Annotated in this window: 59 protein-coding genes and 1 riboswitch (2 of these 60 cut by a window edge); of the genes, 36 read left to right on the top strand and 23 right to left on the bottom strand. The window is 33.2% G+C overall.

The genetic code is table 11. The features are described from left to right. From HYN86_RS00295 to HYN86_RS00315, 5 genes are all read left to right on the top strand, one after another. A protein-coding gene (locus HYN86_RS00295) for a phytoene desaturase family protein (RefSeq protein ID WP_113676270.1) crosses the window boundary here: on the top strand, positions 1-183 show its 3' end. 1,284 nt of this gene lie to the left of the window's left edge; 183 of the gene's 1,467 nt are visible here — the last part of the coding sequence; its start codon lies off the left edge, out of view; it ends in the stop codon at positions 181-183. Positions 184-187: 4 nt separating this feature from the next. Next, complete coding sequence (locus tag HYN86_RS00300; RefSeq protein WP_113676271.1) at positions 188-1,027, top strand: phytoene/squalene synthase family protein; 840 nt, start codon at positions 188-190, stop codon at positions 1,025-1,027. A gap of 195 nt (positions 1,028-1,222) precedes the next feature. Then, positions 1,223-1,663: a sterol desaturase family protein gene (locus HYN86_RS00305; RefSeq protein WP_113676272.1), complete on the top strand. Its 441-nt coding sequence runs from the start codon at positions 1,223-1,225 to the stop codon at positions 1,661-1,663. A gap of 154 nt (positions 1,664-1,817) precedes the next feature. Further along, positions 1,818-2,327: an SRPBCC family protein gene (locus HYN86_RS00310; protein WP_113676273.1), complete on the top strand. Its 510-nt coding sequence runs from the start codon at positions 1,818-1,820 to the stop codon at positions 2,325-2,327. Between the two features lie 161 nt (positions 2,328-2,488). Then, a complete protein-coding gene (locus HYN86_RS00315; protein ID WP_113679809.1) occupies positions 2,489-3,784 on the top strand; it encodes a cryptochrome/photolyase family protein in 1,296 nt (431 codons plus the stop codon). A 164-nt stretch (positions 3,785-3,948) separates the two neighbouring features. On the opposite strand, the gene HYN86_RS00320 is transcribed toward HYN86_RS00315, so the two are convergent. Then, positions 3,949-5,253: an ABC1 kinase family protein gene (locus tag HYN86_RS00320; RefSeq protein WP_113676274.1), complete on the bottom strand. Its 1,305-nt coding sequence runs from the start codon at positions 5,251-5,253 to the stop codon at positions 3,949-3,951. Then, positions 5,253-5,912: a TetR family transcriptional regulator C-terminal domain-containing protein gene (locus HYN86_RS00325; RefSeq protein ID WP_113676275.1), complete on the bottom strand. Its 660-nt coding sequence runs from the start codon at positions 5,910-5,912 to the stop codon at positions 5,253-5,255. The genes HYN86_RS00320 and HYN86_RS00325 overlap by 1 nt, the downstream gene beginning before the upstream one ends. A gap of 98 nt (positions 5,913-6,010) precedes the next feature. On the opposite strand from HYN86_RS00325, the gene HYN86_RS00330 reads away from it, so the two are divergent. After that, positions 6,011-6,922, top strand: a complete 912-nt coding sequence (locus HYN86_RS00330) for a TIGR01777 family oxidoreductase (RefSeq protein WP_113676276.1) — start codon at positions 6,011-6,013, stop codon at positions 6,920-6,922. A 2-nt stretch (positions 6,923-6,924) separates the two neighbouring features. On the opposite strand, the gene HYN86_RS00335 is transcribed toward HYN86_RS00330, so the two are convergent. From HYN86_RS00335 to rmuC, 4 genes are all read right to left on the bottom strand, one after another. After that, positions 6,925-7,494, bottom strand: a complete 570-nt coding sequence (locus HYN86_RS00335) for a YceI family protein (protein WP_113676277.1) — start codon at positions 7,492-7,494, stop codon at positions 6,925-6,927. A 239-nt stretch (positions 7,495-7,733) separates the two neighbouring features. Then, entirely contained in the window at positions 7,734-8,129 is a 396-nt protein-coding gene (locus tag HYN86_RS00340) for a VOC family protein (protein ID WP_113676278.1), read from the bottom strand. 39 nt (positions 8,130-8,168) lie between these two features. Continuing rightward, positions 8,169-8,717, bottom strand: a complete 549-nt coding sequence (locus HYN86_RS00345) for an acyl-CoA thioesterase (protein WP_057117795.1) — start codon at positions 8,715-8,717, stop codon at positions 8,169-8,171. A 144-nt stretch (positions 8,718-8,861) separates the two neighbouring features. Further along, positions 8,862-10,235, bottom strand: coding sequence for a DNA recombination protein RmuC (gene rmuC, locus HYN86_RS00350; RefSeq protein WP_113676279.1), 1,374 nt, complete (start codon positions 10,233-10,235; stop codon positions 8,862-8,864). Between the two features lie 183 nt (positions 10,236-10,418). Here rmuC and HYN86_RS00355 point away from each other — a divergent pair, with 183 nt between their 5' ends. From HYN86_RS00355 to HYN86_RS00375, 5 genes are read left to right on the top strand one after another with little or no spacing between them, the layout of a single operon-like run. Beyond that, complete coding sequence (locus tag HYN86_RS00355) at positions 10,419-11,285, top strand: protease complex subunit PrcB family protein (RefSeq protein ID WP_113676280.1); 867 nt, start codon at positions 10,419-10,421, stop codon at positions 11,283-11,285. 7 nt (positions 11,286-11,292) lie between these two features. Beyond that, positions 11,293-11,691 (top strand): hypothetical protein, encoded by a 399-nt coding sequence (locus HYN86_RS00360; RefSeq protein WP_113676281.1) that lies wholly within the window; start codon positions 11,293-11,295, stop codon positions 11,689-11,691. Positions 11,692-11,742: 51 nt separating this feature from the next. Then, positions 11,743-12,294 carry an RNA polymerase sigma factor gene (locus HYN86_RS00365; RefSeq protein ID WP_113676282.1) on the top strand — a complete coding sequence of 184 codons (552 nt, stop codon included), beginning with the start codon at positions 11,743-11,745 and terminating at the stop codon, positions 12,292-12,294. Continuing rightward, positions 12,291-13,913 (top strand): hypothetical protein, encoded by a 1,623-nt coding sequence (locus tag HYN86_RS00370; protein ID WP_113676283.1) that lies wholly within the window; start codon positions 12,291-12,293, stop codon positions 13,911-13,913. The genes HYN86_RS00365 and HYN86_RS00370 overlap by 4 nt, the downstream gene beginning before the upstream one ends. Before the next feature lie 44 nt (positions 13,914-13,957). Beyond that, positions 13,958-14,488 carry a MepB family protein gene (locus tag HYN86_RS00375; RefSeq protein WP_113676284.1) on the top strand — a complete coding sequence of 177 codons (531 nt, stop codon included), beginning with the start codon at positions 13,958-13,960 and terminating at the stop codon, positions 14,486-14,488. A 71-nt stretch (positions 14,489-14,559) separates the two neighbouring features. Here the strand turns inward: HYN86_RS00375 and HYN86_RS00380 are convergent, their stop codons facing one another. Then, positions 14,560-15,312: an SDR family NAD(P)-dependent oxidoreductase gene (locus HYN86_RS00380; RefSeq protein ID WP_113676285.1), complete on the bottom strand. Its 753-nt coding sequence runs from the start codon at positions 15,310-15,312 to the stop codon at positions 14,560-14,562. Positions 15,313-15,458: 146 nt separating this feature from the next. Then, positions 15,459-15,833 (bottom strand): hypothetical protein, encoded by a 375-nt coding sequence (locus tag HYN86_RS00385; RefSeq protein WP_057117786.1) that lies wholly within the window; start codon positions 15,831-15,833, stop codon positions 15,459-15,461. Positions 15,834-16,060: 227 nt separating this feature from the next. Here HYN86_RS00385 and HYN86_RS00390 point away from each other — a divergent pair, with 227 nt between their 5' ends. Next, positions 16,061-16,627: a pseudouridine synthase gene (locus HYN86_RS00390; protein WP_113676286.1), complete on the top strand. Its 567-nt coding sequence runs from the start codon at positions 16,061-16,063 to the stop codon at positions 16,625-16,627. A 76-nt stretch (positions 16,628-16,703) separates the two neighbouring features. Beyond that, positions 16,704-17,159 carry a tRNA (cytidine(34)-2'-O)-methyltransferase gene (locus HYN86_RS00395; protein ID WP_113676287.1) on the top strand — a complete coding sequence of 152 codons (456 nt, stop codon included), beginning with the start codon at positions 16,704-16,706 and terminating at the stop codon, positions 17,157-17,159. A 54-nt stretch (positions 17,160-17,213) separates the two neighbouring features. Here HYN86_RS00395 and HYN86_RS00400 read toward each other — a convergent pair whose 3' ends face one another. The 3 genes from HYN86_RS00400 to HYN86_RS00410 form a co-directional block, all read right to left on the bottom strand. Continuing rightward, positions 17,214-17,990 (bottom strand): ABC transporter ATP-binding protein, encoded by a 777-nt coding sequence (locus tag HYN86_RS00400; RefSeq protein ID WP_162789233.1) that lies wholly within the window; start codon positions 17,988-17,990, stop codon positions 17,214-17,216. Positions 17,991-18,108: 118 nt separating this feature from the next. Then, on the bottom strand, positions 18,109-19,137 hold the full coding sequence (locus HYN86_RS00405; protein ID WP_113676289.1) for a FecCD family ABC transporter permease: 1,029 nt from the start codon (positions 19,135-19,137) through the stop codon (positions 18,109-18,111). A 1-nt stretch (position 19,138) separates the two neighbouring features. Next, positions 19,139-20,281 (bottom strand): ABC transporter substrate-binding protein, encoded by a 1,143-nt coding sequence (locus HYN86_RS00410; RefSeq protein ID WP_113676290.1) that lies wholly within the window; start codon positions 20,279-20,281, stop codon positions 19,139-19,141. Positions 20,282-20,389: 108 nt separating this feature from the next. Between HYN86_RS00410 and HYN86_RS00415 the strand changes: the two genes are divergently transcribed. The 8 genes from HYN86_RS00415 (at position 20,390) to HYN86_RS00450 (ending at position 28,223) form a co-directional block, all read left to right on the top strand. Beyond that, positions 20,390-20,737, top strand: a complete 348-nt coding sequence (locus HYN86_RS00415) for a DUF5522 domain-containing protein (RefSeq protein WP_230406407.1) — start codon at positions 20,390-20,392, stop codon at positions 20,735-20,737. Positions 20,738-20,767: 30 nt separating this feature from the next. After that, the gene (locus HYN86_RS00420) at positions 20,768-21,145 is read left to right on the top strand and encodes a four helix bundle protein (protein ID WP_113676292.1); all 378 of its coding nucleotides are present in this window, start codon (positions 20,768-20,770) and stop codon (positions 21,143-21,145) included. Between the two features lie 57 nt (positions 21,146-21,202). After that, entirely contained in the window at positions 21,203-21,727 is a 525-nt protein-coding gene (gene cobU / locus HYN86_RS00425; protein ID WP_113676293.1) for a bifunctional adenosylcobinamide kinase/adenosylcobinamide-phosphate guanylyltransferase, read from the top strand. Positions 21,728-21,859: 132 nt separating this feature from the next. After that, positions 21,860-23,539, top strand: a complete 1,680-nt coding sequence (cobT, locus tag HYN86_RS00430) for a nicotinate-nucleotide--dimethylbenzimidazole phosphoribosyltransferase (RefSeq protein ID WP_113679810.1) — start codon at positions 21,860-21,862, stop codon at positions 23,537-23,539. A 180-nt stretch (positions 23,540-23,719) separates the two neighbouring features. Beyond that, complete coding sequence (locus tag HYN86_RS00435; protein WP_113676294.1) at positions 23,720-24,517, top strand: adenosylcobinamide-GDP ribazoletransferase; 798 nt, start codon at positions 23,720-23,722, stop codon at positions 24,515-24,517. Then, the gene (gene cobC, locus HYN86_RS00440; protein ID WP_113676295.1) at positions 24,502-25,032 is read left to right on the top strand and encodes an alpha-ribazole phosphatase; all 531 of its coding nucleotides are present in this window, start codon (positions 24,502-24,504) and stop codon (positions 25,030-25,032) included. Before HYN86_RS00435 ends, cobC begins: the two co-directional genes overlap by 16 nt. A 70-nt stretch (positions 25,033-25,102) precedes the next feature. Then, positions 25,103-25,304, top strand: a riboswitch (cobalamin riboswitch). Positions 25,305-25,331: 27 nt separating this feature from the next. Next, a complete protein-coding gene (locus HYN86_RS00445; RefSeq protein WP_113679811.1) occupies positions 25,332-27,185 on the top strand; it encodes a TonB-dependent receptor plug domain-containing protein in 1,854 nt (617 codons plus the stop codon). A gap of 3 nt (positions 27,186-27,188) precedes the next feature. Beyond that, complete coding sequence (locus HYN86_RS00450; RefSeq protein ID WP_113676296.1) at positions 27,189-28,223, top strand: YncE family protein; 1,035 nt, start codon at positions 27,189-27,191, stop codon at positions 28,221-28,223. Positions 28,224-28,304: 81 nt separating this feature from the next. Here HYN86_RS00450 and HYN86_RS00455 read toward each other — a convergent pair whose 3' ends face one another. Next, a complete protein-coding gene (locus HYN86_RS00455; RefSeq protein WP_113676297.1) occupies positions 28,305-29,768 on the bottom strand; it encodes a S41 family peptidase in 1,464 nt (487 codons plus the stop codon). 164 nt (positions 29,769-29,932) lie between these two features. Here HYN86_RS00455 and HYN86_RS00460 point away from each other — a divergent pair, with 164 nt between their 5' ends. Genes HYN86_RS00460 through HYN86_RS00475 form a run of 4 tightly spaced genes read left to right on the top strand, consistent with a single transcriptional unit; the run spans position 29,933 to position 31,980 of the window. Next, a complete protein-coding gene (locus tag HYN86_RS00460; RefSeq protein WP_113676298.1) occupies positions 29,933-30,442 on the top strand; it encodes an RNA polymerase sigma factor in 510 nt (169 codons plus the stop codon). Beyond that, on the top strand, positions 30,429-30,893 hold the full coding sequence (locus HYN86_RS00465) for a hypothetical protein (RefSeq protein WP_113676299.1): 465 nt from the start codon (positions 30,429-30,431) through the stop codon (positions 30,891-30,893). Before HYN86_RS00460 ends, HYN86_RS00465 begins: the two co-directional genes overlap by 14 nt. An 18-nt stretch (positions 30,894-30,911) precedes the next feature. Then, positions 30,912-31,439 (top strand): DUF4252 domain-containing protein, encoded by a 528-nt coding sequence (locus HYN86_RS00470; protein WP_113676300.1) that lies wholly within the window; start codon positions 30,912-30,914, stop codon positions 31,437-31,439. A gap of 1 nt (position 31,440) precedes the next feature. Next, a complete protein-coding gene (locus HYN86_RS00475; protein ID WP_113676301.1) occupies positions 31,441-31,980 on the top strand; it encodes a DUF4252 domain-containing protein in 540 nt (179 codons plus the stop codon). 112 nt (positions 31,981-32,092) lie between these two features. Here the strand turns inward: HYN86_RS00475 and HYN86_RS00480 are convergent, their stop codons facing one another. Beyond that, on the bottom strand, positions 32,093-33,262 hold the full coding sequence (locus tag HYN86_RS00480) for a M57 family metalloprotease (RefSeq protein ID WP_113676302.1): 1,170 nt from the start codon (positions 33,260-33,262) through the stop codon (positions 32,093-32,095). Between the two features lie 286 nt (positions 33,263-33,548). Here HYN86_RS00480 and yiaA point away from each other — a divergent pair, with 286 nt between their 5' ends. Next, positions 33,549-33,947, top strand: a complete 399-nt coding sequence (yiaA, locus tag HYN86_RS00485) for an inner membrane protein YiaA (protein ID WP_113676303.1) — start codon at positions 33,549-33,551, stop codon at positions 33,945-33,947. 72 nt (positions 33,948-34,019) lie between these two features. On the opposite strand, the gene carB is transcribed toward yiaA, so the two are convergent. Together carB and rpmH are read right to left on the bottom strand one after the other, a co-directional pair. Next, positions 34,020-36,875 (bottom strand): carbamoyl-phosphate synthase large subunit, encoded by a 2,856-nt coding sequence (gene carB / locus HYN86_RS00490; protein WP_113676304.1) that lies wholly within the window; start codon positions 36,873-36,875, stop codon positions 34,020-34,022. 148 nt (positions 36,876-37,023) lie between these two features. Next, the gene (rpmH, locus tag HYN86_RS00495) at positions 37,024-37,185 is read right to left on the bottom strand and encodes a 50S ribosomal protein L34 (protein ID WP_008464848.1); all 162 of its coding nucleotides are present in this window, start codon (positions 37,183-37,185) and stop codon (positions 37,024-37,026) included. Positions 37,186-37,352: 167 nt separating this feature from the next. Here rpmH and HYN86_RS00500 point away from each other — a divergent pair, with 167 nt between their 5' ends. After that, on the top strand, positions 37,353-37,868 hold the full coding sequence (locus HYN86_RS00500) for a hypothetical protein (protein WP_057117767.1): 516 nt from the start codon (positions 37,353-37,355) through the stop codon (positions 37,866-37,868). A gap of 322 nt (positions 37,869-38,190) precedes the next feature. Here the strand turns inward: HYN86_RS00500 and HYN86_RS00505 are convergent, their stop codons facing one another. Further along, positions 38,191-38,850, bottom strand: a complete 660-nt coding sequence (locus tag HYN86_RS00505) for an alpha/beta hydrolase family protein (RefSeq protein WP_113676305.1) — start codon at positions 38,848-38,850, stop codon at positions 38,191-38,193. Positions 38,851-39,144: 294 nt separating this feature from the next. Between HYN86_RS00505 and HYN86_RS00510 the strand changes: the two genes are divergently transcribed. Further along, on the top strand, positions 39,145-39,447 hold the full coding sequence (locus HYN86_RS00510; protein WP_230406408.1) for a GNAT family N-acetyltransferase: 303 nt from the start codon (positions 39,145-39,147) through the stop codon (positions 39,445-39,447). Between the two features lie 280 nt (positions 39,448-39,727). Here the strand turns inward: HYN86_RS00510 and HYN86_RS00515 are convergent, their stop codons facing one another. The 3 genes from HYN86_RS00515 to HYN86_RS00525 form a co-directional block, all read right to left on the bottom strand. Next, a complete protein-coding gene (locus HYN86_RS00515) occupies positions 39,728-41,362 on the bottom strand; it encodes an ABC-F family ATP-binding cassette domain-containing protein (RefSeq protein ID WP_113676306.1) in 1,635 nt (544 codons plus the stop codon). A gap of 264 nt (positions 41,363-41,626) precedes the next feature. Next, entirely contained in the window at positions 41,627-42,802 is a 1,176-nt protein-coding gene (locus tag HYN86_RS00520) for a GlmU family protein (RefSeq protein ID WP_113676307.1), read from the bottom strand. 160 nt (positions 42,803-42,962) lie between these two features. Then, positions 42,963-43,217 (bottom strand): type B 50S ribosomal protein L31, encoded by a 255-nt coding sequence (locus HYN86_RS00525; protein ID WP_011921626.1) that lies wholly within the window; start codon positions 43,215-43,217, stop codon positions 42,963-42,965. Between the two features lie 251 nt (positions 43,218-43,468). Between HYN86_RS00525 and HYN86_RS00530 the strand changes: the two genes are divergently transcribed. The 5 genes from HYN86_RS00530 (at position 43,469) to HYN86_RS00550 (ending at position 49,745) form a co-directional block, all read left to right on the top strand. Next, a complete protein-coding gene (locus tag HYN86_RS00530) occupies positions 43,469-43,999 on the top strand; it encodes a DUF4199 domain-containing protein (protein WP_113676308.1) in 531 nt (176 codons plus the stop codon). A gap of 9 nt (positions 44,000-44,008) precedes the next feature. After that, the gene (locus HYN86_RS00535; protein ID WP_113676309.1) at positions 44,009-44,965 is read left to right on the top strand and encodes a glycosyltransferase family 2 protein; all 957 of its coding nucleotides are present in this window, start codon (positions 44,009-44,011) and stop codon (positions 44,963-44,965) included. Positions 44,966-45,050: 85 nt separating this feature from the next. Next, positions 45,051-46,778, top strand: coding sequence for a phospho-sugar mutase (locus HYN86_RS00540; RefSeq protein WP_113676310.1), 1,728 nt, complete (start codon positions 45,051-45,053; stop codon positions 46,776-46,778). A 309-nt stretch (positions 46,779-47,087) separates the two neighbouring features. Continuing rightward, positions 47,088-48,917, top strand: coding sequence for an ABC transporter ATP-binding protein (locus HYN86_RS00545; protein WP_113676311.1), 1,830 nt, complete (start codon positions 47,088-47,090; stop codon positions 48,915-48,917). 126 nt (positions 48,918-49,043) lie between these two features. Next, positions 49,044-49,745, top strand: a complete 702-nt coding sequence (locus HYN86_RS00550) for a DUF2971 domain-containing protein (RefSeq protein ID WP_113676312.1) — start codon at positions 49,044-49,046, stop codon at positions 49,743-49,745. A 135-nt stretch (positions 49,746-49,880) separates the two neighbouring features. On the opposite strand, the gene HYN86_RS00555 is transcribed toward HYN86_RS00550, so the two are convergent. The 3 genes from HYN86_RS00555 to HYN86_RS00565 all read right to left on the bottom strand — a co-directional run bounded on the left by HYN86_RS00555 (position 49,881) and on the right by HYN86_RS00565 (position 54,846). After that, positions 49,881-50,600 (bottom strand): CREC-EF hand family protein, encoded by a 720-nt coding sequence (locus HYN86_RS00555; protein WP_113676313.1) that lies wholly within the window; start codon positions 50,598-50,600, stop codon positions 49,881-49,883. 89 nt (positions 50,601-50,689) lie between these two features. Beyond that, positions 50,690-53,155 (bottom strand): carboxypeptidase-like regulatory domain-containing protein, encoded by a 2,466-nt coding sequence (locus HYN86_RS00560; RefSeq protein WP_113676314.1) that lies wholly within the window; start codon positions 53,153-53,155, stop codon positions 50,690-50,692. Positions 53,156-53,166: 11 nt separating this feature from the next. Continuing rightward, the gene (locus tag HYN86_RS00565) at positions 53,167-54,846 is read right to left on the bottom strand and encodes a M23 family metallopeptidase (RefSeq protein ID WP_113676315.1); all 1,680 of its coding nucleotides are present in this window, start codon (positions 54,844-54,846) and stop codon (positions 53,167-53,169) included. A 181-nt stretch (positions 54,847-55,027) separates the two neighbouring features. Between HYN86_RS00565 and HYN86_RS00570 the strand changes: the two genes are divergently transcribed. The 3 genes from HYN86_RS00570 (at position 55,028) to rny (ending at position 57,385) form a co-directional block, all read left to right on the top strand. Then, the gene (locus HYN86_RS00570; protein WP_095952164.1) at positions 55,028-55,318 is read left to right on the top strand and encodes a hypothetical protein; all 291 of its coding nucleotides are present in this window, start codon (positions 55,028-55,030) and stop codon (positions 55,316-55,318) included. A 4-nt stretch (positions 55,319-55,322) separates the two neighbouring features. Beyond that, a complete protein-coding gene (locus HYN86_RS00575; protein WP_057117751.1) occupies positions 55,323-55,616 on the top strand; it encodes a cell division protein ZapA in 294 nt (97 codons plus the stop codon). Positions 55,617-55,825: 209 nt separating this feature from the next. Beyond that, complete coding sequence (rny, locus tag HYN86_RS00580; protein ID WP_113676316.1) at positions 55,826-57,385, top strand: ribonuclease Y; 1,560 nt, start codon at positions 55,826-55,828, stop codon at positions 57,383-57,385. Between the two features lie 69 nt (positions 57,386-57,454). Here the strand turns inward: rny and HYN86_RS00585 are convergent, their stop codons facing one another. Continuing rightward, positions 57,455-57,671, bottom strand: partial view of a sensor histidine kinase gene (locus HYN86_RS00585; RefSeq protein WP_113676317.1) — the final stretch only. 1,304 nt of this gene lie beyond the right edge of the window; only the last 217 of its 1,521 coding nucleotides appear in the window; the start codon falls outside the window, past its right edge; it ends in the stop codon at positions 57,455-57,457.

A 57,671-nucleotide genomic window follows, 5' to 3' on the forward strand; every position in this document is an offset into this window, starting at 1 on the left:
AATGCCTACGGAATGGCAAATACATTATTGCAAACTGCATTTTTAAGGCCCAAATTAAAAAGCAAGAAAGTCAGGAATTTATACTTTACAGGACAGTTAACCGTTCCTGGACCCGGTGTTCCTCCTGCCTTAATTTCAGGAAAACTAGCAGCTGAATTAATTCAAAAATCTCTAAGATCTTAAAAAAATGAAATCACTATTCGACGCCGTTTCTTTCAAGTGCAGTAAGCTGGTTACAAAAAACTACAGCTCCTCATTTTCAATTGCCGTGAAAATGCTTTCACCAAGCATTCGCGACGCTATTTACAGCATTTACGGATTTGTTCGTTTTGCTGACGAAATTGTAGATTCATTTCACGATTACGAAAAAGAATATCTTATTGACGATTTCGAAAAGGAATATTACAAAGCAATGGAATTAGGAATCAGCCTGAATCCAATTCTAAATTCTTTTCAGCACACCGTTAAAGAGTACAATATTACAGACGATTTAGTTCAGGCGTTTTTAAAAAGCATGAAACTAGATCTTATAAAATCAACCTATAATACACAAGCAGAATACGCAGATTACATTTATGGTTCTGCCGATGTTGTGGGCTTAATGTGCTTAAAGGTTTTTGTCTCTGGAAAAGAACATAAATACGAGCAGTTAAAAGACGAAGCCATGCGTTTAGGATCGGCATTTCAGAAAGTAAATTTCTTAAGAGATTTAAAAGATGACAATACACTTTTAAACCGAACCTATTTCCCAGGTGTTAATCTTAACAATTTCAACGACGATTCAAAAGAGCAGATTATAAAAGAAATTGAAGAAGATTTCCGTATTGCATATCAAGGAATTGTAAAACTGCCAATTGAAGCAAAATTCGGCGTTTATACAGCATATGTGTATTACAGAAAACTGCTCAAAAAACTAAAAAACACTCCTTCTCATGAAATTGGCAGCGCAAGAATCCGCGTTTCCAACTATACAAAGGCAGGACTTTTGGCGCAGTCATTTGTAACCTACAAGCTCAAACTGGTATAAATTTGTGCAGTTTGTCATTTCCAAAAAAGATGGCCACCAAAGATTGCAGCGTTACTTGCAGAGATTTCTCCTTCGTCGAAATGATAAAAATGAGATAGAAACAAAACAAAAAATATTCTTTAGAGTCAATCTTTTGTAATTTAAAGCTAAACTCAGAAGATTTTAAATCATAATTTTAATTACAACATTTACAAAATGATTTCTTTTTTAATCTTTTTAGGCGTTTTTCTGTTTATGGAATGTGTGACCTGGCTTACGCACAAATACGTTATGCACGGTTTTATGTGGTATTTTCACGAAGATCATCACCAGCCGAAATACGAACATACTTTTGAGCGAAACGACATTTTCTTTGTCATTTTTGCAATTCCGAGTATTCTTCTATTTTACTTTGGTGTGCAAGGCGGCTTTAACTATTTATTTTTTATTGCCTGCGGCGTTACACTTTACGGAATTTGTTATTTTTTAATTCACGATGTCTTGATACATCAACGTTTTAAATGGTTCAAAAATACCAAAAACAAATACCTCATCGGACTGAGAAAAGCTCATAAAATACACCATAAACACCTTAATAAAGAAAAAGGGGAATGTTTCGGAATGTTGTTTGTACCATTAAAATATTATAAAATGTAATTATTATTTGGGCGTTCCCGCTGAAAAAGCGGGCGGGTCTTTCGTTCCAGCTTTTTTATGTCCGGCTAAAAAGCCATTCATAAAAAGAGCTCCACTGCAACCTCTAACGCTCAAGTAATAGAAGAAACATTTGTAAACAATTGATTTATAAGAAATGAAATTATACAAAGTAGCAACCGTACAATATGTAAATGCCAGCGTCGAAGACTGCTGGGATTTCTTCTCCAGTCCCAAAAACCTCCAGACCATTACTTTGGACAACATGAATTTTCAAATTAAGGATTTCGACGACAAACGGATGTACGACGGTCAAATTATCACTTACACTTTAAGACCGCTTTTAGGAATCAAAATTTCTTGGGTTACCGAAATTACTGCTTGTAAGGAAAATGAGTATTTTATAGATGTGCAGCGTTTTGGTCCTTATAAATTATGGCATCATAAACATTTTTTTGAGCGAACACCAGACGGCGGAACAAAAATGACAGATATTGTTCATTATGCCTTGCCTCTCGGAATCTTAGGACGTTTAATGAATTTACTAGTTGTAAAAAATAAATTAAAAACAATTTTCGATTTCCGTTACAACAAAATCGAAGAATTGTTTAATTCAAAACCACAGGCAAAGATTATACAAATACACGCAGAGCAAAAAAGTATTTAAAGATTTTATTTTAAACATAGAAACATATTTAAAGTTTAAATTATAAAACTATATATTTAAAAATAAACGATTTGCTATTAACTCCTTGCGAGAATTTTAGAATACAGCCACAGATTTAATCCTTTTAATCTGTGGCAAAAAAACAAAACGGAACTCAACAAATGACAAAACAAAAAGTCTCCTTTTTCTGGTTCAGACGGGATTTACGTTTAGAGGACAACCACGGACTATTCCACGCTTTACAATCTGAATTCCCAATAATTCCTTTATTTATTTTTGATGATGATATTTTGGATAATCTTCCAAAAAACGACGCGAGAGTTTCTTTTATTTATGAATCACTTGAAAAAATAAATTCAGAATTAACCGCTTTTCAATCTTCAATTTTAATCAAAAAAGGAAAAACAAAAGAAGTATGGAAATCGCTTTTAGAAGAATTCGATATTCAAAACGTATTTTTCAATAAAGATTACGAACCTTTTGCTATCAAACGCGATACAGCCATTTGCACTGTATTGAAAGAGAATGACGTCGCATGCCTTTCATTTAAAGACCACGTTATTTTTGAAGAAAAAGAAATCACAAAAGCCGACGGACTTCCGTATACGGTTTACACTCCTTACAAAAATAAATGGCTTGAGAAATATCATATTTTAGGATCGTCTCCAGAATATGATTCAACTCCATTTCAATCCAATTTTGCTAAAAATCAATTTCCTTTTCCCGATTTATCAGCAATAGGTTTTGAAAAAAGCGCGATAAAAGTACAGCCGCACAACTTAACACAAATTGGCAGTTATAAAGAGACTAGAGATTTCCCTGCTTTAGACAGCACCTCCTATCTTTCTCCACACCTAAGATTTGGAACGGTAAGCATTCGGAAATTGGTAAACTGGGCAAATCGAAAGAATCAGACTTTTCTAAGTGAATTGATTTGGAGAGAATTTTTTATTGAAATTCTTTTCAGCTTTCCGAATTGTGTCAATCATAATTTCAAACCTGCCTACGATGGAATTCAATGGCGTAATAATGAAGAAGATTTTAAAAGATGGTGTTCTGGAACTACCGGTTACCCAATGGTCGACGCGGGAATGCGCCAGCTTAACGAAACGGGTTACATGCACAATCGCGTTCGCATGGTTGTAGCGAGTTTTTTATGCAAACACCTATTAATCAACTGGCAGTGGGGAGAAGCTTATTTCGCCGAAAAACTTTTAGATTTCGAACTGGCCTCGAACGTTGGAAACTGGCAGTGGGCCGCGGGAACAGGTTGTGATGCCGCACCTTACTTCAGGGTTTTTAATCCCGAAATCCAACAAAAGAAATTTGACGAAAAAGGCGAATACATCCGCAAATGGATTCCTGAATTTGATTTTGGTTATAATGAACCAATGGTCGATCATGCTTTTGCGAGAGATCGCGCTATTGCGACTTATAAGGCTGGAATAATTAAATAAATTCCAAGCTTTTTAAATTCAGAATTTCAATTGTTTATAATCTTGTGATCCTTCCTCCGTCAAGATGACAAACAAGACAAAAAAACCTTTGTCAAAGTTTAAAACTTTGATAAAGGTTTTTTTTAAATTGGAATTTGGAATTTAAAAATTTGGAATTTTCCAATCTAGTACTTCAAATAATTATCAACCACAATCTTCGCCTTCAAATCAAACATTAAATTATACAAACCAAAGAAAGTACGGTTCATATAAATAAAGTGCTTAGAACCGCGGTTTCCATTCATTTTTCTAAGATTTGTATCTTCAGAGAAACGTTTTCCTAATTCGGCGATTGCATTAAAAAAAGTTTCGTCGGCAAAATCGAAGGTTTCATTTTGAAAAGGCTTGGTAAAAAGCGATAACAAATCAAAAAACATATTTGAAAAATATTCGATCTCCTCTTTAGAATCATCGGATCTAAGAACTTCTAACTCAAATAATTTTTTATTAAAAATTTCCAAATCATTTAAAACTGCTTTATTAATCAATTCAAAATATGGTGAGTAAAACTCCTCGGGAATTTGTTTCATACAGCCAAAATCTAAAGCAATTAGCTGATTTTGATCATTTACTAAAAAATTACCTGGATGCGGATCTGCGTGAACTTTTCGTAAAACGTGAACTTGGTACATGTAAAAGTCCCAAAGCGCCTGCCCTATTTTGTCGCCAACTTCCTGATCTGTATTTTTAGCCGTAAATTCAGAAAGATGAATTCCTGTCATCCAATCCATTGTGATAATTTTCTCTGATGAAAACTCTGGATAGTAATTCGGAAAAATGATGTTTTCGATTTTATTACATGCATCAACAACTTCCTGACTTTGTTTCAATTCTAATAAATAATTGGTTTCTTCAATAAGTTTATCTTCAACTTCCTTGAAATATTTATCAGAGTCTTTTCCTTGCAGATTAAACATTCTAATTGCAATAGGTTTTACCAAAGCTAAATCTGATGAAATACTGTCGGCAACTCCAGGATATTGAATTTTAACTGCCAGTTTCTTTTCATTTTTCTTAGCCAAATGCACTTGGCCAATACTTGCCGCGTTTACAGAATTTGGATTGAATTCGTCGAAGATTTCATAAGGTGTTTTACCAAAATTATTCTTGAACGTTTTTAAAACCAAAGGTGCAGAAAGCGGCGGTACTGAAAATTGAGACAATGAGAATTTCTCCACATAAGCCTGAGGCAGAAAATTCTTGTCCATACTTAACATTTGCGCGACTTTAAGCGCGCTTCCTTTTAAGCTTTTAAGGCCGTCGTAAATATCTTCGGCGTTATTTTCGTTTAGTTTATCTCGGGTTAAATCTGGGTTGACTATTTTTTCAGCATAATGCTTTACATAGTTTACCCCAATTTTGGCTCCAGTTTGAACCAGCTTTCCAGCTCTTTCTATTTTTGAAGTTGGAATATAATCGATTGTTTTCATTATCTGCTGTGTATTTTTTCTTTAAATAGAAATTTTCCAAAATCTATTAAATGATTCATTGGGGCAACATTCATTAATTCAAATGATGCATTAACTGATTTTTCGATAAAAATGTCTGTTTTTTCAAAAGCAGCAGATTCATCTTCCATCCAAAATTTAATCGTCAGCATTAATTGCAGCCAAGCCGATTCCTGAATAGCTTTTTCTTGAAATTTTTGAAATTTTTCTTGTTCTAATCTATAATCATCCGTTAGAATTTCCGAAACATAATTTTTAAAATTTTCTCTAAGAGCAGTCAGCTGTACTAAATTTTTAAGCGGATTTCTATCAATTTTAAGCGTCTGTAAAACGTAACTTCGATTTGCGGTTAAAATTTCGAAAAATGTAAAGTAGAAACTCAGCATTTTGTTCTTCATATCATACTGCTGATACTCTTCATTTTTATGAAGCAGATTAACCGTATTTTCAAAAAACATCCTGAAAATTTCTTTTTCTAAACCTTCTAATGTTCCAAAAAAGGAATAAAACTCAGCTTCGGTAAAATCATTTTCTTTCGCAAAATGATAAACGGATTTTGGTTTTTGACCTTTTTCCAAAACCTCATCCATATATTTTGAAACGATATCATCTTTGGTTATTCTCTGTTTATTAGTCTCCATTTTATTAAAATTTAGAATTTGCCATAAAGGTAAACATTGTTTAAGTACCTTTACTAATCCTTAAACAATATACACTGTTAAATATATTATAAACTATTATGGCTCAAAATGTTCTCTTAACCGGCGGAAGCGGATTCATTGGAAAACACTTAACAGATATGCTTCTGGAAGCTGGATATTCCGTGTCAATTTTGAGTCGGTCTGAAAGAGAAAGCTCCGAAGCAATTACCTATTATAAATGGGATTTAAATAAAAATTATATTGACGAAAATGCTGTTCTTAATGCAGATTATATTATTCATCTTGCTGGCGAAGGAATTGTTGAAAAACGATGGACAGCAAAAAGAAAAAAAGATATTCTAGATAGCCGTATCAAACCAATTGATCTCATTTTTTCGGTCTTAGAAAAAAACAATAAAAAACTGAATGCTTTTGTTTCTGCTTCGGCAGTTGGAATTTACGGCGCTGTGACCAGTCATAAAATATGTACTGAAAATACGCCGCCGGCAAATGACTTTTTAGGCACTACGTGTCAAAAATGGGAAAGCGCTGTGGACAAAATTGGTTCATTGGGAATTAGAACTGTAAAAATACGAACTGGAATAGTTTTAGGAAAAGACGAAGGTTTTCTAAAAAAAATGATTCCGACTTTTAAATCTGGATTTGGTGCAGTTCTTGGATCTGGAAAACAATATCTCCCATGGATTCATATTGATGATTTATGCAGGATTTATTTAAAAAGCATCGAAGATGAAAAGCTGGAAGGTCCATATAATGCCTGTATAACAGATAACACGACAAACTCAAGATTTTCTAAAACGCTTGCCAATTTGTTTGGTTATTCTATTTGGCTTCCTAAAGTTCCGCCTTTTTTACTTAAACTTTTCTTGGGCGAAATGAGCCAAGCGGTACTAACTGGGCAGCGCGTTTCTTCGGAAAAAATTCAGCAGACTGGTTTTGAATTTCGGTTTACAGATTTAGAAAAGACACTCATAAATTGTATCAAATAATATTATTTCAAAGTTGCATACATGATTTCGTCACTGCGAACAACACCGGTCAATCCTGTATTGGCAGTTTTAGCAATTTTAGAAGCAACCGAACTCGGAATTTGAATATTGAAATCTGAAACAGATATTGGAAAATCTGAAATTACCTGAATCCCGTCTGCAACTTTTTTAATCATAGCATTTACCACAATTTCTTTATATTTTCCTCTTAAATACAGTTTTCCTTTTATTTGGTATTGCTTTTCGATGTCGGTAATATCTTTTAAATCAAATTTCTCAATTTTGCCTTTAAATACAGCTTTAGGATAACGTCGGCTTTCCATATAATTTTCGTTAAAATGATCTTGCATCATATCCAGCTTAAAACGAAAATCTTTGATCATTACAGTACAAATAAAAGTACTTGTTTTAGGTTCCAGCAAAATTGCAACTTGTCTATTAACTGCTTTTATTTCCTCGAAAAAAGGAACAGAGGCTTCAAAATTTACCGTACCTGTACTGGTAAAAAATTTGTCTTGAGCGAGAACAGAAAAGGCAGTAAAAAATAAAAATAATAAGGTAGTTGTTTTCATAATCGTCTACGTTTAAACAATTATGTCATTCAATAATTGCGGTTAATAGAAAGTGAAAAAAAATCTGATTAACTAGAAAAATCGAACGGCAGTTATTCAGTGAAAAAAAAATTTCGTAACCAAATGATCACATTTAAAGTTACGAAATTTCGATAAGCAAAGTTCTAGAACTAATGCTAAATATTTGTGAATGTTTTTAAAAGTAAAATGTCCTCATGGGATGCAAAATGTCCTGAAAACTACATTTTTACTTCCGTACAGATTTCAATCAAAAATCCATTTAAGTCTCTTACATACGCCACAACTTGCCCCCAAGGTTTCTCTACAGGTTCTGCAACCATTAAAGCTCCAAAAGAAGTTGCTTTTTGTAAAACTTCTGGAACATTTTCGACAATAAAACCTATTTCTATTGCAAAAGGCTTATCTTCTAAACTGCTTTCTATAAAACCTTCTTTTAGATTTTGCGATGCCAGCTTTTTTGACGCAAACGAAAGTGTTGTTTCGCCAGTAATTAATTCGCCGTAATCGTTATCAGTACTTATAAATTTCCTTGAGAATCCAAATGCATTTTCATAAAATGCCAATGCCTCTTCGACATCTTCAACGTACAAAATTGTATATCCAAACTTTATCATGTTTTCTTTATTTAATGTATTATATAAATATAAGAAAAATTAGCTGATTTCTAGAAGGACATTGTATTTTTCTAAACTGGCTAAATCTTCGATAGAGTTTATATTGGTAAGTTTTTCATGCTCTTCGACTTCTCTTCTAACTTCGATATGTTTAATCGCTTTTCTAAAACGGCGGACTTCTTGCAGATTTGACAAAATTAACCCGGGAACCTGAACACTTTTTCCTTCTTTATCTTTGGCAACCATTGTAAAATAAGAGGAGTTACAATGTTTTACAACTCCTGTCTGAATATTTTCTGCTTCTACACGAATCCCAACAATCATCGAACTTCTTCCCACATAATTTACAGAAGCTTTCATGGTTACTAATTCTCCAACTTCAATCGGTTTTAGAAAGTTTACCGTATCGACAGAAGCCGTTACGCAATAATTACCGCTGAATTTTGATGCCGAAGCAAAAGCAATTTGATCTAATAATTGTAAAATATATCCTCCGTGAATTTTACCGCTGAAATTGGTATGCGATGGCAGCATTAATTCTGATATGCTGATTTTGGAGGAAGAAACTGGTTTAAAATCTGTAGTCATGTTTTTGTTTTTTGGAAATTGTGTTATTATCTTTTTAAACACATAGAGTCGTAGTTTTTTTTATAGTTAGAAAAGGCGTTTCGTTTTTTTAGCCTTTCTGATACAAAAACAAAGCTTATATCTCTATTTGTTTAATTATTTCTCTTAATTCAACAATTCATTTTCATCTGAATTTAATGCTCTTGCAATTATATTCTCCGGAAGGGATTTCTTGGCTTTTGCTCCCATTTTTTTTAATCTTTCTACGCTTGTAATCAAGTTTCCTTTTCCATCGACTAATTTGTTCATTGCGCTTTCGTATTCTGTTTTGGTGTCTTTTATTTTATTTCCAATTCGGACTAAATCAGAAACAAAACCTTCAAATTTATCGTATAATGCGCCGGCTTGTCTCGCAATCTCAAAAGCATTTTCCTGCTGTTTTTGATTGCTCCACATGCTGTCTATTGTTCTTAAAGTAGCGAGCAGTGTACTTGGCGTAACAATTACAATATTTCGATCGAATGCTTTGGTATATAAAGCCGGATCTTCGTTTAAAGCAATCGCAAAAGCGGGTTCCATCGGAATAAATAACAGCACAAAGTCTGGACTTTCTATTTGATATAAATCGTGATAATTTTTACTGCCAAGCTGTTCGACGTGTCTTCTAATAGAATTGACATGCTCTTTTAGATACTCTATTTTTAAAAGCTCCGATTCTTCGTTAATCCATTTTTCATAAGCCGCCAGTGAAACTTTAGAATCGACAATCATTTTTTTACCGTCAGGAAGATTGATTACAACATCTGGAAAAACACGATTTCCTTCACTGTTCGTAAAACTCTGCTGTACTTCATATTCTCGTCCTTTTTCTAATCCCGATTTTTCTAAAACGCGTTCTAAAACCAATTCGCCCCAATTTCCCTGCATTTTACTGTCGCCTTTTAGTGCTTTGGTCAGATTTAAAGTTTCTTTACTCATTTGAGCATTCATTTCACTTAAACCTAAAATTTGCTGGCGGAGTGCGGCGTGGTAATCGATACTTTCTTTATGGGTCTGGTCTACTTTTTGCTCAAAAACATGAATTTTATCCTGAAGCGGCAAAAGAATATTTTTCATGTTCTCGCTGTTCTGTTCGGTAAATTTAGCCGATTTTTCTTCGAGGATTTTATTGGCTAAGTTTTCAAATTCTTTGGTGAATTTTTCCTGAAGTTCGTTGATCTCATTTTTTTGTTCTTTATGACGTTCCCATAAATTTTCGAAATCGACTTCTTTTTTAGAAAGCTGAATGGCCAGACTGTCTTTCTCTGTACGAATGTTTTCTTTCTCAAAATTGAGCAGCTGTATTTGCTTTTGAAAATAATTTTTTTCGTTGTCAAATTGCTCTTTCTGCATTTGCATCTGACTGTTTAGAGCATTCAATCTCTCTTCAGCAATTGCTTTTTCAGACTGAAATTTTGATCCAGAAAGCATTTTACCTAAGTATATTCCAACAAAAAGCGCTACAACAAAACCCAATAAAAATGGTAGATAATCAGACATAACTAAGTTTATTTTACGTAAAAGTACGCAATAATACGTAGTACTTAGTTTTTAAAATAGAAATTTCACGAATTCATTATCAATTCAAACTAAACCAACATTTTAATTTAAAAAAAATAAATGTTCAACGCAACCTTTTTTTAAAAGTGTTATCTACAAAATATAAACCTATTAAAATAAATTATGAAAAAATTAATGTTGAGCTTATTTATAGCTTTTGGAATTACTGCATGCTCCCTTAACGATGACACCAAATACGTTGAGTGCGGGGTTAATGCACTTGTAGAATTTACTGGATTTCCTTTTTTATGTAATTACAGTATAAAAACTCCACAAACCTCTCCGGCTGTTGCAGTAGTAGCATCTCAGGAAAAAATGAATGATTTATTTACTAAGCATGAAAATAGCTGCCCAGTTGCCAGCGACCCTAATATAGACTTTACAAAACAATTTTTAGTTGGAATTTTTGCTGGTGTTAAACCTACCAGCGGTTATGCAATTAAAATTACTTCGATCGTAGAAAATAATTGCGAGATCATTGTTAACTATTACGAAAAAACTCCTGCAGCCGGCGAAAACGTATCACAAACCCCAACTTACCCATCGGATTTTGTCTTAATTCCAAGAACAACAAAAGGTTTCATTTTTATCAAAACAAATGAAAGCAGCGATAATATGGTAATTGGATCGTTCAGCAATGACTGTACTGGTGCAGATTGTCAAAAATTCTTCCAAATTAACGATTTCAATATTTTAAAATTCTTAAACGTTGCTGCTGGACAGTACGACTTTGGTCAATATAAATATACTCCAACTATAAAAAGAGGAGATTATACTTTATTTTTAAAAAGTGTACCTGCTGAGATTTTAGCTTTAAAAGGACAAACTAAAACTTATGGTACGCCAAATGCGGCAGGTGTTTACTTTGAATTACGTCAAGGAATAAATGTTACTAAAGTTTATATTGACAACAATGATACTGAGGATCAAAGTGCAGAAATAAAAACATTCAAAAAAGCGATTCAAGAAAAAATTACAAGCTTAAAATAATTTAATCATGAGAAAACTCTTTTTATCTTTTACTGCTTTATTTCTTTTAACTAGTTTTTATTCATTAGATACAACTAAAGTAAATAACAGTACAATTTTAAACACTTGGATTTGGGAAAAATCTGTATGCGGCGGTAAAAACCCTTATGTGGCGACACCAAAAACTATTGGTTTTACCAAGAAAATAATTTTTACTCCAGATGGAAGAGTGATCACTTATAAAAACAATGTTGAAATTAGAATCAGCCCTTATAAGATAGAAAAAGGCATAGGATATATTGATCAGTCAGAACATGATCTAATTACGTTTGAAGGCAAAACTTACGTAATAGAAAACCTTGACAATCAAAACTTAACAATTGTAAGCAATAACCAAGACGCAGCTCGTACTATTTTTAAAAGATAGTTTTATAAGCTTTTTAGAACTATTTTTGCAAAACCAAATAATACCACTTTTTTGAAAGACGAGTTAGAAAAATATATTAAACTGTGCATGAAAAATGACAGAGAGGGACAACTGAAAATTTATCAGTTGTTCTCTCCTGTTTTGTATGGTATCTGTTTGAAATATATGAAAAACGAAGATGATGCAAAAGATGTCTTTCAAGAAGCCTTTGTGATTGTCTTTCAGAAAATAAACCAGTACAAATTTGAAGGAAGTTTTGAAGGATGGCTCAAACGGATTTTCATTAATAAGCTCATCGAAACTTTAAATAAAAAGAAAAAGGAGAGTTTCTTTTTAGATGTTTTTGATCCTGATACTGATTTTATCGAAGAGGAAGAACTAGAAGCAATTCCCATCGAACAGGAAAAACTTCTAGAATATATTCGGGATTTACCAGATCAATATCGAACGGTTTTTAACTTATATGTTTTTGAAAAAATGAAACACAAAGAAATAGCCGAATTATTAAAGATCTCCGAAGGAACATCAAAATCAAATTTAAATCGCGCCAAACATATTTTACAGAAGCGAATTTTGAGTATAAAAAATTTTAAGACAGCATGAAGAAGCATAAAATAGAAGATATTTTTTCATCAATGGAAGACTTTTCGAGTGTTCCGCCTCCTGAATTGTGGGGGCAAATTGAAGAAAAATTAGACAAACCTAAAAAGAAGAAACGCGTTATTCTTTGGTGGTCGGCTGCTGCATGCTTATTATTAGGGCTGCTTCTTCCCTCAATTTTACATTTTAGTTCTTCTCCACAAAATAAAAACTTTGACAATGGTAATGGAGGTTTCGAGAACAATCGTGTAGTTCTTGAAGAAAAGACAAATAATCCTGATAAAAACAAAACAATTCAACAGGAAGAAAATCATACAAAAACTAATGATTCTGTAATTGGTGCTGCTGCAAAAAATCAATTCAATCAACCAGAGGAAACATCTGTAGCTCATACAAATTCAAAAAACAAAAACAATAAAAAGTATTCTGAATCTAATTTACAGTTCCAAAGCAATGCTCCGAATCAATCTTTTGCAGTTCAAGATTTTAGTTCTATAAGAGATAAATCAAACGGAAGACCTTCAAAAAAATCTATTTTAGAAAATGGAAAACAAACTGGAGTTAAAGGAATTGCTGAAGAACGAATTGCTTTTGGAAAAGAAAGCAAATTTAATGCAACAGCTAAAAAACAGCTTTCGAATTCTATTTTTGATACCAAACTAAATAATACTACCAGCAGCGAAAATTTCGCTGTAAACAAAAATGAAAATTTCGCTGTAAACAGTAATACCTCAAAACAAAATGGCATTAATAGTAATAACGGAAAAATAATAACTGATAAAAGTACTACTGGAAAGGAAAACCTAAAATTCAACAATGTTTTGAGCAAAAAAGATTCTGTACAACTTGCGGAACTTCAAAACTTAGAAAAAGGCATTTTATCTCCAGAAACCAAAAAAGAAGAAAAAGACAAAAAAAACAATTTAATTGATAAAAAAGAAAAATGGGCTGTTGCTGTTTTTGCGGGAGTTGCAAGCTCTGAGAACACAAGAAATGAGAAAACTTTAGGAAATGTAAACGATTCTAAACAATCCAATTCTTATGGAGTTAAAACGAAATACAGTATTAATAAAAAATGGGCTGTTGGATCTGGTTTAAAAATAAATGAGCTCGGACAAAGTGTGGCAAACGTTTCTTATGTAAGCGCTAAAAATAATGCTTTATTTGCTCCAAGTCAGTCTTCCTCTGATAGTCCTGCTGCAATGGTGGGCAGTAATCCAGACTATCTTTTTATATCAAACAGTACTAAAGAAGCTTTAAAAAGCGATAATATCCAAACAGGAAAATTGGATCAGAATTTAAGGTATATAGAAATGCCGCTTGAGGTCTCGTATGCTGTTTTCAATAGAAATAAGGCAAGTATCAATTTGAATACGGGTGGTTTTGTTGGTAAATTGATCTCTAACAATGTAGCTTTAGACGGAAATTCTATTGGTCAAAATGTAAGTGCAAACGATTATGTTTATGGTTCTACTTTGAGCAGTACAATTCAATACCGTGTTTACAAAAAGACAAATGTATTTGTAGAACCGGCTATGAACTACTATATCAATCCTTTAAACAATCAATCTTTTAATCAGTTTCAGTGGGGATTAAATTTTGGATTAAATGTTTCTTTCTAAAATTTATTTGTAGTAATTTTCGGAAAAATCAATTCTTATTTTTTATGAAAATCACTTCCTCACCAATACATTCAAAATCAATTGCAAATGATTTATTTTCTGCAAAAGAAAAAGTTTTTGACAAAGCAGATCTGACATTGACAAAGCTTGAAAAAGAAGATGAAAGCGAAGAATACAGCGCTTACCGTTTTCTTTTAAATGATAAAAACATATGTTACAGAGAAGCAAAAATAACACCGACAAAAACAGGTCAGTTTGTTACTTTATGGAAACGCAATAAATCTGGAACAATTGAACCTTTTGATTATTCAGATTCTATAGATTTTGTGATAGTAAGTGTCCGTAAAGAACAAAATTGGGGAATGTTTATTTTTCCGAAAAATATATTATTAGAAAAGGGCGTTTTTTCAACCCAAAACAAAGAAGGCATTAGAGCAACACGAGTTTACCCGCCTTGGGATGAAACTACAAGTAAACAAGCCCAAAAAACACAAAAATGGCAGCTAACTTATTTTTTTACGCTTACTAATTCAATTACAATTGATTTCGATCAATTGAGAAAATCATTTCAATAGATTTTCAATAAGAAAGGCTTCCAGATTTTTGGAAGCCTTTTTTTGTTATCATAAAGTGAATTTATAAAGGACTATACTGCGGTATAACCTCCATCGGCAATAAAATAACTTCCCGTTGTAAATGATGATTTGTCAGAATTCAAGAAAACTACCAATTCGGCAATTTCCTCTGCAGTTCCTAAGCGGTTCATTGCAGATTTTGCTGCGACAGCGTCCATCATATCTTTATTCAAATTATCTTTCAAAAGTGCTGTTTCAATATAACCAGGTCCAACAGCATTACAACGAATATTTTTCTGTGCATACTCGACGGCAATGTTTTTTGTCAAACCAACAACTCCATGTTTAGAAGCTGTATAGGCTGGACTAAGCGGAGCTGCAACCTGCCCATGTATTGAGGCAATGTTTACAATACTTCCACCGCCATTTTTCTCCATTTGTTCCAATTGATAACGGCAGGCATAAAAAACACCGTTTAGATTTAATGCGATAACTTTATCCCAAGCTTCTGGCTCATATTCTCCAGTTGGCTTTGCAGGTCCGCCCATTCCAGCATTATTACAGGCAATGTCAAGGCGTCCGTATTTTGAAACTGTCACCTCAACCATATGCTTATTATCGCTGGCGCTTGACGAGTCTCCTTTTACAAAAAAAGCTTCTCCGCCATTTTCCTTTATAATTTTAACGGTTTCTTCACCGTGATCTACATTAATATCAGATACTACTACCTTTGCTCCCTCGCGAGCGTATGCTTCTGCAACTGCGCGTCCAATTCCTGAACCGCCGCCAGATACAAATGCAACTTTATTTTCTAAAAGTGACATAATCTTAAGATTTAAATTTGTAGTTCTAATTTACGAAGATCTCCGACGATACTCAAGGTTTCGTAATAGTTTACAATAACATTAACTCTTACCGCTAATCTTATGTTATTTGATATTTAAATGATCTGAATCTAAAAAATTTTGTATTATTCATCCTCATCTAATTTCATATTCCCGCGGTCTTTCCGACTTTCAGGATCAGAATTTGGATATCGGTTGGCTGTGATATCAGAATTTCGGTCTTTATTCTCAACTGTCTTTTTTGCTTCTTCTTCAGATGTTACGCCGCGATTTGAATTTGGATTGTCAGACGATACTTTTGGCTTTTTTTGTTGAATATCTTCGTTCTCATTTCGAGCTCGGTCAACTATTTTTTTATCGCCGTCTGCATCGGTTACGATTTCTTTTTTCAGTTTGGCATCTTTTAAATCTTTATCGTGCGAAACGTTTTTTCCTTTAGATTCGTCAATGTCTTTCTGCGTTCCGTTTATTTTTTTTGTTCCTAAATTATCTGTTCCCATAATCGTTATATTTTTTGGTTTCTATTATAATATTACGAATTCTAAGTCGGAAAATTAAATGGTTTAACATTGCTTTTGGTTTCTAAGGCAAGTTCTTTATAATTTATTATCTTAATTTACAACATTTTAAGATTATACTGTTTTTATTCAATTTTGCAGATTAGTATTATAATGCTTAACTGCCGCTCTAATTTTAAGAAAGAAACTATCTTTGCAAAAAATTAAAAATGCACAGACACTTCATTCTTTTTAAACCTTACGGTTACTTAAGCCAATTTATTTATGAATTAAAAAGAAAGAAGAAGCTTTTGGGAGAATTGCATAATTTTCCTGAAGGAACAATGGCAATTGGAAGATTAGATGAAGACTCTGAAGGCTTGCTTTTACTCACTACCGACGGAAAAGTAAGTGAACAAATTAGAAGCAAAAAAGTTGACAAAGAATATTACGTTCAAGTTGACGGCATAATTACTCAAGAAGCAATTGAAGAACTGCAAAAAGGTGTCGAAATTGGTTTTGAAGGCGGTAAATACAAAACAAAACCTTGTTCTGCTTTTATCGTAAATGAAATTCCTGATTTTGGACCAAGAGCCAAAAAAATCAGAGATGAGCGCCATGGCCCTACTTCTTGGGCTTCAATCACCGTAAACGAAGGAAAATTTCGTCAGGTTAGAAAAATGACTGCTGCAGTTGGTTTTCCCACTCTTCGTCTGGTTCGCGTTAGAATAGGAAACGTATATTTGCAAAACCTAAAAGCTGGAGAAGTTCTTGAGGTTGATCAATTTGACAATTAGATAATGTGGCAATTTGATAATTAGATAATTTTAGAAAAACTCATAATTTATAACTCATAATTCATAACTCAAAAAGATGTTAAACGTTGTTCTTGTAGAACCTGAGATACCAAATAATACTGGAAACATAGGAAGATTATGTGTTGGTACAGAAAGTCGTCTTCATTTAATTCACCCTTTCGGATTTGTAATTAACGACAAAAATCTAAAACGTTCTGGATTGGATTACTGGGTTCATCTTGATGTTACAGAATATCAAAACGTAGAAGAATGGATTGCACAGATTCCAGATCATTCTCGTGTATTTTTAATGAGTTCTCATTCTAATAAGTCATATCTAGAGAATGAATTTCAAGATGGCGACTGGTTAGTTTTCGGAAAAGAAAGCGTTGGATTGAGTAAGCAGTTTATGGAGAGATTTGAAAATCATTTAACGATTCCGATGTCTCCGCTTATTCGCAGTTTTAATATTGCGAATTCTGTTGCTTTTGTGGTTGGTGAAGCTAAGAGACAAATTGGATTGAAGAAATAGTACCTATGGCATCTCATGCAAGGTCTTGAAAAACCTTGCAGGAAGACGTACTTTTTATGTTACAATAAATTTCCCTTTTTCGGCATCGAAAACAATATGTTCGTCTTTGAATAAATTGCTGAAACTTCCATTTGAAATTAAATTACAAGGCTGATCCTGAGTAATATTTTCTGGCGTCATGATAATCATTTCATCGCTTAATTGAATTGCCAAATCAATATCGTGTGTAGAAAACAAAATACATTTTTGAGTTTCCTGAGTCAGTTTCTTTAATAATTTGAATAAAGAAACTTTGTGCAGTAAATCCAAATGAGTTGTAGGTTCATCCAAAATAATTAATGGTGTATCCTGTGCCAAAGCCCTGGCGATTAAAACCTTCTGCAATTGACCATCGCTGATTTCGAAATGCTTCTTTGAGGCTAAATGTTCAATTTGTGTTAGTTTCATAGCTTCTTGAACTTTCAGAATATCTTCATTTGATAAAGTATCAACCCAATTCGTATAAGGCTGACGGCCAAGCGCAACCAATTCAAAAACAGAAAGATTACTTGGAGGTAATTTCTCCGTTAAAACCAAGCTCAAATTTTGCGCTAATTCTAAAGGTTTATAGTCGGAAATATTTTTTTCGTTTAAATAGACATTTCCAGATAAAGGCTGCTGAATTCCTGTAATTGTTCTCAGTAAGGTTGATTTTCCAATTCCGTTGGCTCCTATTAAAGTGATGAGTTTGCCAGATGCTAAATTTAGATTTAGATTTTCAGCAATAAGCGTAAGACCTTTCTTGGATTTATATCCAATATTTAAATCTGATGTCTTTAATATACTTATCATTTTTTTTAAGATTCTAAGTTACTGAGGTTCTAAGGTTCTAAGTTTTTTGGTCGCAGATTAAGAGATTAAAATGATTAAAAAAATCTGTGCCAATCTGTTTAATCTGTGGCTAAAAAAATTATTGAAAATTCCTTTTTCTTACCAAAAGCCATATTACAACTGGAGCACCAATTATAGATGTTATTGCATTTATTGGAAGAGTGACATTGAAGCCTGGCATCTGCGAAACAATATCACAAAACAACATTATAATCGAACCAAAAAACAAAGTACTCCAAAATAGAATTGTATGATTACTAGTTTGAAAAGTCAGTTTTGCAATATGAGGAACCGCTAAGCCAACAAACGCAATTGGGCCGGCAAAAGCAGTTATACTTCCTGCCAAAATGCTGGTGGCGAATATAATAATCAGTCTTGCTCGTTTAAAATTCAATCCCATGCTTTTAGCATAGTTTTCACCTAAAAGTAATGCGTTTAACGGTTTGATGCTATTGGCGCTTAATAGCAATCCAATTGCGACACAAAAGGTTAAAATTCCAATTGTTGACCACGAAAGATTCCCAAGACTTCCCATTGACCAGAAAGTAAATTTCTGTAATTGTTCTGCTGTGCTGAAATACGTTAAAACACTGACAATAGCCGTTGTAAAACTTCCAAACATTAAACCTACAATTAAAATCGCCATGGTATCTCGTAATCTTTGTGAAACTACCAAAACTAAAAGCAAAACTAATGTACTTCCTAAAGTAGATGCCAAAACAATTCCGTATGAGGACAAGGCAATTACACTTAAAAAAGACGGCAGAAATCCTGCGCCAAGAATTACAAAGGCAACGCCTAAACTCGCGCCAGAGCTTAATCCTAAAACATAAGGTCCAGCAAGCGGATTTCGAAATAAAGTCTGCATTAAGAGTCCGCTTATTGAAAGTCCGCTTCCAACTAAAACTGCTGTAATCGCTTTTGGCAGACGATAATTGATAATAATATATTCCCAAGTTGATTTTTCTACATGACCGCCGGTTAAACTTGCAAAAACATCTTTTACAGGAATAAGGACAGATCCTAAACTAATGCTTGCAAAAAACATCAGTAAAAGACCCAAAGCCAAAATGACAAATAAAATGGTATTTCGTTTTTTATTCGCCAATTTAATTCAGTTTTGATGCAAAAGTAAATTCGTAGCTAGCCAATAAATCTGGATGGAAAATTTTGATATAATCTTTTAAAACTAAATCTGGACGGCTTGGTGCCAATTCGTAATAAACGGTACCCCCTGTTGCTCCCAATTTTCCTTCAAAATTATAAACGCTTTTATTTTTAAAAGCGTCGAATTCTCCGTAGTGCGGATTTGCTTTTTGCAGTTCATCTAAACTTTTAAATGAGCCAGAAGCAATCCAAATGTTGGCAGTTTTGGCTTTGTCTAAAACTTTTTCAAAAGATAAACCTTCACTTCCAGTTCCTTTTAAATCTGCCCACAAATAATTGGATTTAGCATCGCTCATAAATTGCGCAACCCAGCTGTTTCCTTTGGCAACATACCAAACATCTTCATACATCGAACCGTACAAAACTTTTGACGTAGCTGGTTTATCTGCTACTAATTTTTTAGCCTGATTGTAACTTTGAACGATTTTATCAAAAAGCTCTTTTGCCTGCTCTTCTTTACCAAATAAAGCACCGTAAAGTTTGATCCATTCAGCTTTTCCAAGTGGAGACTGCTCCATCCAATCGCCTTGAATCAAAACTTTTAAACCACTTTTTTTCAGATTATCCAGCATCGGATTATTATTGTCAACTCCAAAAGTCACAATCAAATCTGGAGATAATTCTATTAACTGCTCAATGTTCAGTTTTTCATTTTGTCCAACGTTTTTTACAGAACCTTTGTCAATTAAAGCTCTTGTTTTTTCTGAAGAAATATAATCGGTATGTGGAAATCCTACTAATTTATTTTCCACTTCAAGCATTTCTAAAAAGGGAATATTAGTTGTTGAAGTCACAACGACAGAAGATAACGGAACCTGAACTGTAGTATAAGTTTGAAGGCTGTCTGGAACCTTTGCATCTTTTTCTTTTAAAATATATTTGAAATCTTTATTAGCATTTGGCCATGGATTTGAGACAGTTACAACCGAATAGTCCTCATATTTCACTATAGAAAGTCCTGTCGCATATTCAATACTGTTGGTTGCATTTTCCGCTTTTACTATTGCTGCATTCTCATTCTTCTTACATCCGATAAGAATAAAAAAAGAAGCTGTAAAAATCATTTTAAGTAATAAATGTCTCATGTTTTATGTTTTGGATGAAACAAAGGTAAAGTATTTTATATTTTTTTTGTTTACCTTTATTCTTACAAATTCAAACAATTGTATCTTTACAACATGAATACCACAAAAATGAAAATTTGCTCAAGCTGTGAATCTGAATTCAGCTGTGGAGATATATCTATAGAAAATAAATGCTGGTGTAATGATTATCCGCCAATCTTCAATCTCTCTGAAGGCGGAGACTGTCTTTGTCCAGTCTGCTTCAAAGAAGCCTGCGAAGACAAAATAGAGGCTTACGTTGAAACTATTACTCCTCACAATGCTCTAAAAAATAAAGCCATATCTTTACCCAAAACAGAAAAATTAATCGAGGGCATTGATTACTACACCGAAGATGGCAATATGGTTTTCAAAACTTGGTTTCACTTAAAACGAGGAACTTGCTGCGGAAATGACTGCAGACATTGCCCGTATTAATTGTTAATTATAAATTGTTTGTTGTTAATTATGAAAAACAACATTGTAAAAAATAAAAGTTTTGATTTTGCAATCAGAATTGTCAAACTGTATCAATATCTCAGCAGTGAGAAAAAAGAATTTATACTTTCCAAACAACTTCTTAGATCAGGAACAAGTATTGGCGCAATGATCCGAGAAGCAGAACATGCTGAAAGTAAAAGTGATTTTATTCATAAATTTGCTGTTGCGCAAAAAGAGGCTAATGAGGTTATTTATTGGCTGGAATTGTTAAAAGCAACTGATTATTTAAATCAAAAAGAATTTGAAAACATCAACAATGATGCTGTTTCAATTTTAAAATTAATAACCAGCATCATTAAAACATCAAAAAGCCAATTAAGTAAAAGTAGACTTCTTCCCAATTAACCAGTAACAATTAACCATTAATAATTAATAATTAATAATTAACAATCAACCATTATAATGATTTACCTAATTACCGGCGGCGAGCGTTCTGGAAAAAGCAGTTATGCTCAGAAAATTGCTTTGAAACTTTCTAATTCTCCCATATATGTAGCAACTGCTCGAAAATGGGACGATGATTTTCAAAATCGCATAGACCGCCATCAGCAGGAAAGAGACGAACGCTGGAATAATATTGAAAAAGAAAAATTTTTAAGTGAAATTGATTTTTCTGGTAAAACAGCTTTAATTGACTGCGTAACGCTTTGGCTGACTAACTTTTTTGTCGACCATAAAAATAATGTCGATTTGAGCTTAGAAGAAGCTAAAAAAGAATTCCTCTCAATTGCAAGTCAAAAAGATACAAATCTAATTATTGTGACCAACGAAATCGGGATGGGTGTTCACGCTAGTACAGAAATCGGAAGGAAATTTACCGAATTACAAGGCTGGATGAATCAATTTCTGGCTTCAAATGCAGATGAGGTAGTTTTAATGGTTTCGGGAATTCCGGTTAAGATAAAAGGGGAAAATTCCAAAATTTAAATTCCAAATTCCAAAACTTAGAAAGATAATTCAAAATTTTAAAATCAAAATTACAAAGCTATGCTTTATCTTTACTAGAATGTTATCCATTTTCGAATTTGGAATTTGGAATTTAAAAAATTGGAATTTAAAATGAGCAATCTAGAAGACATATTAAAATCACGCCGCGACACCCGACATTTTACAACTGATGAAGTTCCTGATGAAGTAATTCAAAAAGCTTTACAAGCTGGACATTGGGCGCCGTCTGTTGGTTTAACTGATGCTACGAGATATTACATTATTAAATCGGATGAAGTAAAGACTTCAATTAAAAAGCTATTTTTAGATTACAACAAAAAAGCCGAGGAACTTACCGATAATCCAGAGCAGAAAGAACTTTACCGATCGCTCAAATTAGAAGCAATTGAAGAAGCGCCAATCGGACTTATTATTGGTTATGATCGTTCGGTTTTAAACCAATTTACTATTGGGACTATTGGCAGTAATGAAGCTGTGAAATTTAGTTCGGTTTGTGCGGCTCAGAATATCTGGCTTTCGCTGACTGAACAAGGTTACGGAATGGGCTGGGTTTCGATTCTGAATTATTATCAGTTTAAAAAAATCCTTGATTTACCTGAAAATATAGAACCGCTTGGTTATTTCTGTATCGGAAAGCCAGCAACAAATTATAATAATCAGCCAATGCTGCAGCAATTGCATTGGAAACAAAAATCAGAAGCTCCGATCTGCGCTGAAATCACAGAAATTCATCAAATAAACATTTCTGATTTTGAAGTAAATTCTAAAAATGAAATCGAAACTAAACCCGATTTCAACAAACTGCTGCAGGAAAAAATAGATTCAAAAACCAAACCGGTTGGTTCTTTAGGAACTTTAGAAACCTTGGCTTTTCAAATAGCAAGTGTTTTTGAAACATTAAATCCTAAAATTGCAAAACCCAATATTGTCGTTTTTGCTGCAGATCACGGAATCGCTAATCATGGCGTAAGCGATTATCCGCAAGATGTTACACGACAAATGGTAACAAATTTTCTCGAAGGCGGTGCCGCAATTAATGTTTTCTGCAAACAAAATAATATTAAATTATCGATTGTCGATGCTGGTGTAAATTATGATTTTCCAACAAATGCAGATTTGATTGATGCCAAAATTGCAAAAGGAACTCAGTCTTTTTTACACGTTCCTGCGATGAGCGAAACCGAAGTTCAATTGTGTTTTGATAAAGGAAAAGATATTGTTCAAAGAATTGCAAAAACAGGTTCGAACTGTATTGGATTTGGTGAAATGGGAATTGGAAATACTTCTACGGCTTCTGTTTTAATGAGCCTCTTAACTGATTATCCTATTGAGGAATGTGTTGGAAGAGGAACTGGAGTTGAAAATGAAAAATTAATTCTAAAACAAAATATTCTAAAAAAAGCACTCGAAAATTATTCCGGTCAAGCCGATTTAATTTCACAGCTTTCCTATTTTGGCGGTTTTGAAATCATACAAATGGCTGGCGGAATGCTGGCTGCCTTTGAAAATAAAATGCTGATTTTGGTTGATGGTTTTATCTGCACGACCGCTTTTTTAATCGCTTCTAGAATCAACCCGAACATAAAGCAAAATGCTGTTTTCTGTCATTGTTCTGCAGAAAAAGCACATTTCAAACTTCTAGAATATTTAGATGTCAAGCCCATTTTAAATCTTGATTTACGCTTGGGCGAAGGAACGGGCTGTGCAATTGCTTTTCCTATTTTAAAATCGGCTGAGGCATTTTTGAATGAAATGGCTAGTTTTGAAAGCGCTGGAATAACTAGGAAATAGTAATTATTCTAATTACTAAAAATAATTATGTTTCATTATGATTTATTCTCATTTTTGTCTTTTCGACGAAGGAGAAATCTCCGTTAGAAGCTCCACAAAGTTGAGCCTCTTTTAGAGCGGAATTACTTGCGGAGATTTCTCCTTCGTCGAAATGACATACTAAATGAAATCCAAATATAAATGAAAAAAGAACTACATATTTTCTTCACCTGTTTAATGTTCTACACTCGAATTCCATGTCCAAAAAACATAACTCATCATCCTGATTATTTAAATAAAGCGACACGATATTTCCCTTTTATTGGCTGGATTGTTGGAAGTATCTCCTTCCTAGCTTATTCTCTCTTTGCTCAATTTCTTTATACAGAAACGGCTGTGATTTGTTCGATCGTGATTTCCGTTTTAACAACTGGAGCTTTCCATGAAGACGGATTTGCAGATGTATGCGACGGATTTGGCGGCGGCTGGACCAAAGAAAAAATCCTGCTGATTATGAAAGATAGTGCCATTGGCGCTTACGGAGCAATTGGACTGGTTTTGCTTTTTTTATTAAAATTCAGATTGCTTTCAGAATCTATTTTGTTATTTCAAGTTTATGATTCAATGGCCGTTTTTAAAATTTTTCTCTTATTTATCTCTGCTCATTCTATAAGTCGTTTAGCAGCGATCAGTATCATTTTTACACATGAATATGCTCGCGAAGATGCTTCAAGCAAAAGTAAACCCATTGCGAAACAATATACTTGGAAAGAAGTTTTTGGCTCATTCTTTTTTGGTTTAATTCCTTTTATTGTACTTTCTTATTTTGATTACAAATTAATTTTAGCCGTAATTCCTGTATTTATTACCAGATACTTTTTGACTCGTTATTTCCAAAAATGGATTGGCGGTTACACAGGTGATTGTTTGGGCGCAACCCAGCAAGTCTGCGAAGTTGTATTTTATCTAAGTATTTTATTTTTATGGAAATTTATTTAGTCCGTCATACCGAAACCATCTGCGAAAAAGGAATCTGTTACGGGCAATCTGATGTGGAGATTGCCGAGCCTTTTGATGAAATATTTAGTCAAATTATCTCAGAATTACCTTCAAAAGCAGTGATTTTTTCCAGTCCTTTAAAGCGTTGTTCAATTCTCGCTAGACATATTCAAGAGAAGATAAATACAATTTCGTATCAGGAAGATGAGCGACTAAAGGAAATGAATTTTGGAGATTGGGAATTAAAAAGCTGGGATGAAATTCCGCCCGAACAACTCAATCCGTGGATGGAAGATTTTGTAAATATCAAAGTTTCAAATGGTGAGTCGTTTACAGAGTTACACCTAAGAGTTGCTGATTTTTTAAATGATATTGAAGCGCTCGAAAACCCTGTAATTATTGTTTCTCACGCAGGAGTTATTAGAAGTATTTTATGCCACCAGACCAAAACACCTTTGAAAAAGGCTTTTGAAAACAAAGTAAATTTCGGACAAGTTATTAAAATAAAACTCTAATTTTCGATATAGTTTTACATTTTGCTCCGAAAAGCTAAACAAATTTTGAATATTCAATATTTTTAACTTTATCTTTGCAGCAAATTAAGGTTGTGTTTTTATAAACACATTAAAAGGGAATCAAGTAAATTCTTGAGCTGTACCCGCAACTGTAAGCTGAGTTCTTAAACGAATGCTTGTTGTTAACTACAAAGCCACTGTTACGCCTTGCGTGATGGGAAGGTAAACAACAAGACGCAAGCCAGGAGACCTGCCTTTGTAACTATTATCGAGCTCTCGGGAAAAAGAGTGTAGAAATTATGACTAAAAAATTAGGTTTTGCTTTTTGTCTATTGTTGTTGTGCCAGATTGTTTTGGCGCAGAGCGATTCTATTACCAGTTTAAAGGAAGTTTTTGTTTCAGACAAAAACTTAAAGAAATACTCGGCTTCACAATCTGTTTTAAAACTCAATGATTCCATTATCAATAAAAATGAATCACTTTTAACCGATTTATTAAATTTCAATTCTACCTTATATTTTAAGGAATACGGCCGTGGAATGCTTTCGACTGTTTCTTTTAGAGGAACGACTTCTTCTCAGACAGCAGTAATTTGGAATGGAATAAACATTAATTCTCAAATGAACGGAAGCACCGATTTTAATACAATTTCGGGTTCCGATTATAATTCTATTAGTGTTAAAGCCGGCGGCGGAAGTGTAATTTACGGAAGCGGTGCCATTGGAGGTACGGTACACTTAAATAATGATTTAGCATTTTTAAATCGTTTTGAAAATAACTTAAGATTAGATTACGGCAGTTTTAATACCATTGGGATCAATTATAAAACTTCTATTTCCAATAAAAAATGGAGCACTCAGATTGGTTTTTGTAAAAACAGCTCCACAAACGATTATAAGTATTTGAATCGCTACACTTGGAGAGGCGAACAGCGCTGGAACCAAAACGGACAGTATGACATTATTACTTTGAATGCAAATGTTGGTTACAAAGTAAACGAAAACCATATTGTAAAGCTGTATAGTCAGACTTCAAATACAGACAGAAATACATCTTTAATTGTAGAAACAGAAACCAAAAGCAAGTACGTAAATGGTTTCAACAGAAACCTGCTTGAATACGATGGAAATTTTGGAAAGTTGAAAACCAATTTCAAGACAGCTTATATTTTCGAAAACTATCAATATTTTGCCGACAACAGCTCTAAAAATTTTACGTACGGAAAAACCGAAAACTTGATTACAAAGTTAGATTTGGATTATAGTTTGTCTAAATCAACGCAAATCAATGGAATTGTAGATTATAGCAGAACAAATGGATATGGAAGTAGTTTTGGAAGTCACGTGCGCGAAATTAGTTCGGCTTCTTTATTGCTAAAACAAGATATTGGCAGTAATTGGAAAAATGAAATTGGTGTTAGAAAAGAATTTACGAATAACTACAAATCGCCGCTTTTATTCAATTTTGGTTCTACCTATAAATTTAACGATTGGTACAATTTAAAACTCAACATTTCCAGAAATTTCAGAATCCCAACATATAACGATTTGTATTGGGAAACTGGGGGAAATCCAAACTTGAAACCAGAAAGCTCTTATCAAGGAGAAATTGGAAATGTATTTACGTTTAAAAATTTCACTTGGACGCAGAATTTTTATTACATGAAAATAAAAGACATGCTGCAATGGGTGCCTGGAACTGGCGGCATATGGACACCGCAAAACCAAGATAAAGTCAACAGTTATGGAACTGAAACTTTAGTAAGCTGGAGAAAGAATTATGGTAAAAACAATTTTGCAATAAACGCAACTTATGCTTATACCGTATCTCAGGATGAAGAAACCAAAAACCAGCTCTTTTTTGTTCCTTTTAATAAAGCAACTGGAGCAGTTTCCTATTCCAGAAATAGAATCAGCACTTACTACCAAATTCTTTATAACGGTTTTGTTTATACAACCGCTAATAATAGTAAGGATGAAATTATAAACGATTATTTAATTTCAAATATCGGAATCGATTATGATCTTAAATTTTTAGATTCTTTTAAAATAGGTTTTCAGGTTTTAAATCTTTTAAATAAAGACTACGAAAGCCTAGAAAACAGACCAATGCCAGGTCGCAATTTCAATGTGTATTTAACCTTAAAATTTTAATATATGAAGTTCAGTAAATTACTTTTAATAGCGTTAAGCATTTCTTTATTCGTTTCTTGTTCCAGCGATGATGACGACACTCCAAAAGGTGCTTATGACAATGGTTTTTTTATTTTGAATGAAGGAAGTTCAGATGTAGGAAGTATTTCATTCTCTAGCAATGATTTTAGTATTTTTACAAAAGACATTTATAAAGCAGAAAACGGAAATGATTTGGTTGGCGGATATTTACAGAATATCTTTTTTGACGGAGATAAAGCTTATATCATTGCAGGTGGTTCTAATGTAATCAATGTTGTAAATAGATACACTTTTAAATTGATTGCAAAAATTGATTCAGGTCTTGCAACTCCAAGATATGGTGTGGTGAAAGATGGAAAAGCTTATGTTACCAACGCAAATACTTATTCGTACATCAATCCTGCAACAGGAGATACTGATGATTTTGTTGCTGTCATTAACTTAGCTACTAATAAAGTAGAATCAAAAATTGAATTAAACGCAACTGCAAACAGATTAGTTCTAGAAGATGGCAAATTATACATCACTGAACCAAACAGCAGCAGTAAACTTTTAATTGTAAATATTGCTACAAAAGCAGTTGAAACTGTAGAAATTGGATACAGTGCAGATTGTATTGAAGAAGAAAATGGTAATTTATATATTCTTAGAGCACCTTTTTCTGGTAATGGGGAATTAGTAAAAGTAAAATTATCAGACAAATCGGTTTCTAAAATTGGATTCCCTGACAGTTTAGCTGGAGTTGGTCTTATGGATATTGAAGACAATAAAATTTACTATACAGCAGGAACTTCTGTTTATGTTATGGGCATTAACGCTACAGCACCTTCAACTACAGCAATTATTACAATCCCTGAAAGTTATATATATGGATTTGCAGTAGAAAACAATCGTATTTACGTTGCAGATGGAAAATTCGATAAAGACAGTAGAGCGTTCATTTACGACTTAGCTGGAAATTTACAAAAAGAACTAGCAACCGGAGCGGGATCAAACGGTTTTTACTTTAACGATTAAACTATTTAGAATTAGTTTTTGTTTTTTTAACGAAAAAAGGCTTTCATTTCTGAAAGCCTTTTTTATTATTTTGAATTGTAATTAAAATAGTTTTGGTCCAGTTTTAAGATACATTCCATGTTTCAATCCATTTATAATTTTAGAATCTGTTAAGTATGGACGCTCTGGCTCTGAATCATTGAAAATTCTTTTAGCAGCTGTTCCTGTAATTTTTGAGATCGCAAGATTAAGGTATGGTTCTGATGTTTCTCCTAAAACTCCAAAAGTACTAACCTGCTCATATTGCTGATATGTTGGCTGTAAACCTTGAGTGTAATCTCCAAAATTTGCCGAATTGGTGATTCTTAAAACCAAAGGCTGCATAGCATATTTATGATTCGGGTTGATTCCTTTTTTCGTAGTTAAAGTTTCTGAATCATAAACTGTAAACGATCCCACATTTTTTCCTGTAGTAGTTTCTCCAATCTGAACTACATTAATATAAGGTTTCAAACCGTTAATAATTAATTCGCTGGCAGAGGCTGTACTTTCTGTTGTAATGATGTAAACTGTATTTAAATTTAAACTGTTTAATGCTTTTCCATCAATATTATTAACAAATCTTTCATTTAGACTTTCTAAGTCATCACTGGTTAAGCCTTTCATTTGCTTTGCATTAAATTCCATTTTAGAAAAAATCTGACCTTCGAACTGTCCAGTTATCATACTTGCAAGTCTAGTTGAAGATGTAATAGATCCACCTCCATTGTATCTAAGGTCTAAAATTAAATCTGTTGCTCCTTGTGCTTTCAATTCGCCAAAAGCTTGGTTAAGCTTATCATCGTATGCAGCATAAAAACCGTTATACATTAAATAACCAATTTTATGACTGCCCGAATTAATCACTTTATTGATCAAAATAGGATTTTCTTCTAAAACTGTTTTCGTTAAAGCAACCGATTTTCCATTCAAAACAAAAGTACTACCGTTATATTCCGCTAGATTTAGCGTATAGCTGTCTTGACTTAATAATAATTGCTGGTAATTCGAAACCGTCAATTTAGTACCGTTTACGCTTGTAAACAAGTCACCGCGTTTAATGGCTTTTGTAGAAGCATCAGAATTTGGTATAATATAACGAACAAAACCAACAACATCATTTGAACCAGAAGAAATAAGGCTCAGTCTAAAATCGACACCATTATTTTTTGTAATACCGCCTAATTCTTGTTCCAAGACAGTATAGTCATCAACAATCCAGCTGAAGCGGTCAACGGCCCCTCCATTAGGATATTTACTTTCGGGTTTATTCAATAAATCTTCAAACAAGTCTTCCGGCTTAGTATATCCTCGTAAAAAATTATTGAAATCATTTTCGTTAGCAAAACGGTTATCGGCTAAATTAGGAACATCAGCCTGCCATAAATAAACTTCATTCAATCCTTTCCAGATAAAAGTATTGATTTGTAAATCTGATGGCGCTGCAACATCATCATTATCTTCGCAAGAATGCAAAGAAAAAGCAAGTAAAAATAATAAAAGGATACTCTTTAAAGTTGTTTTCATATCATTTGGGTTTCTTAGTGGTATATATGTAAAAGTAGTATCTTTAGTTTTAGCTTCGTCAAAAAAGCAGTATTTTTTTTACGTAAAAAAAATTATTTTTTTTTGTAACAAATCTAAATGTACCTCGTCTTGAATATATAAGCTAACGATTAACCATCAGTTTAATGAACCAAGTTGTATTTATAGAATTAATAAATCCTTTCAAAGACAAAGTTTTTCGTCTGGCAAAAAGATTGCTTACAAGTACTGAAGAAGCCGAAGATGCTACTCAGGAAGTAATGGTGAAATTATGGAACAAGAAAGAAAATCTAGAAAACTATAACAGCGTCGAAGCTTTGGCCATGACAATGACTAAAAATTATTGTCTCGACCAATTAAAATCTAAAAGAGCCGGCAACCTGCAGATTGTTCATAATAATTTTACAGATCGTCAACCTCAATTAGACAAAAAACTAGAAGACGAAAATAGTCTCGAATGGGTTGAAAAAATTATAAATCAGCTTCCAGAACAAATGCAGCTGTTAATTCAGCTTCGGGATGTTGAGGAGTATGAATTTGAGGAAATTGCGAAAATTGTGAATATGAACGAAACCGCAATTCGGGTGGCACTTTCGAGAGCGAGAAAAAAAATTAGAGAATCAATGACAAATACACACCTTTATGGAACTAAATAAAATAGAAGAAATAATTGAAAAATACTTTCAGGGAGAAACAACTATTGCCGAAGAAAAACAATTAAAAGAATATTTTTCTTCACCAAATGTTGCGCAGCATTTGGAGCAGTACAAACCTATGTTTGGCTATTTCTCTCTAGCAAAAGAACAGAAGTCGACGTATGAAATTCCACTACAAACTAAAAAACGAAACGTAGCGTGGTTATCGATTGCAGCCTCAGCTGTTATTATGCTCGGAATTGGTGCCTATTATTTTGCCGGCGAACAAAATACCACTACTAATAAAGTGGCTTCGAAGACAGAATTAGGAACCTATGATAGTCCGGAAGAAGCGCTTAAAGCTACACAAAAAGCTTTGGCTCTATTATCAAACAATGTTAATGTAGGTATTGAAAGTGTACAATACATTAACGAATATGAACAATCAAAAAACAAAATTTTTAAGCAATAATTAAAATCAATCTAAAAAATGAAAAATTTAATCATAACACTAGTTTTCGCATTTGTAACAACGACTTTTTATGCACAAAATGCTTTTGACAAATTTGATGGTCAAGACGATGTAACATCTGTAATTGTAAACAAAAAAATGTTCGATTTAATGAGTAAAGTAAAAGTTGATGCTTCTGACAAAGAAACACAACAATATATTGCTCTAATCAAAAAATTGGATTATCTAAAAGTGTTTACCACAAAAAATCCAAAAATCGAAGCAGATATGAAATCAACAGCTGATAAATACATAAAAACAGCTGGATTAGAAGAATTAATGCGTGTAAATGACAGCGGTAAAAATGTTAGAATAATGGTAAAATCTGGCGCAGCAGACACAAAAATCAAAGAATTATTAATGTTTGTTGATGGAGCAAAGAATGATGAAACTGTTTTATTATCTTTAACTGGTAACTTTGATCTAAACGAAATCTCTGTCTTAACAGATAAAATGCAGCTTCCTGGCGGGACCGACTTAAAGAAAGCTTCTAAAGGTAAAAAATAAAATGAAGACAACTATTTTCACCATAGCACTTATCGCTTTACTAACTTTAGGAAGCTGTAACTCTGAACCAACATTACAAAAGTATTTTGTTGAAAACACAGAAAACAAAGATTTTATAGCATTGGATATTTCGCCCAATATTCTAAATCTTGAAAAAACGAAACTTTCAGCAGAACAAACTGAGGCGGTAAATTCTTTCGAAAAAATGAATATTTTGGCTTTCAAAGCAAATGACAAAAATCAAGCGCAGTTTGAAACAGAAAGAACAAAAGTCAATGCCATTTTAAAAAATCCCAAGTACGAACAACTTATGAAATTTGGATCTGGTAAAGACGGTGCATCTGTAAGCTACGTTGGATCTGAAGACAATATTAAAGAATTTGTTGTATTTGTAAACCGAAAAGAAACTGGCTTTGCAGTAGTTCGTGTTTTAGGTGAAGATATGAATCCTAATAATATTATGACTCTTATGTCTGTCTTGCAAAAATCCAAAATTGACATGGCTCAATTAAAACCATTAGAACAATTGATCAAAAAATAAAAAAAAGGGAATTCTAAAAAAATGAACTGCCCCCAAAAAGTTACACTATTTGGAGGCAGTTCAAAAATTAATTCCCTTTTTTTATTTTACGTTAATACCTACTATTAACGCACTATCTTTTTATAACATAACCTGTAATTATTTGAAAAGGTGCACCCCAATCTTCCGTAGTATATAAGTAATGGTAAATATTTCCTTGCGGCCTAAATTCGTAATGTGTAACACGATAAAGAGGAGTAGTTCCCAGCTGTTGCGTTGAATATAAATAACCTTGAATAACATCATCCGTAGAAGTTTGTACTCTGCTCAACTGATGACCTTGAGAATCTGCATCATAAGATCTATATAACGGTACAGTTCCTTCAACTTGTGTCGAATATAAATAACAAGCCTCTTCTTGTAAAATGCAGTCATTTTTTTCGGGGTTAATTTCACAAGGATCTGAACTATATAAAAACGATTTGTTTTTTCTAAATGTGTACATTTTTTTTGTTCCTAGTCCTACGGGATATAATGTACTAATTGCAACTTTATCATAATAGGTAAAACCGTTCCATGTTTGATTCAATGAAAACATCACAGAATTCATTTCTGAAACTGGAGTGCATGGTATTAAAGCAGCATCTGTATCATTAGTATGCAGCAATCCAAAACAATGACCAAATTCATGTGTCAGTGCATTTATTTTTTTTGATTCTTCTAAATTATTATAATAAGTATTTATAGTTATGCTGTCTCCAGGTAAACCAGAAGGAAGACTGCCGTAAGCAATTGCTGGTATATTTCCACCATCAAACATCGTTATTTTTATACCGTATAGCGGTTGATCTTTTACTACAGTTAAATTTAGATTTGTATTTGCATTGTTCCAGTTCTTTATTGATTCGTTAATGGCGTTTCTCCACTCTAAAGGAACTTCGGGATATATGTAAACTTGTATAGAAGATGCAAATTGCGGGGCTATCAATTTTTTACTTACTCTTTGATTAGCCTTATCTTTAATTTTTAAATCTGTTTTTTTAAGGCGCTGCCTCGCATCCTCCAAAGGCATTAGTATGTCGCCATCAATTACAAAAGCACTTTTACTTGGGCTGTAAATAATCTTTTTTAAGGTTATGCCCAAATCTTCTGAAAGAAAATTACTTAATTGATTAATTTCTAAAACTTCTTCTTCTGTCATTTCCCTTTCTGCAACCTTTACGCAATTATCATCATTGCTGCATCGAATAAAAAGTTGTGATAATAAAAAAATAATCAAAAACATTTTTTTTCCAATTTCCATTCTTTTATATCTATAATTAGTATTAATCCTACAAATATATTAGAAAAGCATCAATAAACTCTATAAAAATAACTTTTTTCTTACATATTAAATGTATTAATTTGCAATGTTAAAAAAAAGCAGCTCGTAGTAAATGAGAAATTTATTCTAGAAAGATTAATGATTCGGAATAGACAGATTATACGTCTTAAATTAATTTTGCTGATAACTAAAATTAATTACATTTACAAAATGAGATTATGATTCACCAAAAAACAAAATTTCAAAATAAACAAACCTAATTAATATGATACAAAAAACATCAAATGCCTTTATAGCGGCATCATGGGTTGCTCTGGGAGCTGGAACAATTGGATTTATAGTTGGACTTGCCAGAGCAGAAATGCTGTTAAACGAAAAAGGTTATTACTTTACCGTTTTAATGTTCGGACTTTTTGCGGTAGTTTCTCTTCAAAAAAGTGTTAGAGATAGACTTGAAAAACTTCCTGTAACCGATATGTATTACGGAATCTGCTGGTTTGGAACTCTTTTGTCTATTGTACTTTTAGTTGTAGGATTGTGGAATGCAACTATTTTACCAAGCGAAAAAGGTTTCTATGCATTTGCCTTTTTATTAGCTTTATTTGGTGCTATTTCTGTGCAAAAAAATACAAGAGACAATATGACTTTTGGTCAAAGTGAATAAATTTAGAATTCAATATAAGCAAAAAAGCTCCAATTTTCATTGGAGCTTTCTTTTTTATATCAGAATCTGAGATTATTTGCTCAAATACATTTTTCTTCTAGAGTACAATTCGTAGAATTGATCGTCTTTTAAGTCATCAATAAACAAGATGCTTTCTCCTGTTGATTTCATTTCTGGTCCTAGCGCTTTGTTTACGTTCGGGAACTTGCTGAAAGAGAAAACCGGCTGTTTGATTGCATATCCTTTTAATTGCGGGTTAAAATCAAAGTCAGTTACTTTATTGTGACCTAACATCACTTTTGTAGCGTAGTTTACATAAGGTTCTCCGTAAGCTTTTGCAATAAACGGAACAGTTCTAGAAGCTCTTGGATTTGCTTCGATAATGTAAACCGTATCATCTTTAATCGCAAATTGAATATTGATTAAACCAACTGTTTTTAAAGCTCTTGCAATTTTATGAGTATGATCTTTAATCTGCTGCATTACAAATTCTCCTAAGTTAAAAGGAGGTAATGTTGCGTTACTATCTCCAGAGTGAACTCCACAAGGCTCAATGTGCTCCATAATACCAATGATGTAGACATTTCCATCAGCATCACAAATGGCATCAGCTTCAGCTTCAATCGCTCCAGCTAAATAGTGATCCAAAAGTAATTTGTTTCCTGGAATTGTTTTCAACAAATCGATAACGTGTTCTTCAAGTTCTTTTTTGTTGATTACAATTTTCATTCCCTGACCTCCTAGTACATAAGAAGGACGAATTAAAAGTGGGAAATCTAAACTATCAGCTAAAGTCGAAGCTTCGTCTGCAGTTTCAGCTATTCCAAATCTTGGGAAAGGAATATTTAATTCAGTCAGTAAATCTGAGAAACGACCTCTATCTTCAGCTAAATCAAGCGCATCAAAACTAGTTCCGATGATTTTCACACCATATTTAGATAATTTGTCTGCTAATTTTAAAGCTGTTTGTCCACCAAGCTGCACAATTACACCTTCTGGTTTTTCGTGCTGGATAATATCATAAATATGTTCCCAAAAAACTGGCTCGAAGTATAATTTATCAGCTGTATCAAAATCTGTAGAAACCGTTTCAGGATTACAGTTAATCATGATTGTTTCGTAACCGCATTCTTTTGCTGCTAAAACTCCGTGTACACAAGAATAATCAAACTCAATTCCCTGACCAATTCTATTTGGTCCAGAACCTAGAACGATAACTTTCTTTTTATCTGTAACAATACTTTCGTTATCTACATAGCGTTCTCCGTTTGCCTTTTCTATTTCAGCTTCAAAAGTTGAATAGTAATAAGGAGTAAGCGCTTTAAACTCAGCGGCACAAGTATCAACCAGTTTAAACACACGGTTAATATTTTGCTCCATACGTAAAGAATGTACCTCACTTTCCAGACAGTTCATCATGTGAGCAATTTGTCTATCAGCAAAACCCTTTTGTTTCGCTTCAAGCAATAATTCTTTAGGAAGATTAGAAACTTTATAATTTGAAATTTCTTTCTCTAAAACATAAAGCTCTTCGTATTGTTTTAAGAACCACATATCGATTCTTGTAATTTCGTGAATACGACTCAACGGAATTCCCATTGCGATTGCATCATAAATTACAAAAACTCTGTCCCAGCTTGCGTAAGTAAGTTTTTCGATAATCTGCTCGTAATCTTTATAACCTTTTCCGTCAGCTCCTAACCCATTTCTTTTAATTTCTAAAGATTGAGTCGCTTTGTGAAGTGCTTCTTGGAAAGAACGCCCGATTCCCATAACCTCACCTACAGATTTCATCTGAAGACCTAAAGTTCTGTCAGATCCTTCAAATTTATCAAAGTTCCAACGTGGTATTTTCACGATTACATAATCTAAAGTTGGTTCAAAAAGAGCCGAAGTCGATTTTGTAATTTGATTTTGTAATTCATCTAAGTTGTATCCTAAAGCGAGTTTAGAAGCAATTTTAGCAATTGGGTAACCCGTTGCTTTTGATGCTAATGCAGAAGAACGAGACACACGAGGGTTAATTTCGATCGCTACGATATCTTCTTTTTCGTCTGGCGAAACTGCGAATTGTACGTTACATCCTCCAGCAAAGTTTCCAATACTTCTCATCATCAAGATTGCGTAATCTCTCAGTTTTTGGAAAGTTGTATCCGATAAAGTCATTGCAGGCGCAACTGTAATCGAATCTCCAGTATGGATTCCCATTGGGTCCATATTTTCGATTGAACAGATAATTACAACATTATCGTTTTTATCTCTTAAAAGTTCTAATTCGTATTCTTTCCATCCCATTAAAGCTTTATCAATTAAAACTTCGTGAATTGGAGAAGCTTCAAGACCTCTTGTTAAAAGCTCATCAAAATCTTCTTTTTTGTAAACTACTGCAGCTCCTGTTCCTCCAAGTGTAAACGAAGGACGAATTACAAGCGGAAAACCAAATTCTTGAGCAATTTCTTTTCCTTCTAAATATGAAGTAGCTGTTTTTGCAGGTGCAGTTGGTACATTGATTTTTTCTAAAAGCTGTTTAAACTGCTCTCTGTCTTCTGTAATATTAATTGCGTTTACATCAACTCCAATTAATCTTACTCCGAAATCCTGCCAGATTCCTTTTTCTTCAGCTTCCAAACACAAGTTCAAAGCCGTTTGTCCTCCCATTGTAGGTAAAACAGCATCAATTTGTGGATGTTCCTTAAGAATTTCAATAATCGATTTTGTCGTTAATGGTTTCAAATAAATATGATCGGCCATAGATGGGTCGGTCATAATCGTCGCTGGATTTGAGTTAATCAAGATAACTTCAATTCCTTCTTCACGAATAGAACGTGCAGATTGAGAACCTGCATAGTCGAATTCGCAAGCTTGACCAATAACAATAGGTCCCGAACCTATTATTAAAACGGATTTAATTGATGTGTCTTTAGGCATTTTGTATGTATTGTGTAGTTATATAAAGTACTTCTAAAAAACATTCGTAGTCGATTCTAAACTAGAATGTTGCAAAAATTTTTACCGACAAGGTATAAAAAAAGGCGATACTAAAAAAGTAATCGCCTTATGTATGTTTATACAAACATTATTTTTTGTGTCTAGGTTCGCTAGAAACAGTTAATTTATGTCTTCCTTTTGCTCTTCTACGCGCTAGAACTTTTCTTCCATTCGCAGAAGCCATTCTGTCCATAAATCCGTGCTTATTTCTTCTTTTTCTTTTCGATGGTTGAAATGTTCTTTTGCTCATTGTTTTGTATCTTTAAAATGGTATCTAATATCTCTTTTTCTAGTTTTCGATATCGTTGCTCAAAAACCGAGTGCAAATATACAAAGACTTTTTTTTCTGGCAAGTAGTTTTATAAAAATATTTTTAATTCCTTTTACTATCTTTGCAATCACAAATTTACATTAATTATGTTTCACAAAAATATTAAACTTATTTTGGCCGGACTTCTTGTTGTAGCTGGCATTTGGCAATTTACAGAAAGTAATATCGGAAATGGTATTTTCCTTATTTTACTAACTGCGATTCCAATTTTTCTTTATTTTAAAAACGAATTTATCCTTTTAGCTTTCCTAAAATTAAGAAAACAAGACTTTGAAGGTGCTAAAAAATGGTTATCATATATTAAAAATCCAGAAGGGGCATTAGTAAGAAAGCAGCAAGGATACTTAAATTATTTACAAGGAATCATGTTGTCTCAAACCAATATCAACCAAGCAGAGAAACATTTCAAAAAAGCTATCGAACTTGGACTATCAATGGATATGGATTTAGCTGTAGCTAAATTGAACCTTGCAGGAGTTGCAATGTCACGCAGAAGAAAACTTGAAGCGACTAATTTATTAAACGAAGCTAAAAAATTAGACAAACAAGGAATGCTGAAAGAGCAAATTTCTATGATGAAAGAACAAATGAAGAAAATCTAAATTTCTTTAAATTTCAATATTTTAAATCCCAAATTCCAATTTAGTGGTGTTTGGGATTTTTTTATTGCTTAAAACATATAGTTTGTCATTTCGATCCCGAGGCTTCGGGACAGAAATCTCCGCAAGAAACTCGACAAAGATTATCGATTCTCTTTGAGGAGCTACTTGCGGAGATTTCTCCCTTCGGTCGAAATGACAATATACCGCAAATAGCTTATAATTTATCTTTCTCAAAGTTTTAAACTTTGACAAAGCCTAAAAACTCGAAACATCAAACTTTGAATTTGGAATTTGGAATTTTAAAAATTGGAATTTTAAAACTTTACTCCTCCAATATAATAGAAGGCAAATTCTCATTCAACCATTTATATTTATTAAGAATCATAATATGGGTTCCGCCTTTTACAATAATACACTTATTGATATATTTTATTGGAAAAACCTCGTCTTGATCTCCGTGAATGTGAACTACATTTTCATCAATTTGATTTCTATCCCAGCGAATCACACTTTCTACAGCCCATTGCAGATAACCCAAATCACGTACAGATAAAAACTTCTCATAGAGTTTAATTCTCTTATTGACTTTTTCGCCAAAAGAAAATTTAGCCAGTTTCTCTATGTTTAAAATCAACTGCATCGGAATTAGTTTATAGGCTTTCGTGGTTTTCCCTATTTTCATTCTTCTAGGAAATTCAACATTGCTTCTCACACTCGATATAATAATAACTTTTCGCGTTTTTATATGTTTCGAAATCTCCTGAACTAAAATCCCGCCAAAGGAAACTCCAATTAAAACAGGATTTGCATGTTTTATCTTTTCACTAATGCGAAGCGCATAATCCGAAAGTGATTCTTTAGGTTTGGGAATCTCCCATTCTAAAAGAAACATTTCAAAAACATCTTCATCTAATTTTACTCTTTCAAAAATAGACGAACTCGCTGCCAGACCCGGCATAAAATAAACTGGAATTTTACTCATGCTATTAAAATGAAATTATCATTAAGACATTTATTTTAAAAAAAAATAAAGTTACTTTTTTTAATATCATCTTAATCAAATTTCGCTCCATATTATTACTTCAATCCAAAAAAATAAACACAGAAACAATTGCTTAATCTTGAGCTGTTCAAAAAATAATTTAATATTGAAAATCAAATGATTACCTTTGTATTTGAAATATTTTTTGATCTTAAAATCTTATAAAGAATTTTCTTTCAATAGTATTTCAAGTCCCAAATTCAATTTATAAACATAACCTAAAAGAAAATTACTATGGAAACTTTTGTAACTATGGAAATAAAAGACAACACTTTTGCGCGCCAATTTGAAACTGTCGTACCTGAAGGAATGCTGGCAGTTGAATATTCATTTCAAGAAAAAAAAATCTTCTTAACCAAAATTAACACCCCAGATTCTTATCAAAACGAAGAAGCTATCAATGCTTTACTTAAAAACATTTTAGAATTAAGCTCTGAAAAAAATTATAGAGTTGTTCCAATTCACCCAAAGATTGTTTCTTTTTTCAAAAAAAACCCTAGATATAAAGAATTACTTCCTCCTGGAATTAGAATCTAAAAACATCCAATAATTCGGAGCCGCAATCCTCCATTAAATAAAGAGCATAACTTAACCAGTTATAAGCCCTCTGCCCCGCCATTTCTTAAAATTAACGTAGCCATTCCTAAAAAAACAGCTGACAGCTAGTAAGCATAATGGATTAAAGTTCCCAAAATCGACGTAGATTACTCAGATAGCACAAACAATTTTCTAAGGAAACTTTAAAAAAATTCAATTACACCAAAAACAAAAAAAGCACAAGATAAATCTTGTGCTTTTTCATATAATATATTTTTTTTTATTTTTCAATCTCTCTCATAGAGTCCATTTTCTTATGAGCAAGGAAACCTGCAACATCCTCAAAGTGCTCTTTAACTCTTTTGTTTCCGAACTCAAAAACTTTAGTTGCTAAACCGTCAAGGAAATCACGGTCGTGTGACACCAAGATTAAAGTTCCGTCGAAATCACGAAGTGCATCTTTAATAATGTCTTTTGTTTTCATATCCAAGTGATTCGAAGGCTCATCCAGAATCAATAAGTTTACTGGTTCTAACAATAATTTTATCATTGCCAAACGTGTTTTTTCTCCTCCAGAAAGAACTTTTACTTTTTTGGTAATATCATCACCTTGGAACATAAAAGCACCTAAAATATTTTTAATTTGTGTCCTAATATCACCAACAGCAATATTGTCAATAGTTTCAAAAATGGTAGCATTTTCATCTAATAAAGCCGCTTGATTTTGTGCAAAATAACCAATTTGAGAATTATGACCAATTTCAACGCTTCCTTCATCAATACCAATTTCTTTCATAATTGCCTTGATCATGGTCGACTTTCCTTCTCCATTTTTTCCAACAAATGCCACTTTTTGCCCTCTTTCAATCACAATATTAGCATCTTTAAAAACAACATGGTCACCGTAAGATTTAGACAAATCTTTTACCACAACAGGATATTGTCCAGAACGTGCTGCCGGCGGGAATTTTAATTTTAATGCTGATGTATCTACTTCATCTACCTGAACGATAACGAGTTTTTCTAACATTTTAACACGAGACTGCACAGCATCTGTTTTAGAAAAAGTTCCTTTAAAACGATCAATAAAAGCTCTGTTATCTGCAATCATTTTTTGTTGTTCGTCGTAAGCTTTCTGCTGATGAATACGACGGTCTTTTCTCAATTCTAAATAATGGGTATATTTTGCTTTGTAATCGTAGATTCTTCCCATTGTAACCTCAATAGTACGATTTGTAATATTATCTACAAACGCTCTATCGTGCGAGATTACCACAACGGCTTTAGCTTGATTCAATAGGAAATCTTCTAACCATTGAATACTTTCGATATCCATGTGGTTCGTTGGCTCATCCAATAAAATCAAATCTGGTTTTCTCAATAAGATCTTAGCCAGTTCGATACGCATTCTCCATCCTCCAGAAAACTCAGAAGTTTGTCTTGTAAAATCTTCACGTTCGAAACCTAAACCTACTAATATTTTTTCAACTTCAGCTTCGTAGTTTACCTCTTCAATAGCATAAAATTTTTCGCTTAAGTCAGAAACTCGTTCGATCAATTTCATGTATTCGTCACTTTCATAATCCGTACGAACCGTTAACTGCTCATTGATTTCGTCAATTTCCGATTTCATTTTAAAAATCTCGCTGAATGCTTTTGACGCTTCTTCCATAACAGTCGCGCCGTCTTGCGTAAGCAAGTGCTGCGGTAAATAAGCAACTACAGCCTCTTTAGGAGCAGAAACACTTCCGGTAGAAGGTTTGTTTACACCAGCAATTATTTTTAAAAGTGTTGATTTTCCCGCACCATTTTTACCCATAAGGGCAATTTTATCATTTTCATTTATAGCAAAAGAAACATCGCTAAAAAGTGTAGTTCCACCAAACTGAACCGAAATATCGTTAACTGTAATCATTTAGATTTTTAGATTTTAGACTGCTTAGATTTTTAGATTTCTACGCAAGTATTTTTTTGAAAGCGCAAAGATAGATTTTAATTGGATAATGTACCAATTAGGGAATTAGAAAATGTGACGATTTGATAATTAGATCATTTGTTTAATTTGAAAATGTATCATTTTTAAAATTCCACAACAAAACAAAACCCGACTGGTTTTAAAAACCTGTCGGGTTAAAAAAATTATCTAATTCTCAAATTGTCACATTTTCTAATTATCTAATTAGTCCTTTCTCCATTTTTTTGTTTCCTCAAAAACGTGTTCTAAAATTGCTTGTTCCGTTTCATCAAAATCAATATTTCGTCTTGAAAGAACCAATCTTGCCGTTTCAAAAGCTTTTTTCGTTACATAAGTTGTAAAACCTGCTGCACCGCCCCAAGAGAAACTCGGAACAAAATTACGCGGGAAACCAGATCCAAAAATATTGGCGCTTACTCCAACAACAGTTCCAGTATTAAACATTGTATTGATACCGCATTTACTGTGATCTCCCATCATTAAACCGCAAAACTGAAGTCCGGTTTTTGCAAAACCTTCTGTTTCATAACTCCAAAGTTTTACTTCTTCGTAGTTATTTTTCAGGTTTGAATTATTAGAATCGGCTCCGATATTACACCATTCGCCTAAGACAGAATCTCCTAAAAATCCTTCATGTCCTTTATTTGAATTTGCAAAAAGAACAGAGTTCTTAACCTCTCCTCCAATTCTAGATCCTGGCCCTACAGTTGTCGCCCCGTAAACTTTGGCAGACATTTTTACCATTGCATTTTCGCACAAAGCAAAAGGTCCGCGAATTACAGTCCCTTCCATAATCTCCGAATTCGCACCTATATATATAGGACCATTTGAAGCATTTAAAGTTACGAACTCTAATTTAGCGCCTTCTTCTATAAATATATTTTCAGGAGCAATTACATTAACGCTTTTTGGAATTGGCTGCGATTTTCGATCTTCTGTCAAATAATCAAAATCTTGACGGATAGCTACATCATTTTTAGAAAAAATATCCCAAGTATGCTCTATAGTAATACAATCATCATTGTACTGGATAATTTCGTACGAATCAAAATCAACTTCTTCTTGGTTTTCGGTTGCGAAGAATGCAATTACATCTTCTCCTTTAAAAATTGCCTGATTTTCGGTTAAGTCAGAAATCATCTCTACAAGTGTATCATTTGGCAAATACGCTGCATTGATCATTACATTTTCTTCCATTTCAACCATTGGAAATTTCTCTGACAAGTATTCTTCGGTAATAGTGGTAATTGTTGAACCGAGACGTTTTTCCCATTTTTGACGAATGGTCATTATTCCGACCAAAATATCAGCCACAGGCCTCGTAAAGGTAAAAGGTAATAAAGCATTCCGAACGGGTCCGTCGAAAAGAATGTAGTTCATAAATAATTGAGTGTTTGTTAAAATATTGATTTGGTTACCTTACACAAAGTTACAAATATTTTACTGGTTTACTAAAAAACAACTTTAACGAAAAGTGATATTTAACGCATAAAAAAAGCCTTCCAGATCTGGAAGGCTTTTGTATAATTTTAAACAGCTATTATTTTTTAGCGTGTTTAGCGTATTTAGTTTTGAATTTATCAATACGTCCTGCAGTATCGATAAGTTTAGATTTACCAGTATAAAAAGGGTGAGATGTTCTAGAAATCTCCATTTTTACAACTGGATACTCAACTCCGTCAACTTCAATTGTTTCTTTTGTATCTGCAGTAGATTTAGTGATAAAAACGTCATCATTTGACATGTCTTTAAATGCAACTAATCTGTAATTTTCTGGGTGAATTCCTTTTTTCATCTTTATCTTTTTATTTATTGTTTGGAGTATTTTTATTTTGAAGCTTTTTCATGGTTAGAAAAAGGTGTAAACAAATGATACTCTTTTTGTTTAAAAACTTTTAATTATTTTTGAGTGTGCAAATTTACAATTCTTTTTTAATAAACAAATACTTAACTCACTTTTTTTTAGTTTATTTCGAAAAGCTTTTTTTATCTCCGATTATAGTCGGAATTACTATATTTGTGGATTAATTTTAAAACATATACATTATGATTAATGAAGTTATAAAAAAGAATGGTATTACGTACGGTGTAATGATTGGTATTGCATCAGCTTTGGTTACTGCTACAATATATGCTGTTGATTTAAACCTGTTTACAGCTTGGTGGATGGGTATAATAGGAATAGTAATAAGTCTTACAATAAGCATTATTTTACTTTCTAAAACTAAGAAAGAATTAAAAGGTGTTTTTAGTTTCAAAGATGCTTTTACCACTTATTTTATAGCTGCAGTAATCGGTATTTTAATTTCTACTACTTTCAACATTATTTTATTCAATGTTATTGACCCAGGAGCCAAAGATACTTTGAGCGAAATTATGATCAAATATACTGTAAATATGATGCAGAAATTTGGTACACCTGCATCTGCCATTAATGAAGCAGTTGCTAAAATGAAAGAAAGCAGCCCATACTCTACTATTGAACTATTAAAAGGATCTGTTTTTGCAATTGTGATCAGTGCAATTTTCGGATTAATTTTCGCTGCATTTTTTAAAAGCAAATCTACACAAGAATAAAAATTATAAATGAATTTATCTATACTTATACCGCTTCTAAACGAGGAGGAATCACTTAAAGAACTCTATACTTGGATCATTAAAGTGATGCAATCTAACAATTACTCTTATGAAATCATTTTTGTAGATGATGGAAGTACAGATAATTCTTGGCAGATTATAGAAGGTTTTTCCAATGAAAATCCGAATGTAAAAGGCATTCGTTTCATGAAAAACTTTGGAAAATCGCAGGCTTTACATGCTGGTTTTGCTAAAGCAAAAGGCGACGTTATTATTACAATGGATGCCGACCTGCAAGACAGTCCAGATGAAATTCCTGAATTGTACGAAATGATTACAGCTCAGAAATATGATTTGGTTTCTGGCTGGAAAAAGAAGCGCTACGATTCTGTTGTGGCAAAAAATCTTCCTTCGAAATTGTTTAACTGGGCAGCCAGAAAAACATCTGGTGTTGAGTTAAACGATTTTAACTGCGGATTAAAAGCTTATAAAAACGTTGTTGTCAAAAACATAGAAGTTTCTGGCGAAATGCACCGTTATATTCCTGTATTGGCAAAAAATGCCGGTTTCGGAAAAATTGGCGAAAAAGTAGTTATCCATCAAGCTAGAAAATATGGTGAAACTAAATTTGGAATGGAACGTTTTATAAACGGTTTTCTCGATTTAATCACTATTTGGTTTTTGTCACGTTTTGGAAAAAGACCTATGCACTTATTTGGCGCAATGGGCTCGATAATGTTTATCATCGGATTTTTATCTGCAGGATATATTGGTGTTTCAAAACTATACCATATGTATAATGGAATGAGATATACCCTTGTTACCAATAATCCTTGGTTTTACATTGCATTAACAACAATGATTTTGGGAACTCAGCTTTTCTTAGCTGGATTTTTAGGTGAAATTATCTTAAGAACCAAAAACAATGAGGAAAGATATAAGGTATCACGTGAAGTGAATTTTTGATACAAATCAGGAAAAAAAAATCTTTTTGAGTCAAAATAATTTTTGAAGAAAAACTACCTTTATTAAAACATAAAATAAAACTTACATGAATATAGCACCTAATATTTTAAATGCTGTAAATGAATGGCTGACACCAACATTCGATCAAGAAACACAAGCTGCTGTAAAAGAATTAATGACTACCTCACCAAAAGATCTTGAAGAAAGCTTCTACAAGAATCTTGAATTTGGAACTGGAGGAATGAGAGGTGTTATGGGCGTTGGAAACAACCGAATCAACAAATATACACTTGGAAAAAATACTCAGGGATTATCTGATTATTTACATAAAGTTTTTCCAAACGAGCCATTAAAAGTGGTTATCGCTTACGACTGTCGTCATAATAGTAACACTTTAGCAAAAGTAGTTGCAGATGTTTTTTCTGCAAACGGAATTCAGGTTTATCTGTTTTCTGACCTAAGACCAACTCCTGAATTATCTTTTGCGCTTAAACACTTAGGCTGTCAATGCGGAATTGTTCTTACAGCTTCTCATAATCCGCCAGAATATAACGGATATAAAGTGTACTGGCAGGACGGCGGACAAATTGTCCCTCCTCAAGACGGCGAAATTATTCAAGTAATTGAAAGCTTAGACTACGACAAAATTAAATTTAATGCTAACGAAAGCTTAATTCAGTACATCGATACAGAAATTGACAAAGCATTTGTAAAATCATCTATAGAAAACGCGAGTTTCAACACTCCCGCAGAAGCTAAAGACAATCTTCATATCGTATTTACTTCATTGCACGGAACTTCTATAAAATCTATTCCTGATACATTATCTCAGGCTGGTTACAAAAATGTTCACATTGTTCCTGAACAGGCTGTTCCAGACGGAGATTTCCCAACGGTAAAATCTCCAAATCCCGAAGAACCCGAAGCTTTAACAATGGCTTTGGCTTTGGCAGATAAAACAAATTCGGATATTGTTGTAGGTACAGACCCAGATTGTGACCGTTTAGGTGTTGCTGTTAGAAATAATGATGGCAAAATGATTTTACTTAACGGAAACCAAACTATGGTTTTAATGACTTCTTTCCTTTTAAAACAATGGAAAAAAGCAGGTAAAATCAACGGTAAACAATTTGTAGGTTCAACTATTGTTTCTACTCCAATGATGATGGAATTGGCAACAAGTTATGGCGTTGAATGCAAAGTTGGTTTAACAGGATTTAAGTGGATCGCAAAAATGATCGTAGATTTTCCTGAACTTGAATTTATCGGTGGCGGTGAAGAAAGTTTTGGTTTTATGGTTGGAGACGCTGTTCGAGATAAAGATGCTGTTGCGGCTACATTATTAATATGCGAAGTTGCGGCGCAGGCTAAAGCCGCAGGAAGTTCTGTTTACAAAGAGCTTTTACAACTTTATGTTGAAAATGGATTCTACAAAGAATATTTAGTTTCATTGACTAAAAAAGGAATGGAAGGTTTACAGGAAATCAATCAAATGATGATTGATCTACGTCAAAATCCTTTGAAAGAAATTAATGGCCAGCGTGTGATTATGGTTGAAGATTACCAATCGTCTACCGCATTGAATTTATTGACGAATGAAGAATCTCCAATGGACATTCCGAAATCAAATGTATTGATTTACTACACAGAAGATGGATCAAAAATCTGTGCAAGACCAAGCGGAACAGAACCAAAAATCAAATTCTATATCAGCGTTAATGCCGAATTAGAATCTGTTCAAGATTTTGATGAAGCAGAAAAATTCTTAGACCAAAAAATACAGAATATCATTGCAGATATGCAATTGAAATAATAGAATAAAAACTCTTTACCTGCTTTAATTTTGTACACAAAATTGATAAAGGTTAATATTTAGAACTCTGATTTACATTTAAACAAATGCAAATCGGAGTTTTTTTTAATAAAAAAAAGCTAAAAAAAGTTAAAACCAAACCAATTGGATTATTTTTGTGCTGTGAAAAACATCCAGTACAAAATCAATTATTCAATGCTGGACATTCATTCATAACCAAAATTTCAGTATTTAACTCATTACCAAAATAAAACAGAACCAAAAAACTCGAAAGAGTCTCCTGCCTTGCAAAAATAACATCAATAATAAATGGATAATTTCAAAAAAATATTCCCTTTTATACTTCCCTATAAAAGATACGCTTTCTTAAACATCTTCTTTAATATTCTGTATGCGCTTTTCAGCACGCTTTCGTTTATGGCTTTAATTCCTATGATTCAGGTTTTATTTGACAAAACCAAAAGCAACACTGTTATGCCGGTGTACGAAGGAATTGCGCACATTAAAGAGTACGGAGAAAACTATTTAAGCTATTACATTACAACAAACACAGACCCAAACAATCCTGGTTTTGTACTTTCAGTAATGGTTGCCATCATCATTTCGATCTTTTTATTAAAAAACTTAGCTGATTATGCTGCAATGTTTTTTATTACTTTTTTGCGTAATGGTGTTTTAAGAGATATGCGTAATGCGATGTATAAAAAATCACTGGAACTGCCATTGGCTTTTTATTCTGAAAAAAGAAAAGGAGATGTAATTTCGAGAATTTCCGGTGATGTAAACGAGGTTCAAACTTCATTTTTGGCTATTTTAGAGCTTATCGTAAAAGAGCCTCTAACGATTATTTTTACCATAATTGCAATGCTTATTATTAGTGCAAAACTAACCCTGTTTGTTTTTATCTTCATTCCGGTTTCAGGATATATTATTTCATTAATTGGAAAACAGCTTAAAAAGCAATCTACAAAAGCGCAGCAGGAACAAGGTACTTTCCTATCGACTATTGAAGAAACCATGGGCGGATTAAAAGTCGTTAAAGGATATAATTCTGAGAACTATTTCAATTCTGTTTTTCAAAGTTCTACAAAACGTTTTTTTGATTTATCAAACACCATTGGAAACCGTCAGAACTTAGCTTCGCCTGCGAGTGAATTTATGGGAATTACGGTAATTGCAGTATTGCTTTGGTATGGTGGTCAAATGGTTTTAATTGATAAAACACTAGACGGAGCATCTTTCATTGCTTACATGGGACTAGCTTATAACATTCTTACTCCTGCGAAAGCAATTTCAAAAGCTTCATACGGAGTTAAAAGAGGAAATGCCGCTGCAGAACGTGTGTTAGAAATTTTGGATCAGGAAAACACAATTGTTTCTTCAGAAAAAGCAACAGAAAAAACGACTTTTGATAATGATATTGATATTCAAAACATCAATTTTAAATACGAAGACGAAACTGTTTTAAAAGACTTTTCTCTACAAATCAAAAAAGGACAGACAGTTGCTCTTGTTGGTCAATCTGGAAGTGGAAAAAGTACTATTGCTAATTTATTAACTCGTTTTTACGATGTAAATGAAGGTTCAATTTCTATTGATGGAATCAACATTAAGCATATCAACCTGCAGTCGCTTCGCAGCTTAATGGGGCTTGTAACTCAGGACAGCATTTTATTTAATGACACCATTAAAGCAAATATTGCACTAGGAAAACTTGACGCTACGGATGATGAAATCATGGAAGCTTTAAAAATCGCAAACGCATACGAATTTGTAAAAGATCTGCCTGGTGGAATTTACACTAATATTGGCGACAGCGGAAACAAACTTTCTGGGGGACAAAAACAACGTTTATCTATTGCGAGGGCGGTTTTGAAAAATCCACCAATTATGATTTTGGATGAAGCAACATCTGCATTAGACACAGAAAGCGAAAAATTTGTTCAGGTTGCACTTGATAAAATGATGCAGAACAGAACTTCAATTGTAATTGCCCACAGGCTTTCAACTATTCAAAAAGCAGATTTGATAGTAGTGATGCAAAAAGGAAAAATTGTAGAACAGGGAACACATGACCAATTAATAGCGCAAAACGGAACTTATAACAAATTGGTCACAATGCAGTCTTTCGAATCTTAAGACTTTATATAAAATCAAAATCTACACAGATTAAGGAAATATTAAAACTCAATTTAATTTCTTTAATCTGTGTTTTATTTTATAACTTTAGGTGAGTTTAAGAATAAATCATTTAACCTCAATAGAATGTATCTTAACAACCCAAACATCATACTTCCTGAAGATCCCGACACTATAGTTTGGAAATATCTTGATTTATCCAAATTTTTAGATCTCTTACTTTCAAAGAAACTATTCATGTCACGATCTGATAAATTCGAAGATCAATACGAAGGTACTTTCAGCGAACCCACTTATGAAGAAATCAAAAAGCTAGCAGTCGATAATCCTGACTTTTTAAATTATTATAAAACCCACCGCGAAAAAGTAGCCATAAGCAGCTGGCATATTAACGAATATGAATCGTTTGCTATGTGGCAGATTTTTACTCAAAATAGTGAAGGTTTAGCGATTCAGTCAACAATTGGGAGGTTACAAAAAGCTTTAAAACCAGAAAATAATTTTGATCAATATATTGGTGAAGTAAATTATATCGATTATAAAAAAGAATACATTCCGTTTGACGACTTATTCTTTCCTTTTTTATTTAAAAGAAAAAGTTTTCAGTACGAACGCGAAGTCCGCATTATCACCGATACTTCAAAAAGTACTTTAAAACTAAATGATGGATTAAAAATCAATGTAGACATCAATCAGCTAATTGAAAAAATTTACATTCATCCAAAATCTGAAAACTGGTACAAAAAACTGGTAATAGAATTGGTAGAACGCTTAGATTTTGGTTTCGAAATTGAAAAATCTGATTTAGAAAGTGATATATTAATTTAAAGGTTCTGAGGTACTGAGGTACTGAGATACTAAGGAGATGTGTTTCTTTTATAAACAAAGAAAGCTGTTTAAAAATTATTTAAATAATTCTTAAACAGCTTTCTATAAAACTTAGAACCTTAGTCCCTTAGTACCTTAGATAGGCTTATAACTTTTAACTTCCCATTTTTTAGAAGCTAAATCTATATAATTATAATGCAGCACATCATTTTTATCGAATTGTCCGTTTTGGTTGGTGTCTTCAATTGTTCTAAAATATAAACGATTTTTAGATTCTACTAAATTCCAATCAATCAACTCTTGAAGATCAGCAGAAACTTTTGTAAAGTTTTCTCCGCTGATATCGCTTAAATACAAAGTTTTAATATCGCTGGTATCTATCTTTCCATCTTTGTTAGTATCAGAATCAGTAAGAGTGTAAACCATAACATTATTATGAGTTTTATCTGCAATTGTTTTTAAGTAAGTGGCAGTTAAAATTAAAATTGGTTTTTCTGATAATGGACGAATAGAATCTGAATCAACTTTTTGAAATTTTAAATTCTGTAAATAACCTGTGATTTCATATTCTCCTAAATTAGAAATAGTAAAACTCACATCATTTACGCTTGATGAACCATATCTTGCTTTAGAGCCTTTTTCATAAACTCTTAAATCTCCAACTGGGTGAATTAGATAGTCTGTCCCTTGCATTTGAATAGGAAGATCCGCCACCTCTACCTGCGTAGAATCGGCTTTAGTGACACTTACCTTATTTGATACGTCGTAACTTACTTTTGGTTTTTTAACTTCTTCGCGGCAGCTTATTACTGTTCCAACGATTACCAAGGCTATATATTTAAAATACTTTTTCATCTACGCGGATTATATTCGATTATCAAATATACTATTTTTGATTGTAATTTTGGTTTTTATTGAATTTTACTAAAAAATTAGAAAAGACTTTACAGTCTCGCATTAATCTTAACGTTAAAAACCCTCGAAGTCATATAATTTGGAATCGCATATTGATTTTTAGAATACACATCACGAACCCAAGTGTTTGTAATAGCGTTTTGATTATTAAAGAGATTGAAAACTTCTAGCCCGACAGCCAATTCTTTAAAATTTTTCAACCAGCTTGTTTTAGTATTCTGCGTACTGCTGTCTACAAAAACTTTTGCAAAACCAATATCTGCTCTTCTGTAATCGTTTAATCTATTTTGATACAAATAAGGATCGGTATATGATGGCGCGCCACCTGGCAGACCCGTATTGTAAACCAAATTCAGATACACTTTCACACTTGGAATATTCGGCATATAATCCTGAAACAACATCGCAAACTTTAAACGCTGGTCTGTCGGGCGGGCAATATAACCTTTGTTTTCATAATTTTCTTCGGTCTTCATGTATCCGAAACTTACCCAAGATTCTGTTCCAGGCACAAATTCTCCGTTCAATCTAAAATCAAGACCTTGTGCGTAAGCTTTCGCATTATTATTGGCGACATAACGAATTCTAACATTATCAATTGAATACACATTCACATCTGAAAGTGATTTATAATAAACTTCTGTAACCCATTTAAAAGGGCGATTCCACATTTTAAAATTGTAGTCATTTCCTAAAACCACATGAACAGCTTCCTGAGCTTTTACATTCGGATTCACAACTCCATCCAAATCGCGAAGTTCTCTATAAAATGGCGGCTGATGATACAATCCACCCGAAATTCTAAAAACCATATCCCGATCCCAGTCTGGTTTTATGGCAAATTGTGCACGCGGACTTACAACGGTCTGATTTTTTCCTTCTTCTAAAGCTCCCGAAACACTCCAGCTTTGAAAACGCGCTCCTAAATGATACCAAATTCTACTGGAACCAATTTCAGATTGTTGATTCCATTGCGCATATCCAGAAAAGCGGTTGATTGTATTAAAATTTGCCGCACGAATATCTTGATACGGCAAAAGAGGACCTGTGTAAGGCGTATAAGGCTGATTATTTTCTGGCAGAATTACCAATGGCGGATTTAAAGAAAAACCAGCCGAATCGATCATCTCCCACTCTACCACTCTATCTCGTATCGATTCTCGAGTATACTTTAAACCAAATTCCAACTGGCTCTCTTTCCACTCTTTTGTTCCTTTCAATTCAATGTTGGCAATTAACGCATCCAGATCGTTACGGGCATGATTTAACTGCGAACCAATTCCGCGTGTAAAATCAATAGCGGAAGGATTTTCGGGATCTTCAGCATTCACATTACCTAAACGGTATTGTGCCAGAATATCAAAATGTTCTTTTTCAGTTGTATGAAATAATGATCCGATTAATTTTAAAGTCAGCGAAGGCGAAACTTTGTAAGTTGTTTTTAAAGCACCAAAATAAGTATCATATTGGTCTTTTTCCTGACCTTGATAATAAACAGCAAGCGCCATTGGCTGATCTATCGTACCAAATTTTGTTTCTCGAGTCAGAGGCTGATACAAATATTTATTCTGCGAAATATTCCCTAAAAAACTCATCTGCCATTTTTCAGAAATATCATAATTAATATTTGTCTGAACGTCTGCAAAAGTCGGTGTATAATTCGTCTGCGTATCTTGACTATTTACGAGCAGACTATTGTTTCGATAACGAACTCCAGTCACTGCAGACCATTTTTTGTTTTTAGAAACCAAATCAACAGAAGCACTTCCGCCAAGAAAACTCGCTTCAAAAGAAGCACCAAACTGCGTTGGTTTTCTATACGTAATATCTAAAACAGAAGATAATTTATCTCCGAATTTAGCCTGAAATCCACCAGCTGAAAAATCAACATTCTGGACCAAATCAGTATTCGTAAAACTTAAGCCTTCCTGCTGGCCCGAACGAATTAAAAACGGACGATAGACCTCGACCTCGTTTACATAAACCAGATTTTCGTCATAATTCCCGCCGCGAACCATATATTGTGTACTTAATTCATTATTTGAATTGACACCTGGAAGCGTTTTCAAAACATTTTCAATTCCCGCATTGGCACCTGGAATCTTTTTTATGGTTTCGGTGTCAATTGTCGCAATTCCCTGTACACGTTTTCTATTTCCCGAAGAAACAAAAACTTCTCCCATTTGTTCCTGAGAATTATTCATAATCGGATTAAAAACAAAAACTTCATTTGTTTTCAAACTAACCGTTAAACTCATTGTTTTTAACGAAACGTGAGTAAATATCAGCGAGACCTTTTTGTTTGATGGAATTACAATTTCAAAAAAGCCATTTGAATCTGTTTGCACTGAATTTCCCTGCGAAGAAATATTTACACTTGGAACAGGATGTTTTTCCGTATCTAAAATTACACCTTTAACAAAAGCATTTTGAGCTAATGAAATACAGCTGAAAAATAAAAAAAGAAAAGCGAATATAAACCTATTGTAATTCAAAGATTGCGGTTTTATTTTTGACTTCTAAAAAAATGAGTTTCAAAGATAGTAGTATTTCCTACATTGTCAACAACTTCTAATTTTAAAAAATTCTCGCCTTCCGTTAAATATTGATCATCAAAAGTGTGCGTGATTTTTCGAGTTTTATTTTCATATTCAAACAAAACCCAGCTTCCGTTTAAGTAGCCATTATAAGATTTAATTCCAGAAGCAGAATCGCCAATTGTAAATTCAATTTTTTTCTGGCCGGTAATCCATTTTCCTTCAACAGGTTTGGCAATTTTTATAACTGGAGCAATTGTATCTAGAACTAAGCCATACTGACCTAAAATTTTTGCTTTAGCAGTGAAAACATCCCCTTTTCTGATAGTTCCATTAAAACTATTACCTTTTCCAATGTAAAGCTTGTCGCGTAAATTTTCAGGATATGAATCGTCTTTTATCGTAATGGTAAAATTGGCATGCACCGGAACCGTATCGTCGTGAATATAGATTTTATTATTTCTAACGTCAAAATTCATGTTGAAATCTTCATAAAAAGTTCCTGCAGGAAAAAATACAGACATATTACCTTTTTCGAAATTAGAATCTTTATTGTATCGCACAAAATAAGGTCCTGTAACAGGTTCTGCCTGCACGAGCGGTGTTGCTGTATCATATTCAATTGGCACTGTTATCGAATTTAAATTTCCGAAATAATCCGAAACTTCAATTCTGTAATTCGAGGCCAAGTTTGGTTCTGGCGTGATAACTCCGTATTGAGAATCTGTTTTAATTATGCTTAGAGCAAAAGGCGTTTTCATAAAAAGCTTTTGAACTCTCTGACTTGTTTTTTTATACCTCGCATAATCTATAAAAGCATTGATATAGCGCATTTCATCAAACGAATACGTATTAAACTGATAATTATAATTCGGATTTCCGTTTAAAAAAGTAGAAACATTGTAAACTCCATTTTTGTTATAAGAAACATCATCCGTATCTGTTGCATTGATTCCAAAACCAATTTTTCCGTTTGCTTTTACTTTTGAAGCCAGATAAGTTCCGTCTTTTTGCAGCGCCATGCTAAGCAGTAAAGGCTGTTTGGACTGATTTACAGTTGAATTATCGAGCGGATAAACATACAAACTTGATAAAGTGGGCTTTTTAGAATCTTTTATATTTTGGTCAAAGCCAAAGAAAATCGGGTTGATTACGAATTCGGTTTTAGTATCGCGAATTTCAAAATGAAGATGCGGTCCTTCTGAGGATCCAGTATTACCAGAGAGCCCAATTATTTGTCCTTTTGTTACAGGAAGCTCATCTGGTTTTGGAAACATTTCAATTTCATATCCTTTTTCTTTGTAATGAGTATTTTTTACATAATCCAGGATTGCACCAACTGGAGACTGTAAATGACCATAAACAGAAGTGTAACCGTTTGGATGCGTAATGTAAATACATTTACCATTTCCGAACGTCGAAATTTTAATTCTCGATACGTAACCATCTGCAATTGCATGCACACTCAATCCTTCTCTTTGATTTGTTTTTAAATCAAAACCCGCATGAAAATGATTAGGTCTTAACTCTCCAAAATTCCCAGAAAGCTGCATTGGAATATCTAGCGGGGCGCGGAAATAATCTTTAGGATATTGTGTTTGGGCAAATAGAAAATGACAGGATAAAAGGGCAAGTATAGATAATCTCATAAAAAAAATATTTTTGCTAAAATAAAAAATTAACAGGTAAAAACCTAAAAAACAAACTTAATAACACAAGATACTGAATTTCATTTATTTGTCTCTTTTTAATGTAAAAAATTCGATAAAAAATTGCATTAATAAAAAGGAATACTAACTTTGTAGGATTAAGTAATGAATAGGATGCATAATGAGTGTAATTGCAGAAATAATTGATACTCTTGAATATAAAGTCGAAAAGCTTTTTGAAAAATCAAAAGGTTTGGAGAAAAATAATCAAGCACTACGATTAGAACTAGCCAAAGCTGCGCAAATTATCCAGAAACAATCTGAAGAAATTGAAGCTTTGAAGAAGCAAAATGAAACACTTAAGATAGCCAATTCGTTGCTTGGCAGCGACAATAACAAGAGAGAGACAAAGCTTAAAATAAATTCATTAATTCGCGAAATCGATTACTGTATAGCGCAATTATCAGATTAGTAATATGGACGGAAAGCTTAAAATTAAAATATCAATTGCCGACCGCGTTTACCCTTTAACGGTTGAACCAGCTCAGGAAGAAGGCCTTAGAAGCGCTTCTAAAAAAATTGATGCTATGATTAAGCAGTTCGAAGAAAATTACGCGGTTCGTGACAAACAAGATGTTCTAGCAATGTGCGCATTGCAGTTTGCATCACAAGTCGAACAAAAACAAATTGATAACGCAATCGATGGAGAAGAAACCATTGAGCGAATTAAGAAATTAAATCTGCTTTTAGATCAATATCTCGAAAATTAAACGTTCTTTACAAGAAACTAAGATACTGCCTACATTAGTTCACAATTGGTAAACTCAACACTAACAATTTAGAATGAGCAAATCGTCGCTACTATAGTATGCCCAGCTTTGACCGGGAAACTTGAACAGTGAGTTAGCTCAAAACTTGTCTTTACGAGTTTATTCAAGCAATTAATGTAGGCTTTTTTTATATATAAACCCTAATAAACATGGACATCATAACGATCATTATTGGTATTGTGGGTATTGCAGCAGGATTTGCAATAGCTAAAATTATCGAGAAAAGTAATATTTCAAACCTAATTAAAAACGCCAAAAAAGAAGCAGCTTCAATTTTAAAAGATGCTAATTTAGAAGCTGAAAATATTAAAAAAGACAAAATTCTTCAAGCAAAAGAAAAATTCATTGAATTAAAATCTGAGCACGAACAAGTTATTTTAGCAAGAGACAAAAAAGTTGCTGAAGTAGAAAAACGCGTGCGTGATAAAGAATCTCAGGTTTCAAATGAACTTTCTAAAGCTAAAAAAGTTAACGACGACTTTGAAGCTAAAACTGCTGAATACAATAATAAAATTGAAGTTTTAGACAAAAAACAAGCTGAAGTTGATAAACTTCACAAAAGTCAATTACAGCAGCTTGAAGTAATTTCTGGTCTTTCTGCTGAAGAAGCAAAAGAACAATTAGTAGAAGGTTTAAAAGCTGAAGCTAAAACAAAAGCGATGTCTCATATTCAAGAAACAATTGAAGAGGCTAAGCTTACTGCGCAGCAAGAAGCTAAGAAAATTATTATCAACACTATTCAAAGAGTTGGAACTGAAGAAGCAGTTGAAAATTGCGTTTCTGTTTTCAACATTGAATCTGATGATGTAAAAGGTAGAATTATTGGTCGTGAAGGACGTAACATTAGAGCTCTTGAAGCTGCAACTGGAGTTGAAATCATTGTTGATGATACACCAGAAGCTATCATTCTTTCTTGTTTTGATCCAGTTCGTAGAGAAATTGCGCGTTTGTCATTACACAAATTAGTAACTGATGGACGTATTCACCCAGCGAGAATCGAAGAAGTGGTTGCTAAAACCGCAAAACAAATCGACGACGAAATTATCGAGGTTGGAAAACGTACGGTAATCGACTTAGGAATTCATGGTTTACACCCAGAATTAATAAAAGTTGTCGGCAGAATGAAATACCGTTCTTCTTACGGACAAAATTTATTACAGCACTCAAGAGAGGTTTCTAAACTTTGCGGTATCATGGCTGCAGAATTAGGATTGAATGTTAAACTAGCTAAAAGAGCAGGTTTACTTCACGATATTGGAAAAGTGCCAGACACAGAAAGTGATTTACCACACGCACTTTTAGGAATGCAGTGGGCTGAAAAATATGGTGAAAAAGAAGAAGTTTGCAACGCGATTGGAGCGCACCACGACGAGATCGAAATGAAATCTTTATTGTCGCCGATTATTCAGGTTTGTGATGCTATTTCTGGAGCAAGACCAGGAGCAAGACGCCAGGTATTGGATTCTTACATCCAACGTTTGAAAGATCTTGAAGATGTTGCTTACGGATTCAGCGGTGTTAAAAACGCTTATGCAATTCAAGCTGGTAGAGAACTTCGTGTAATTGTTGAAAGTGAAAAAGTTTCAGACGATAACGCTGCGAACTTATCCTTCGAAATTTCACAAAAAATTCAAACAGAAATGACTTATCCTGGACAAGTAAAAGTTACAGTTATTAGAGAAACTAGAGCTGTAAATATTGCAAAGTAATAGGATTCATAAACATACAAGAAAGGCTGTCAATTATGACAGCCTTTCTTTTTATCCTTTATTTCATATTTACATATCATTAAAAACAATTTTAAAGCTCGTTCCTACCCCGACTTCACTTTCTACCAAAACCGTCCCTTTCATCGCCTCTATTTGATTTCTTGTAATATAAAGTCCAATTCCACGTGCTTCCTCATGCTTGTGAAAAGTTTTATACATTCCAAACAACAAATCTCCATAAACTTTTAAATCTATTCCGAGACCGTTATCCGTAATCTTAAGCGAT

The sequence above is a fragment of the Flavobacterium fluviale genome, from assembly GCF_003312915.1.
Classification (GTDB): domain Bacteria; phylum Bacteroidota; class Bacteroidia; order Flavobacteriales; family Flavobacteriaceae; genus Flavobacterium; species Flavobacterium fluviale.

Coding starts and splice junctions, on each gene's coding strand:
- HYN86_RS00330 (WP_113676276.1), top strand. CDS start 6,011: ATGGCTCAAAATGTTCTCTTAACCGGCGGAAGCGGATTCATTGGAAAA.
- HYN86_RS00515 (WP_113676306.1), bottom strand. CDS start 41,362: ATGATTACAGTTAACGATATTTCGGTTCAGTTTGGTGGAACTACACTT.
- HYN86_RS00375 (WP_113676284.1), top strand. CDS start 13,958: ATGAAAATCACTTCCTCACCAATACATTCAAAATCAATTGCAAATGAT.
- HYN86_RS00545 (WP_113676311.1), top strand. CDS start 47,088: ATGGATAATTTCAAAAAAATATTCCCTTTTATACTTCCCTATAAAAGA.
- HYN86_RS00325 (WP_113676275.1), bottom strand. CDS start 5,912: ATGGAGACTAATAAACAGAGAATAACCAAAGATGATATCGTTTCAAAA.
- HYN86_RS00530 (WP_113676308.1), top strand. CDS start 43,469: ATGATTAATGAAGTTATAAAAAAGAATGGTATTACGTACGGTGTAATG.
- HYN86_RS00465 (WP_113676299.1), top strand. CDS start 30,429: ATGGAACTAAATAAAATAGAAGAAATAATTGAAAAATACTTTCAGGGA.
- rny (WP_113676316.1), top strand. CDS start 55,826: ATGGACATCATAACGATCATTATTGGTATTGTGGGTATTGCAGCAGGA.
- HYN86_RS00420 (WP_113676292.1), top strand. CDS start 20,768: ATGAAAAACAACATTGTAAAAAATAAAAGTTTTGATTTTGCAATCAGA.
- HYN86_RS00435 (WP_113676294.1), top strand. CDS start 23,720: ATGAAAAAAGAACTACATATTTTCTTCACCTGTTTAATGTTCTACACT.
- HYN86_RS00520 (WP_113676307.1), bottom strand. CDS start 42,802: ATGAACTACATTCTTTTCGACGGACCCGTTCGGAATGCTTTATTACCT.
- HYN86_RS00475 (WP_113676301.1), top strand. CDS start 31,441: ATGAAGACAACTATTTTCACCATAGCACTTATCGCTTTACTAACTTTA.
- HYN86_RS00575 (WP_057117751.1), top strand. CDS start 55,323: ATGGACGGAAAGCTTAAAATTAAAATATCAATTGCCGACCGCGTTTAC.
- HYN86_RS00400 (WP_162789233.1), bottom strand. CDS start 17,990: ATGATAAGTATATTAAAGACATCAGATTTAAATATTGGATATAAATCC.
- HYN86_RS00410 (WP_113676290.1), bottom strand. CDS start 20,281: ATGAGACATTTATTACTTAAAATGATTTTTACAGCTTCTTTTTTTATT.
- HYN86_RS00540 (WP_113676310.1), top strand. CDS start 45,051: ATGAATATAGCACCTAATATTTTAAATGCTGTAAATGAATGGCTGACA.
- HYN86_RS00315 (WP_113679809.1), top strand. CDS start 2,489: ATGACAAAACAAAAAGTCTCCTTTTTCTGGTTCAGACGGGATTTACGT.
- cobT (WP_113679810.1), top strand. CDS start 21,860: ATGAGCAATCTAGAAGACATATTAAAATCACGCCGCGACACCCGACAT.
- HYN86_RS00510 (WP_230406408.1), top strand. CDS start 39,145: ATGGAAACTTTTGTAACTATGGAAATAAAAGACAACACTTTTGCGCGC.
- HYN86_RS00345 (WP_057117795.1), bottom strand. CDS start 8,717: ATGACTACAGATTTTAAACCAGTTTCTTCCTCCAAAATCAGCATATCA.
- HYN86_RS00390 (WP_113676286.1), top strand. CDS start 16,061: ATGCACAGACACTTCATTCTTTTTAAACCTTACGGTTACTTAAGCCAA.
- HYN86_RS00370 (WP_113676283.1), top strand. CDS start 12,291: ATGAAGAAGCATAAAATAGAAGATATTTTTTCATCAATGGAAGACTTT.
- HYN86_RS00525 (WP_011921626.1), bottom strand. CDS start 43,217: ATGAAAAAAGGAATTCACCCAGAAAATTACAGATTAGTTGCATTTAAA.
- HYN86_RS00480 (WP_113676302.1), bottom strand. CDS start 33,262: ATGGAAATTGGAAAAAAAATGTTTTTGATTATTTTTTTATTATCACAA.
- carB (WP_113676304.1), bottom strand. CDS start 36,875: ATGCCTAAAGACACATCAATTAAATCCGTTTTAATAATAGGTTCGGGA.
- HYN86_RS00555 (WP_113676313.1), bottom strand. CDS start 50,600: ATGAAAAAGTATTTTAAATATATAGCCTTGGTAATCGTTGGAACAGTA.
- HYN86_RS00565 (WP_113676315.1), bottom strand. CDS start 54,846: ATGAGATTATCTATACTTGCCCTTTTATCCTGTCATTTTCTATTTGCC.
- HYN86_RS00335 (WP_113676277.1), bottom strand. CDS start 7,494: ATGAAAACAACTACCTTATTATTTTTATTTTTTACTGCCTTTTCTGTT.
- rpmH (WP_008464848.1), bottom strand. CDS start 37,185: ATGAGCAAAAGAACATTTCAACCATCGAAAAGAAAAAGAAGAAATAAG.
- HYN86_RS00310 (WP_113676273.1), top strand. CDS start 1,818: ATGAAATTATACAAAGTAGCAACCGTACAATATGTAAATGCCAGCGTC.
- HYN86_RS00470 (WP_113676300.1), top strand. CDS start 30,912: ATGAAAAATTTAATCATAACACTAGTTTTCGCATTTGTAACAACGACT.
- HYN86_RS00415 (WP_230406407.1), top strand. CDS start 20,390: ATGAAAATTTGCTCAAGCTGTGAATCTGAATTCAGCTGTGGAGATATA.
- HYN86_RS00360 (WP_113676281.1), top strand. CDS start 11,293: ATGAGAAAACTCTTTTTATCTTTTACTGCTTTATTTCTTTTAACTAGT.
- HYN86_RS00300 (WP_113676271.1), top strand. CDS start 188: ATGAAATCACTATTCGACGCCGTTTCTTTCAAGTGCAGTAAGCTGGTT.
- HYN86_RS00500 (WP_057117767.1), top strand. CDS start 37,353: ATGTTTCACAAAAATATTAAACTTATTTTGGCCGGACTTCTTGTTGTA.
- HYN86_RS00550 (WP_113676312.1), top strand. CDS start 49,044: ATGTATCTTAACAACCCAAACATCATACTTCCTGAAGATCCCGACACT.
- HYN86_RS00505 (WP_113676305.1), bottom strand. CDS start 38,850: ATGAGTAAAATTCCAGTTTATTTTATGCCGGGTCTGGCAGCGAGTTCG.
- HYN86_RS00320 (WP_113676274.1), bottom strand. CDS start 5,253: ATGAAAACAATCGATTATATTCCAACTTCAAAAATAGAAAGAGCTGGA.
- rmuC (WP_113676279.1), bottom strand. CDS start 10,235: ATGTCTGATTATCTACCATTTTTATTGGGTTTTGTTGTAGCGCTTTTT.
- HYN86_RS00460 (WP_113676298.1), top strand. CDS start 29,933: ATGAACCAAGTTGTATTTATAGAATTAATAAATCCTTTCAAAGACAAA.
- HYN86_RS00570 (WP_095952164.1), top strand. CDS start 55,028: ATGAGTGTAATTGCAGAAATAATTGATACTCTTGAATATAAAGTCGAA.
- HYN86_RS00445 (WP_113679811.1), top strand. CDS start 25,332: ATGACTAAAAAATTAGGTTTTGCTTTTTGTCTATTGTTGTTGTGCCAG.
- cobU (WP_113676293.1), top strand. CDS start 21,203: ATGATTTACCTAATTACCGGCGGCGAGCGTTCTGGAAAAAGCAGTTAT.
- HYN86_RS00305 (WP_113676272.1), top strand. CDS start 1,223: ATGATTTCTTTTTTAATCTTTTTAGGCGTTTTTCTGTTTATGGAATGT.
- HYN86_RS00535 (WP_113676309.1), top strand. CDS start 44,009: ATGAATTTATCTATACTTATACCGCTTCTAAACGAGGAGGAATCACTT.
- HYN86_RS00395 (WP_113676287.1), top strand. CDS start 16,704: ATGTTAAACGTTGTTCTTGTAGAACCTGAGATACCAAATAATACTGGA.
- HYN86_RS00340 (WP_113676278.1), bottom strand. CDS start 8,129: ATGATAAAGTTTGGATATACAATTTTGTACGTTGAAGATGTCGAAGAG.
- HYN86_RS00380 (WP_113676285.1), bottom strand. CDS start 15,312: ATGTCACTTTTAGAAAATAAAGTTGCATTTGTATCTGGCGGCGGTTCA.
- HYN86_RS00355 (WP_113676280.1), top strand. CDS start 10,419: ATGAAAAAATTAATGTTGAGCTTATTTATAGCTTTTGGAATTACTGCA.
- cobC (WP_113676295.1), top strand. CDS start 24,502: ATGGAAATTTATTTAGTCCGTCATACCGAAACCATCTGCGAAAAAGGA.
- HYN86_RS00455 (WP_113676297.1), bottom strand. CDS start 29,768: ATGAAAACAACTTTAAAGAGTATCCTTTTATTATTTTTACTTGCTTTT.
- HYN86_RS00385 (WP_057117786.1), bottom strand. CDS start 15,833: ATGGGAACAGATAATTTAGGAACAAAAAAAATAAACGGAACGCAGAAA.
- HYN86_RS00450 (WP_113676296.1), top strand. CDS start 27,189: ATGAAGTTCAGTAAATTACTTTTAATAGCGTTAAGCATTTCTTTATTC.
- yiaA (WP_113676303.1), top strand. CDS start 33,549: ATGATACAAAAAACATCAAATGCCTTTATAGCGGCATCATGGGTTGCT.